Below are 56,355 nucleotides of genomic sequence, written 5' to 3'. Positions count from 1 at the left end.
GCCGCACAGCCCGCCTCGATCGCCGCGAAGACGTACTTGGGCTGGAAGTGGATGTCGGCGATGACCGGGATCTGCGACTTGCGGGCGATCGTCGCGAGCGCGTCCGCGTCGTCCTGCGTCGGACAGGCCACCCGCACGATCTGACACCCGGACGCGGTGAGCTCGGCGATCTGCTGGAGCGTCGCCCCCACATCGGACGTCCGCGTGGTCGTCATCGACTGCACCGACACCGGCGCGTCCCCGCCCACCGCCACGGAGCCGACCTGGATCTGCCGGCTCTTCCGGCGCTCGGCGAGCTTGGTCGGAACGGACGGCATACCGAGAGAAATCGCAGTCATCTGCTGTGCAACCCCAAGTCGTGGATCAAGGTCCGGCTCCCCGTGAGCGGCGGGCTCCGGGCTCCGAGATTACGGCACCGGTCGGCCGTCGGGCACATCGCGGCCGTAAGCCCGCGTCAAGGGCGACGGCCCGGAACCGCAGGGTTCCAGGCCGTCGTGAACAACGGGTGTCGATGTCGTGGGCTAGGAGATCCGCACCGGGTTCACCACGTCCGCGATCAGGACGAGGATGGTGAAGCAGACGAAGATCCCGGCCACCACGTAGGCCACCGGCATCAGTTTCGCCACGTCGAACGGGCCCGGGTCGGGGCGGCGCAGCACCCTGGCGAGGTTGCGGCGCAGCGACTCCCACAGCGCGCCCGCGATGTGTCCGCCGTCGAGGGGCAGCAGCGGGAGCATGTTGAACAGGAACAGGGAGAGGTTGAAGCCCGCGAGCAGCATCACGAACATGGCCATCTGCTGTGAGGCGGGGATCTCGAGGGTGGCGATCTCGCCGCCGACCCGGGCCGCTCCGACGACGCCCATCGGGGAGTCGGGTTCGCGCGGGCCGTCGCCGAAGGCGGCGTCCCACAGGGCGGGGATCTTGGACGGCAGGGCGGCGAGGGAGTCGACGGCATCGCCGACCCGGTCCGTCATCCAGACCACGGAGTCCCCGAGGTCCTGCTTGACGACGCCGGTGGCCGAGCTGAAGCCGAGGAAGCCGGCCTTGACGTACTCGCCCTCGACGTAGGCGCCGTTGCCGTCCTTCTTGGCGACCAGGTTGGTGGCGATCTCCGCCTGGAGGGTCACCTCCTGGCCGTCGCGGTCGACGACGATCGCCACGCTCTTGCCGGCGCTGTCACGGATGAGGTCGGACAGGACGCCCCAGTCGTCGGTGCGTACCCCGTCGAAGGCGACGATCCTGTCGTCGGCCTTCATCCCGGCGGCGGCCGCGGGGGACTCGGGGTCGGACGCCTTGCACTTGTCGCGGTTCTCGCTCTGCGAGATCACGCACTGGGAGACCGAGCTGACGGTGGTGGTCTGCTGCTGGATGCCGAAGCCCATCAGCACGGTGAGGAACAGCGCGACCGCGAGGATCAGGTTCATGAACGGGCCCGCGAACATCACGACGACCCGTTTCCACGGCTTGCGCGTGTAGAACAGGCGTTTCTCGTCGCCGGGCTTCAGTTCCTCGAAGGCGGCGGAGCGGGCGTCCTCGATCATGCCGCGCCACGGTGAGGTGGAGCGGGCCTCAAGACGGCCGTCGGGGCCGGGCGGGAACATGCCGATCATGCGGATGTAGCCGCCGAACGGGATCGCCTTCACGCCGTACTCGGTCTCGCCCTTGTTCCGCGACCAGAGGGTCGGGCCGAAGCCGACCATGTACTGCGGCACGCGGATGCCGAACATCTTGGCGGTGGAGAGATGGCCCAGCTCGTGCCAGGCGATCGAGAACAGCAGGCCGGCCGCGAAGACGACTATGCCGAGGATGAACATCAGGGTCGTCATGCACGCGCCTCCGCGCTCGCCGTCCGGGCTGTCAGTTCCCGGGCCCTCGTCCGGGCCCAGGTCTCCGCTTCGAGGACGTCCGACACGGTCAGGGAGGTTCCCGTCGCCGGGGTGCCGTGTTCCTCGACGACCCGGGTGACGGTCTCCATGATTCCGAGATACGGCAGTGCGCCGGAGCGGAAGGCCTCGACGCACTCCTCGTTCGCCGCATTGAACACCGCCGGGGCGGTTCCCGCGAGCTCGCCGACCCGCCGGGCGAGGTTCACCGAGGGGAACGCCTCGTTGTCGAGGGGGAAGAACACCCAGGTGGACGCCGTGCTCCAGTCGAAGACCGGGGCCGCGTCCGGGACCCTTTCGGGCCAGCCGAGGCCGATGGCGATGGGCCCGCGCATGTCGGGGGGCGTCGCCTGGGCCAGTGTCGATCCGTCCGTGAACTCAACCATCGAGTGGACATACGACTGCGGGTGCACGACGACCTCAATGCGATCGAAGGGAATGTCGTAGAGGAGGTGCGCCTCGATCACCTCCAGGCCCTTGTTGACGAGCGTCGCGGAGTTGATCGTGATGACCGGGCCCATGGCCCAGGTGGGGTGGGCGAGGGCGTCCTCGACGGTGACGTCCGCCAGCTGCTCCCTGGTACGGCCGCGGAAGGGGCCCCCGGAGGCGGTGACGACGAGCCTTCGGACGTCGGCGCGGGTGCCGGCGGCCAGCGCCTGGAAGAGGGCGGCGTGTTCGGAGTCGACCGGGATGATCTGACCGGGCTTGGCGAGCGCCTTGACGAGCGGGCCGCCGACGATGAGCGACTCCTTGTTGGCGAGCGCGAGGGTGCGGCCCGCCTCCAGGGCGGCGAGGGTCGGGGCGAGTCCGATGGAGCCGGTGATGCCGTTGAGGACGGTGTGGCAGTCGGAGGCGGCGACCTCGGTGGCCGCGTCCGGTCCGGTCAGGATCTCCGGCAGCGGCTCCCCCGCGCCGTACCGCGCGGCCAGCGCCTCGCGCAGCGCCGGTACGGCGTCCTCGCGGGCGACGGCGACCGTGCGTACCCGCAGCCGGTGGGCCTGCTCGGCGAGGAGGGCTACCCGGCCGCCGTTGGCGGACAGGCCGGTGACCCGGAAGCGGTCGGGGTTGCGCAGCACGAGGTCGATGGCCTGGGTGCCGATCGACCCGGTGGAGCCGAGGATCACCACGTCCTTCGGGCCGTCTCCCACCACGGGGTCGTAGACGAGGTGCGGATCGGCGAGGGGGGCTGGACTGTCGGTCATCCCCCCATTGTGTCCGTATCCCGCGCCCGGGAGGACAGGGGTGTCGTCGCGGCGGACGGCGAGTCGTCATCGGACCCGCCCCGGGGATGGACCGATGCCGGCGCCTGGCACGGGGAGGTGCCGTCATGGCCAGGACACCTCGGTCAGCGGCCGCGGGCGGCCCGGTGGCAGGCGCCCCCGGGCCGTCCGCGGCCGGCCGTCACCTGACCGGGCGGTGCACGTTCTCCCGTTGCGACGGGCCCGGGGCGGCGTCCGCGATCCAGGGGCCGTCGTCCGAGGGGTCGATGACGCCCTGCTCGAGCCACTCGTACGTGCCGGAGAGCACGCCCTTGACGACCTTGCGGTCGAGGTCGTCGGTGTTGGTCCACAGCCGGCCGAAGAGTTCCTCGACGCGGATGCGGGACTGGCGGCAGAAGGCGTCGGCGAGCTGGTAGGCCTCGCGGCCGTGCTCGTCGCGTCCGCGCAGGAGTTCCGCGCGGACGCAGGCGGCGCTCATCGCGAACAGTTCCGCGCCGATGTCGACGATCCGGCCCAGGAAGCCCTGCTTGGTCTCCATTTTCCCCTGCCAGCGGGACATGGCGTAGAAGGTGGAGCGGGCCAGCTTGCGGGAGGTGCGCTCGATGTAGCGCAGATGCGGGGACAGGTCGATGCCGTGCTTGAACTCGCTGTAGGAGCCGGGCAGCTGCCCGGGCCCGGCGACGAGCTTCGGCAGCCACTTCGCGTAGAAGAGGCCCGCGCCCGCGCCCGCCTTGGCCTTGTCGCCGAGGGACTTCTCCGGGTCGATCAGATCACCGGCGACCGACAGGTGGGCGTCGACGGCCTCGCGTGCGATCAGCAGGTGCATGATCTCGGTGGAGCCCTCGAAGATGCGGTTGATGCGCAGGTCGCGCAGCATCTGCTCGGCGGGGACGCCGCGTTCGCCACGGGCGCGGAGGGACTCGGCGGTCTCGAAGCCGCGGCCGCCGCGGATCTGGACCAGCTCGTCGGCCATCAGCCAGCCCATCTCCGAGCCGTAGAGCTTGGCGAGGGCGGCCTCGATGCGGATGTCGTTGCGGTCCTCGTCGGCCATCTGTGAGGACAGGTCGACCACGGCCTCCAGGGCGAAGGTGGTGGCGGCGATGAACGCGATCTTGGAGCCGACGGCCTCGTGCAGCGCCACCGGCTTGCCCCATTGTTCCCGGACTCCCGACCACTCGCGGGCGATCTTCAGGCACCACTTGCCCGAGCCCACGCACATCGCGGGCAGTGACAGCCGTCCGGTGTTGAGCGTGGTGAGCGCGATCTTCAGACCCTGGCCCTCCTCGCCGATGCGGTGGGAGGCCGGGACCCGCACCCGGTGGAAGCGGGTGACGCCGTTCTCCAGCCCGCGCAGACCCATGAAGGCGTTGCGGTTCTCGACGGTGACGCCCTCGGAGGCCGCCTCCACGACGAACGCGGTGATGCCGCCGCGGTGCCCCTCGGACCGGGGCACGCGCGCCATGACGACGAGCAGGTCGGCGACCACGCCGTTGGTGGTCCACAGCTTCACGCCGTCGAGGACGTAGTCTCCCCCCTCTTCTGGAACGGCGGTCGTGGCGAGCCTGGCCGGGTCCGAGCCGACGTCCGGCTCGGTGAGCAGGAACGCCGAGATGTCGGTCCGGGCGCAGCGCGGCAGGAACGTCTCCTTCTGCTCACGCGTGCCGAAGATCTTCAGCGGCTGCGGGACGCCGATCGACTGGTGGGCGGAGAGCAGCGCGCCGATCGCCGGGCTGGCGGAGCCGACCAGGGCGAGGGCCTTGTTGTAGTACACCTGGGTGAGGCCGAGACCTCCGTACTTGGTGTCGATCTTCATGCCGAGGGCGCCGAGCTCCTTGAGCCCGGTGATCACCTCGTCGGGAATACGCGCGTCACGCTCGATCGTGGATCCGTCGATCTTCGTCTCGCAGAAGTCGCGGAGTTTGGCGAGGAACTCCTCACCGCGCTGGACGTCGTCGTCGGCGGGCAGGGGGTGGGGGTGGATCAGGTCGAGCCGGAAGCGGCCGAGGAACAGTTCCTTGGCGAAGCTGGGCTTGCGCCAGTCCTGCTCCCGGGCGGCCTCCGCGACCTGACGGGCCTCCTGTTCGGTGACCGTGGGCCGGGACGGAGACTCGGGTACTGCGGACATGAGGCTCACCTCGCCGCGAAGAGGGTGGAGTCGTGCGTTACTGACGGGTGCTACCCGATCGTATGTACCCGATTCGTAGCGCCCCCACCACCCTTCGTGCGGCCGTTCGGCCGATACGCCGTCGGCGGGCCGGCTCGGGGAGGTCCAGGCGACCGCCTCGTCCCTGGCGCGGTCCGCCGCTGAGGGACAATGGCTTCGACGCGGGTCCCTCCCTTCACCCGGGCTCGGCGGCAAGAAGACAGTCGAAGCGCTTCGACATCCCCTGGACACCTGTTGTCCTGTGCGGCTACTGTCGAGCCATCCCACCCCACCCGGTACGTTCGGGCTCGATGTCGAAGCGCTTCACACACTTGGAGAGCCGGATGGTCACCCTCGCCGAGGTCGCCCAGCACGCCGGAGTCTCGGCGAGCACGGTGAGCTATGTCCTCAGCGGCAAGCGGTCCATCTCCGTGAACACCCGGCAGCGCGTCGAGCGGAGCATCCGCGAGCTCGGGTACCACCCGAACGCCGGGGCCCGCGCCCTGGCCAGCAGCCGGTCCAACATCATCGCGCTGATGATCCCGCTGCGTACGGACATGTACGTACCGGTGATGATGGAGATCGCCATCGCGGTGGCCACCACGGCCCGCACCCACGGGTACGACGTGCTGCTGCTGACCGGCGAGGAGGGTCCTGACGCGGTGCGCCGGGTCGCGGGCAGCGGACTGGCCGACGGCATGATCCTCATGGACGTCGAACTCGACGACGAACGGCTGCCGCTGCTGCGGAGCACCGACCAGCCGGCGGTACTGATCGGCCTGCCCGCCGACACCACCGGACTGACCTGCGTCGACCTCGACTTCAAGGCCACCGGCGCGCTCTGCGTGGAACACCTGGCCGAGCGGGGACACCGGGACGTCGCCGTCATCGGCGAGGCCCCGGCGGTCTATGAACGGCACACCGGCTTCGCCGAGCGCACCCTGGACGGGCTGCGTACCCGGGCGCGGGAACTGGGACTGCGGCTGCTGCACCGCCCGTGCGAGGGCGGATACGACGCGATGGCCGTGACGCTCGCCCGGATCCTCGACGAGCGCCCCGGCACCACGGGCTTCGTCGTGCAGAACGAGTCGGCGGTCGAACCGCTGCTCGCCCTGCTGCGCCAGCAGGGCCGGGCGGTGCCCGAGGACGTCTCGGTGGTGGCGGTCTGTCCGGAACAGGTCGCCGTACAGGCCTCGGTGCGGCTGACGTCGGTCGCCGTCCCCGCTCAGGAGATGGGCCGGCATGCCGTGGAGCAGTTGGTCGCCAAGCTCGACGGGAAGGGCGGCGACGAGGTCGTGCTGCTCCCGCCCGAGCTGACGGTCCGGGCCAGCTCGGGCCCGGCGCCCGTGGCGTAGCCTCCGGTCGTCGCGCCACCGCGGAGCGCGCCCGTGAACGCGGACGGACGTCCGTGTCGCGGACGCGCTCCCCCGGTCGTCGCCGGGAAGGCGACGGGTCAGCCGCCGGAGACGGTCAGGTTGTCGGTACGGAAGTCCAGCCCGCCGGCGGACGAGGTGATCTCGAAGCCGAACTGCACGTCACCGATGGTCTCGTTGCCCATCCAGCCCTTGGTGTCCTTGATCCACTTGAGGATCGGGAGGATGTTCACGGTGCCGGAGTTCGAGTCCGAGGTGCGCAGGAACGAGAAGACCTCGTTGTGTCCGTTGCTGCCCTTGTAAACGTTCCAGGTGTGGCCGCCGAGGCTCACGGTGCCCTGCGGGCTGCCGAGCGGGCCCACGGCCCCGTGGTGGTTGACCCAGAGCATGATCTCGTAGTCGTAGTCCGTGTCCCAGATGTCGTACGAGGTGTTGTACGCCCCCGAGGACGGGACGGTGACCCGGTAGCTGCTGGTGAGCGAGCCGAGGGAGGCGATCGGCTTGTTGATCACCTTCTTGGAGTTCGGGTAGGACTTGATGCCGCCGGTGTTGGGGTGGTCGGCCCACACGCCCCAGTTGGTACCGGAGTTGGCCCACACGCACTGGGCGCCGGCGCCGGAGCCCCAGATGTTGTTGTAGAGCGTGTAGCCGTTCAGGCCGGTGTTGCCCCACTGGTCGCAGGAGCTCCAGACGGCGGCGTGCGCGGGTGCGGAGGCGAGGCCGGCCGTCACGCCGAGGGCGAGGGCGGGGGCCAGCAGGACCTTGGTGATCCTGCGCAGGGTGCCTGGTGCCATGGTGTCCTCCATGGGTGGGGGGATGCTCGGGGGTCACCGCGTCTTCAGCGCGAGGACGCGGTCTTCTCCGGCGACCAGTTCGAGCGGTTCGGCGCCGGTGGAAGTCCACAGGACGATGCGGTGGGTGCGGGCCGGCCGGACGACGGCGGTGGCGCCGTCCGGGGACCAGGTCAGGTCGATCTCCGCGCCGAAACGGGTCCGGATGCCGCACAGCCGCCCGTTCGGGTACTCGGGAAGCGGGGCGGGCAGCAGGACCAGCCGGTCCGGCGTGGACTGGACGAGGGCCTCGATCAGCACGGCGGGCAGCGTGTGGGCGGCGTCGGCGTTGTAGACGTCGCGGCGCGGGTAGTGCGCGCTCATCAGGGAGGCGTGGAAGAAGTCGCCGTCGAGGACCCGGGCGAGCGCGTGGGCGACCCGCTCGCCGTCCCTCAGGCGGGCCGCGATCAGCGCGTGGTGCAGATGGCCGTGCGCGGAGTCGTTCTCGGCGCCCCGCAGTTCCAGGGCTCGGTGGGCGGCGGCGGCCAGGTCCGGGGTGTCGTAGGGGGTGATCTCGTCCAGCGGCCAGACGCCGTAGAGGTGGCTGAGGTGGCGGTGGTCGTAGGAGTCGTCCAGGCCGGGGCGGGCCCACTCGGCGAGCGCGCCGTCGGCGTTGACGCGGTGCGGGGGCAGCCGGTCGGCGAGGGCACGCAGGCGGCCGGCGTGCCCGGGGTGGTACGCGGCGGCGGTGAGCAGGGCGTGGCGGGCCGCGGAGAGGTCCATGGCCGCGTCGACCGCGCCCCAGCTCGCGTTGGCGGGCCGGTTCTCGGGCGAGTAGGAGGGCACGACGGTGAGCCGGCCGTCGGCGTCGGTCCGGGTGAGGAAGTCCTCGTAGAAGAGGGCGACCTCGGCGAGCGCGGCGGCGGTGCGCGGGTCACGCCGGCCGTGTGTCTCGTCGTGGTCGACGAGCGGCTTGAGCAGCCAGTCGGCACCGGCCGTCCACAGGTGCAGGGGGTATTCGCGGCTGAAGTGGTACGAGTGCCCGGACTCGCCGTCGCTGTGCGCGGGCGCGACCACGCCCCGGGCGCCGAACACCGCGCGGGCGTTGTCCCGCCAGTCGGGCAACTGGCGTTGGATCAGGGCTGCCAGTGCCCCGGTGACCTCGGGGAGGGCCGCCGCGGCGGCGGAGGCGGTCTGGAGGTTGAGGTTGGCGTCGTTGGTGAAACCGCCGGACCACGCGGTGTCCCAGTCACCGGTCCACAGTCCGGTGAGCCGGGGCGGGAACAGGCCGCTGGACGACAGCAGGTGGTAGCGGCCGGCGGCGAAGAGCCGCTCCAGCAGCGCGGCACTGCGCGGCCGGGCCAGCAACGCGGTGCCCGGCAGGGCACGTTCGTCCGGTTCGGCGGCCAGGTCGAGGGTGACGCGTTCGTAGGCGGTGCGGTGCGGGGGCAGATGGCGGGCGAGGAGGGCGTCGTACGAGGTCCCGGGCGCGTCGTCGAGCAGATCGCGCAGGGCGCGGCCCTCGGCGAGCACGTCGGCCTCCCCCGTGTGCCGTCGTACCCGGGTGAGCAGCAGCACCGATCGCGCGCGCTCGACGCGGACGCCGGGCGGGGCGAGGGTGGTCGTGCCGCCGGTCACGGCGACGAGGTGACGCCGGTGAAGGCGAGGTCGCTGCCGGGGTAGCGGGCGCGCAGGCTCAGCAGCGCGCCCTCGGGGGTGAGGACGGTTCCGTGCCCGACGGCCAGGCCCGCGGGGACGCCGGGAAGCCGGTGGTCCAGGGAGAGGCCGAGGGTGAGTCCCACCCCGGTGACCTGCTGGACGATCACGTCGTCGGCGCGGGAGACGAAGACGCGGCTGGTCCAGCCGTCGTGGACCGCCTCCGCCACGCCGGTGGCGAAGTCGACCGTACGGCGGTATCCGGACCGGTCCGGGTCGCGGTCCTCACGGCGCAGGCGGACCTGGAAGGCCGGGTGGAAGGGGCGCACCCAGGTCAGGGGGCGGCCGTCGGTGAAGTCCTCGGCGGCGCTCAGGTCGCCGGCCAGCATCCGGTCCTGGAGGCCGGCGAGTCCGTCGGCCAGGCGGGGCGGCTGCCGGTGCCGCTCGTCGTCCTCGCCCGGGCGGACGAGGGTGTGATGGGTGACGATGGTCCGGTCGTCGTCCGGATCACCGAACACCAGGGCGCCGTGGTGGCCGTTGCCGCTCAGGAAGGCGTCCTCCCAGCGGGCGGCCGGCCGCGGCTCCCAGGTTCCGTGCACGAGTGTCGCGCTCATGATGCGAGCACCGCCACGCCGTAGCGGCCCAGGGTGACGCGTCCGGTCACGGTCGTCTCCGTCAGGAGGTCGCGACGGGTGCCGGGGACGTCCACGGTGACGGGCTCCCGGCCGTGGTTGAGCAGGAACAGCGTCTCGCCCCGGCGTACCGCCTCGACGCCGTCCGGCAGCCCGTCGAGCACCGGACGGCAACCGGCACCGGCGGCGGCGCGGGTGAGCAGGGCGCGCAGTGCCTCGGGCTCCGGGAGGGTCGAGACGTACCAGGCGCGGCCCTTGCGCAGGACGGCGGGCAGTCCGTCGAGTTCGCCGCCCTTGTAGGCGACGGTCTCCTCCGCGGTGCCGTCGGGTTCCAGTTCCTCGGACCACAGGGTGCCGCGCAGGCCGCCCTCGGCGTCGGCCCGCTCCCCCGGCTCCAGCGGCCACCACGCGTGCAGGGTGCGGATGCCGAACAGTTCGCGCAGCCGGGCGTCCATGCCGCCGGGGCGCACCCGGTCGTCCTGGTCGGCGACGCCGGTGAGGAATCCGCAGACGAGGGTGCCACCGTCGCGTACGTACGCCAAAAGGTTGTTCACGGCCGTGTCCGTGAGGAGGTAGAGCTGCGGCACGACGACCAGCCGGTAGCCGGACAGGTCGTGCTCGGGGTGGGCGAAGTCGGTGGTGAGGCCGGCCTGCCAGAGCGCCCGGTGCCATGCGGAGAGGACCGCCGGGTAGTCGACCTCGCGGGACGGGCGGCCCTCCTGGTCGCCGGCCCACCAGGAGTGCCAGTCGTGCAGCACGGCGACGTCGGCCGCGACGCCGCTCCCGCTGACGTGCGGCGCGATCCGGGCGAGGTCCGCGCCGAGCTGCCCGACCTCCTGGTACGTCCGTCCCTGCTCGCCCGCGTGGTCGACCATGCCGGAGTGGAACTTCTCGGCGCCCTGCCGGGACTGGCGCCACTGGAAGTAGCAGACGGCGTCCGCGCCGCGCGCCACGGCCTGCAGCGACCACAGCCGGTTGAGACCGCGCGGCTTGGGGTGGTTCACGGCACGCCAGTTGACCGGACCGGCCGCCTGCTCCATCAGCATCCACGGACCGCGGGCCTGGGAACGGGTCATGTCCTGGACCAGGGCGCCGCTCTGCGCGCCGAGGGGGTCGCGCGGGTCGGGGTACAGGTCGACGGAGACCACGTCCTCCTCCTCGGCCCAGCGCCAGGCGTCCTGGCCGGCCCACAGCGGCATGAAGTTGGTGGTGACCGGGAGGTGCGGGGTGTGCCGGCGGACGATGTCGCGTTCGGCGCTGTAACACTCCAGGAGCATGTCGGAGGTGAAGCGCTTGAAGTCGAGCACCTGGGTGGGGTTCTTCATGTAGTGCGCGTGCCGGGGCGGCAGTATCTCGGCCCAGTCGCCGTAGGTCTGGCTCCAGAAGGCGGTGCCCCAGGCGGTGTTGAGGGCGTCCAGGGTGCGGTAGCGGTGGCGCAGCCAGTCACGGAAGCGGGCGGCGGCCTCGTCGCCCCAGTCGTAGGTGCAGTACTCGTTGTTGATGTGCCACATGGTGAGGGCCGGGTGGCCGGCGTAGCGGGCGGCCAGGTCCTCGGTGACGGCGGCGGCGAGGCGGCGGTAGGTGGCGCTGGAGTGCGAGAAGTGCTGGCGTCCGCCCCACCATTCGGTCCGGCCCTCCGCGTCGCGGGGCAGGGTGTCGGGGTGGAGGTGGCCCATCCAGGGCGGGGGTGAGGCGGTGGGGGTGGCGAGGACGACGCCGATGCCGTTGCTGTGCGTCAGGTCCATCAGCCGGTCCAGCCAGCCGAAGTTCCGCTCGCCCGGACGGGGTTCGATCTTCGCCCAGGAGAAGACGCCGAGGGTGACGGAGTTGACGCCGGCCCGCTTCATCAGGCGGACGTCCTCGTGCCACATCTCCTCGGGCCACTGCTCGGGGTTGTAGTCACCGCCGTAGAGAAGACGGCCACGGGTGACGTCGCTCAGACTGGACAAGGGGAACCTCATCGTCGGGGGTTGTGGAGAAACCGAGGGGCGGGGCTGTGTCCGATACGCGGTTCCGCAGCGTGGGCGCGACCCGCCACGCCGAGCCGGCAGCCGAAGGACCACACAGGTTCCCCGGACGCTCAAGGGCGTCAGCCCTTGACCGCGCCGGTGAGCATGCCCTTCTTGAAGTGCTTCTGGACGAACGGCGACAGCACGGCCACCGGCAGCAGCGCCATCACCATGACCGCCATCTGTACGGCGAGACCGGACAGCTGACCGGTCTTGATCGCCTGGCCCAGACCGACCGGTGCCTCCTGCTTCTGCACCAGCTGGATCATGACGTTCTGCAGGGGCAGCATGTTCTGGTCGTTCAGGTACAGGGACGCGTTGAACCAGGCGCTCCAGTAGCCGACCGCGTAGAACAGCGTGATCACCGCGACGACCGCGCGGGAGAGCGGCAGCACGATCTGCCACAGGATGCGCAGGTCCCCGGCGCCGTCGATGCGGGCGCTGTCGATCAGCTCCTGTGAGATGCCCATGAAGAAGCCGCGCAGCACCAGGATGTTGAAGACGCTGATCGCGCTGGGCAGGATCAGCGCGAGGTAGCTGTCGGTCAGGCCCAGTGACTGCACCAGCAGGTAGGTGGGGATGAGGCCGGCGCTGAAGAACATGGTGGCCAGCAGCACCATGAGGATCCAGCGGTGGCCCAGCGACCCGCTGCGGGAGAGTCCGTAGGCGCACAGCACCGACACCGTCATCGAGAACACGGTACCGACGAGGGTGATGCCGATGCTGACGAGCGTGGCCCGGGTGACCTGGCCGCCGCTGAGCAGTTCCTGGTAGGCGACGAAGGTGATGTCCGTCGGGATCATCACCAGCCCGCCGGCCTCGTCGATGGCCCTGCGCGTGGACAGGCTGGTGACCACGACGATCCACAGCGGGAAGAGGACGGCCAGGCAGGCGAGGAGCAGCACCAGTCCCTTGCCGGCGATCCCCGCGCGGCTGGGTTTCTCCTCCCACACCGGCCGGGGCGGGGCCGCCCAGCGGCCGGGTGTGCGTGGGCGTGCCGGCTTGTCGATGACGGCGGTCATTTCTTGTACACCCCCTGCTCGCCCATGAGATGGGCCACCTTGTTGGCTATGAGGACCAGGCCGAGACTGATGACTCCCTTGACGAGCCCTGCGGCGGCGGCGTAGCCGAAGTCCTGGTTGCGTACGCCGTTCCACCACACGAAGGTGTCGAGGACCTCCGCGGCTCCCGGTCCGACGGCGTCGCGTTGCAGCAGGATCTGTTCGAAGCCGACCGTCAGGGCGTCGCCGACGCGCAGCACCAGCAGCAGCGCGATCACCGGGCGCAGCGCGGGCAGGGTGACGTGCCACATGCGGCGCCAGCGGTTGGCGCCGTCCATCGCGGCGGCCTCGTACAGGTCGGGGCTGACCGAGGCCAGCGCGGCGAGGAAGACGATGATCCCCCAGCCCGCGTCCTTCCACACGCTCTGCGCGGTGACCAGGAACTTGAAGGTGTCCGGGTCGGTCATCAGGCTGAGCCCGTCGTAACCGTGGTCGCGCAGCAGCTGGGACAGCAGGCCCGCGCCGCCGAGGAGCTGCTGGAAGACAGCGATGACCAGCACCCACGAGAAGAAGTGCGGCAGGTAGAGGACGGCCTGCGAGATCGCCCGCACCCGGGGCCTGACCACGCTGTTGATGAGCAGCGCGAGCAGGATGGGGATCGGGAAGTACAGCACCAGCTGGAGGACGAAGAGCACCAGCGTGTTCTTCACCGCGTTCCAGAAGGCGGAGTCCTCGAAGATCCGCTGGAAGTTCTCCAGGCCCACCCAGGGGCTGTGCAGGATGGAGACGATCCCGTTGTCACTGATGTAGGGGTCGTACTCCTGGAACGCGACGACGTTGCCGAGGATCGGCACGTAGTTGAAGAGCAGCACCAGCAGTACGGCCGGCAGGGTCATCAGGAGCAGGACGCGGTCGCGTCTGAACCTCACCCGCAGGCCGAGCCTCCCGCCGGAGGGCCGCTCCCCGGCCCCCCGGGCGACGCCGTGCGCCGTCGGGGGGTTCTCCTTCGCTTCGGCCTCGGTGTCCCTCCGAGGCACCGTGCTCTGGGACACGGCGGTTCTCCTTGCCTCGGTGCCCGGTCAGCCGGCCGCCGTGCCGTTCTCGTCGAGGATCTTCCGGTACCAGTCGCGCAGCTCGTCGCCGCCCTTGCTCTTCCAGTCGGAGACGGCCCGCTGCACGTCGGCGATCTTCCTGCGGCCGCGGACGACGTCGTCCTCCAGTTGCTCGAAGTCGTTGGAGAGGTTGGTGTAGCGGGCGGGTTCGGTGATCTGCATGCCGTAGAAGGCCGACTTCTTCGTGAAGGCGCCCATCCGCTGCTGCCACTCCACCTGGCCCTTGGCGACCTCGGGGAAGTCGGGGTGGGCGATGGTCGCGGCGGGGCCGGCGATCATCACGAAGGCGTTCATCACGTCGATGTTGCCCTGGTCGGTCTTGGTGGGCACGCCGCCCTTGACGGTGTAATGAGTGCCTTCCACGCCGTAGTTGGTGGCCATGTACTCCGTGGTGCCGTACGGCGCGGCGGTGACGTTGGCGACGGCGAGCACGTCACGGATCACGGCCTCGGAGGCCTTCTTGTTGACGAAGGCGAAGATGCCGGCCGGGTTCTTGGCCCACAGCGTGGGATCACCGCCGTCGTGGCCGAAGATGTCCATCCCCCAGATCTTGAATTCGGGGTTCTGATGGGCCTGTTCGGCGGTACGGCTCCACCACTGCGAGGAGTCCTGGTTGTAGACGATGAACTCGCCGGCGGCGAACTTGGGGCCGGCGTCGTTGGCGTTGCTCTTGCCCAGCTCGGCGTCGGGGTGCACGACGCCGGCGGCGAACAGCTTGCGCGTCCACTCCAGGGCTTCGAGGTACTCCTCGGTCTCGATGCGGTAGACGAGCTTGCCGTCGACCTCGTTCCAGCCGAGTGACTTCTCCTCGCCGGAGAGCACGCCGAAGGCGTTGAAGGCGGTCCACTTCATGTCCAGGCAGGCCCAGCGCTTGGCTCTGGCGTTGGTGGCCTCCTTGGCCAGCGCCATGAACTCGTCGCAGGACCGGGGGACCTCGTAGCCCTCCTTCTCGAAGATGTCCTGGCGGTAGAGCGGGACGATGCCGGTGACGTACGAGGACGGCATGGGCAGGCCGCGCAGCTTGCCGCCGAAGATGGAGCGCTGCCAGGCGTCGGTGGGGATCGCCGCGAGATTGGGGTAGTCCTTGACGGCGTCACCGGACAGGTACGGGCCGAGGTCGGCGAACTTGCCGATGATGGCGCTGGGGATCTTGCCCGTCATGTTCCAGCCGGGGACGACCACCACGTCGGGCACCTCGCTGGAGGCGAGGACCGCGCCGAGTTTCTGGTCGTAGGTGTTGCCGTCCTGGTTCTGCCAGACCACGTCGACGCCGATGAGGTCGTTCATCGACGTGTAGTAGGCGTTGCCGTTCTGGGGCGGGGAGCCCCAGAACGGGGACATGACGGTGACCTTCTCGCCCTTGCCGAGCTTCTTCGGCACGGAGGTCTTGAGGTTCGCCAGGTCGAGTTTGCCGGTGAAGCCGACCGCGGAGCCGTTCTTGCTGGGGATGTCGGGGGTGACCACGTTGCTCGCCACGTACGCCGGGAGGATCTTCTTGGCGTCCTTGCCCGATGTGGTGCCGTCGCGCGAGCCTCCGTCGGATCCGCCGCAGGCGGCGAGCAACGGCATTCCGCCCGCCACGGCGGCGGTGGCGACCGCCGTGGAGGCGAGGAAGCTTCTCCGGCTGGGGGCGGAGGGGCTTCTCCGGCCGGTTCCGGAGGAGCGGGAGGCGTTCGGCGTCATTGCGTCAACCCTTCATGGCGCACCAGGACACCCGGCAGGTGGCCGTCGGCTGCGGTGTCTTCGGTGGAACTGGCCGATCCGAAGCGGTCGTTCGGCGGAGGCTGTGCCGCACAGTGCGGGCCTCGCAGTCGAAGCGCTTCGATGTTGCTGCGAGGTTAAGTGAACACCCAGGGGCACACAAGGGTCACATCCAAGATTCCTCAGATGTATACGTGATCGCGACGCAGGTGCGGGGACTATGGACTACTGGAGGAGTGTCCGATCCGATCCCCCGGATCCCTTGACACCCGCCCCCGACCCGACTGAGCATCGAAGCGCTTCGAAACGCCTCGTCGCACCATCCCGAGGGGAATCCCAACGTGACCGCACACACGCCGCCTACGCCGCCTTTCCGCGATACGGGTCTGCCGTTCGCGAAGCGCATCGACGACCTTCTGTCGCGGCTCACCCTCGACGAGAAGACCGGATTTCTGCACCAGTTCGGGCCGGCCGTCGACCGCCTGGGCATCGCGGCCTTCCGTACCGGTCAGGAGGCGCTGCACGGGGTCGCCTGGATGGGCCCGGCGACGGTGTTCCCGCAGGCCGTCGGCCTGGGCGCGACCTGGAACCAGGAACTGGTGCGCCGGGTGGGCGAGGCGGTGTCCCGGGAGGCGCGTGCGATGCGCGCCCGGGACGGGCGTGTCGGCCTCAATGTCTGGTCCCCGACGGTCAATCTGCTGCGCCACCCGCTGTGGGGGCGCAACGAGGAGGGCTACTCCGAGGACCCGAAGCTCACCTCGGCGATCGCCACCGCCTACACCCAGGGCCTGCGCGGCGATCATCCGGTGTACTGGCGCACGGCGCCCGTGCTCAAGCACTGGCTGGCGCACAACAACGAGACGGACCGCGACACCTGCTCCGGCTCCGTGCGCCCCCGCGTGCTGCACGAGTACGACCTGCGCGCCTTCCGGGAGACGGTCGAGGCGGGCTCGGTCGCCGGGGTGATGCCGGCCTACAACCTGGTCAACGGCCGCCCCAACCACGTGTCGCCCTATCTGCGCGAGCAGTTGCGGGCGTGGACGCGGCAGGACCTGCTGGTCTGCTCCGACGCGGGCGCGCCCTCCAACCTGGTCGACTCCGAGCACTACTTCGACACCCACGAGGAGGCCACCGCGGCGGCGCTGCGGGCCGGCGTCGACAGCTTCACCGACCACGGCACGGACAGCTCGGTCGTCGTCGGACGGATCCGGCGCGCGCTGGAACAGGGCCTGCTGACGGAGGCCGACCTCGACGCGGCCGTCCGCCGCCAGCTCTCGGTACGGTTCCGGCTCGGCGAGTTCGACCCGGATGCGGACCCCTACGCCGGGGAACAAGCCTTCGACACCCCGGAACACCGGGCACTCGCCCTGGAGGCCGCCGAGCAGGCGGTGGTGCTGCTCAAGAACGACGGCGTGCTGCCGCTCGCCCCGGACACCCGCGTGGCGGTCGTCGGGCTGCTCGCCGACGAGTGCAAGCTCGACTGGTACAGCGGCGGTCTCCTCCACCGCTCGACCCCGCTGGAGGGGCTCTACGAGCGGTTCGGCGCCGACCGCGTGGAGTTCGCCGAGGGGGTGGACCGCGTGCTGCTGAGGACCGCCGCCGGTACGTTCCTGCACGTCCCGCCCGCCCCGGACGCCTCCGGGGCGGCGCGCGGCGCCGAGGGCGCCCTCGATCCGGCGCTGCTCGCGGGCCGTACCGATCTGCCGCCGCTCACCACGGGGGCGGCCGGCACCGAACTCGCCCTGGTCGACTGGGGCGAAGGTGTCCTCACCCTGCGCGCACCCGACGGCCGCTACCTCTCGGTCGCCGAGGACGGGTATGTCCGCGCCTCCGCCGACCAGCCGGGCGGCTGGGTCGTGCAGGAGACGTTCCGGCTGGAACCGCACGGGGACGGCCACCTCCTCAGGCATCTGGGAACAGGACGCCATGTGCGGGTCGCCGCCGACGGCGTGAAGGTTGCCGAGGAGGATCCCGAGGTCTTCGAACTGGTCGTCGTCGAGCGCGGGGAGGACGCGGTGACGCGCGTCGCGGAACGGGCCGACGTGGTCGTGGTGGTGGCGGGCAACGATCCGCACATCAACGGGCGCGAGACCGAGGACCGTACGACGCTGCGGCTGCCCGCCCAGCAGGAGCTGCTGCTCGGCGCGGCCCGCGCGGCCAACCCGGACACGGTGCTGGTGCTGGTCTCCGCCTATCCTTACGCGGTGGACCCGGCGGACCTCCCGGCACTGCTGTGGACCGCGCACGGCGGCCAGGCCGCGGGCACCGCACTGGCCCGGGTGCTCAGCGGAGACGTCTCCCCCGCCGGCCGGCTGCCGCAGACCTGGTACGCCGACGACACCGACCTGCCGGACCTCCTCGACTACGACGTGATCGGCTCCCGGCAGACCTACCTGTACTTCGAGGGCACCCCGCTGTTCCCGTTCGGCCACGGCGGCTCCTACGCGTCCTTCTCCTACGGGGAGTTGACGGCCCAGGTGGTCGGCTCGTCGGTGCGCGCCGCGTTCTCCGTCACCAACACCGGTGACGTCACCGCCGACGAGGTGCCCCAGCTGTACACGCGGGCGGCCGGCCCGTCGGTGCCGCGCCCGCGCCGTGAGCTGCTGGCCCACCGGCGGGTGACGCTGGCGCCCGGGGAGAGCGCCGAGCTGTCCTTCGTACTGCCGCTGTCCGCCTTCGCGTTCTGGGACGTGGCGGCGCGCCGGTGGAGAGTGGAGCCGGGGGCGTACGAACTGCTGGCGGGCGCCTCCAGCGCGGACATCCGCGCCCGGACCACCCTCACGCTGGAAGGCGAACCGGGCGTCCCGCGCCCCGTCGTGGAACGCGGCCTGGAAGCCGTCGACTTCGACGAGCAGAGCGGCACCGAGATCGTCGACCGGACGAGGACGGCGGGCGACTCGGTCACCCCCGTGGCCGGGACGGACGGCGAACTGCTCTTCCGCAACTGCGACTTCGGAACCGGAGTGCGGGAGGTGACGGTGCGGGTGTCCGGCGCGGGCACGGTCGAGTTCTCACTCGGCTCCGGCCCGGTCCTCGCGGCGCTGTCCACGCGGACCCCCACACCGGGACCGTACGACTACACCACGCTCCGCGCGTCGTGTGGCGTCGTCGCCGGCGTGCACGACGTACGCCTGCGGCTGCGCGGCGCGCTGCGGCTCGCGGGGGCCGGCTTCTCCGGTTGAGGGTCCGGACGCGGGCGGCCCGAAGGGAGGGGGCCAGGCACCGACGCGCTCGGTGCCTGGCCCCCCTCCCGCATGCCTAGAGAGCGAGGCCGGTGAGGACCATCACCCGCTCGTAGGTGTAGTCGTCCATCGCGAACCGCACGCCCTCGCGGCCCACACCGGACTGCTTGGCGCCGCCGTACGGCATCTGGTCGGCGCGGTACGAGGGCACGTCGCCGATGACCACGCCGCCGACCTCCAGCGCGCGGTGGGCCCGGAAGGCGGTCTGCAGGTCGTGGGTGAACACCCCCGCCTGGAGACCGTACTTGGAGTCGTTGACGGCGGCGAAGGCCTCGGCCTCGCCCTCCACCTTCCGGACGGTCAGTACCGGCCCGAAGACCTCCTCGCAGGAGATCGTGACATCCGCCGGTACGTCGGTGAGCACGGTCGGCGCGTAGGAGGCGCCGTCGCGCTTGCCGCCGGTGAGGAGGGTGGCGCCCGCCTCGACCGCCTCCCGCACCCACGCCTCGACGCGCTGCGCGGCCTCCTCGCTGACCAGCGGGCCGACATCGGTGGCGTCGTCGCCCGGGTCGCCGGTGACCTGCGCCTCGACGGCGGCGACGATACGCGGCAGCAGCCGGTCGTACACCGACGCGTCGGCGATCACCCGCTGCACGGAGATGCAGGACTGACCGCCCTGGTAGTTGGAGAAGGTCGCGATGCGCTGCGCGGCCCAGTCCAGGTCCTCGTCGCGTCCGAAGTCGGCGAGGACGACCGCCGCGCCGTTGCCCCCGAGCTCCAGGGTGCAGTGCTTGCGCGGCACCGAGTCCATGATGGCGTAGCCGACCTTCTCGGAGCCGGTGAAGGAGATCACCGGCAGCCGCTCGTCCCGGACGAGGGCGGGCATACGGTCGTTGGGGACCGGGAGGATGCTCCAGGAGCCGGCGGGCAGCTCGGTCTCGGCGAGCAGCTCACCGAGGATCAGAGCGGACAGGGGCGTGGCGGGCGCCGGCTTCAGGACGATCGGGGCGCCGGCCGCGATCGCCGGGGCGATCTTGTGCGCGCACAGGTTCAGCGGAAAGTTGAACGGCGCGATACCGAGGACGACGCCCTTGGGGAAGCGGCGGGTGAACGCGAGCCGCCCCTGGCCGCCGGCGTCGGTGTCCAGGCGCTGCGCCTCGCCGCCGTTGAACCGGCGGGCCTCCTCGGACGCGAAGCGGAAGACCGAGACGGCGCGGCCGACCTCGCCGCGGGCCCACTTCATCGGCTTGCCGTTCTCGGCGGAGATCAGCCGGGCGATCTCCTCGGTGCGCTCGACGAGGCGCCGGCTGACCTGGTCCAGGGCGGCGGCGCGGACGTGGGCGGGGGTGGCGGCGAACGCGTCCCGCACGGCGTACGCGGCGGCCACGGCCTCCTCGACCTGGGCATCGGTCGGCACGCTCACCGTGCCGACGACCCGGCCGTCCCAGGGGGAGGTGACGTCGAGGGCGGCCTCACCGGTGGCCTGGCGGCCGGCGAGCCAGAAGGCGTGGGTGGAAGTCATGTGGAGTCCCGGCCCTTCCGCGTAGGGGGTGTACTGGCTTTTCCGGGTCCACGGTAGGGGCGCACCGCCGAGCGGGCGCTTGTCCGGCACGTACGGATACCGAACGGCAGTACGCCGCATCGGCACAAAGCCCTTGCCGGGGGCTCCGAGGGCTCCAACCACCGCGCCGGCCCTGCGGCCACCCCCGACGCACCGCCCCCTGCACGGCCGCGCCGCCGATCGTCCCTTCCGCACGCACGGCACGGCCCCCGAGAACCACACCCGCCCGCAACCGGGCGGCCGCGAAGACACCACTGCGGACCCCGGTGCCACCCCCGACGCACCGCCCCCTGCACGGCCGCGCCGCCGACCGCCCCCTCCGCACGCACGGCACGGCCCCCGAGAACCACACCCACCCGCAACCGGGCGGCCGCGAAGACACCACTGCGGACCCCGGTGCCACCCAACGGCACATCCCCCAACGGGTCGTGGAGGGGAGACGTCCTGGTTCGGCGGTGTCTTCCCGCCGCCGCGACCGGAATGCCGCGGCTGCCCCCAACGCTGCGGAGCCGGCGGGCCGAAATCGTCACCTCACGGTGGACACCCGCGCGTGGCTCGCACGAGAGACACGGCCCGCGGCCGGACCGGCGGGACCGGCGGGACCGCTCCGGCGCCGCTCAGCCGGCCTCGGACGACGTCGCCTTGAGGGCCAGCCACAGCTCCATGCGGACGTCCGGATCGTCGAGGGAGCGGCCGAGGATCTCCTCGACCCGGCGCATGCGGTAGCGCAGGGTGTGCCGGTGGACGCCGAGATCGGCCGCCGCGGCGTCCCACTGGCCGTGCCGGGAGAGCCAGGCGCGCAAGGAGGCGACGAGGTCGCCGCGGCCGGTCGCGTCGTGTTCGCGCAGTGCGCGCAGCAGCCCGTCGGCGAACGCCCTGACCGCGTCGTCGGCGAGCAGCGGCAGTACGGACCCGGCGGCCATGTGCTCGTGCTCCACCAGCACCCTGCCCCGCCGTCTGGCCACCGACAGCGCCTGCTCGGCCTGCTTGTAGGCGGCGGACGCGGCGATCGGTCCGGCCGGGGCGGACAGTCCGATCACCAGGTCCTCGTCGGCCTTGCGGGCCGTCTCCCGCGCGGCGGCGTGGTCACGGCAGGCGGCCACCGCGGCGCCCCCGTCGGCGGCCAGCACGACCAGCCGGTCCCCCTCCGGCACGACCAGGACCACCTCACCGGAGCGGGCGGCGGCGGACTCCGCGGTCTCGGCGAGGGCCGCGAGGCCCTCCCCGTCGGTCTCGGAACCGGCGGCGACGATGATCCGGAAGGGCGCGTCGAGCAGGCCGCCGTACAGGTCCCCGGCCACCGCGCGGGCGTGATCCGGTTCCCCGGCGAGCAGCATGCGCAGCACGGCGGCGCCGATCCGCTGTTCGGCCGCGTGCAGGGAGCGGGAGCGTTCCGTGGTCAGGGTGAGCAGGGCGATGGCGGAGTGGACGGCGTACCGCTCGGCGGTGCCGAGGGCCGCCGCCGTGCCGACGGCGAGCGCCGCGCGGGGGCGGCGTCCGGTGCCGAGGGAGTGCAGTTCGACCCGGTCCTCGTGGTCCGGTCCTGCCACGACGGAGGAGGCGGGCGCGGGCCGCTCCCGCAGCCGGGTCACGTCCGCGGTGAGCCGTGCGGCGCGCCGGCCCGCCCACTCCGGTGCCGTGGCGACGACGGCACCGGAGGCGTCGTACAGCGCGGCCCATCCGTCGACCTGGGCGGCGAGCGCGGCCAGCAGGCCTTCCGGGCCGCCGGTCAGCGTCTGTCTGGTCAGTTCCCGCTGGGCGGCGAAGCCGGCGGTCACCGCGCGGTACTGATCGGCGGCGATGGCGGCGGACACGGCCTTGCTGATCGCGAGGAAGGGGGTGCGGCGCGGCACCTCCAGCAGCGGCAGGCCCTCCGCGCGTGCCGCGTCGACGAGGGCGTCGGGGATGTCGTCGTAGTGGACGCCGACGGCGAAGCCGAGTCCGACGACGCCCGCCCCGGCCAGCCGCTTCACGTAGCGGCGCATCGCCTCCCGGTCCTCGGCGTCGAGCTTGAGCGCGGTGATCAGCAGCAGTTCCCCGCCCTCCATGTAGGGCACGGGGTCGGCGAGTTCACTGGCGTGCGCCCAGCGGACGGGCACGTCGAGGCGGTCCTCGCCCGCGCGCACGGTCAGCTTGAGCGCGGAGTGGTGGACGAGCGAGGCGAGCGTCGGGGGCATCGGGGCCTTGAGCCTTCGGGTCTGCGTCGGGTGGGTGAGCAGTCGGTGATCTCTTGGCCGCGGCGTATGAACGGCCTGTGTCGATTCTGCCTCACTGTACGGTCACCGGCTCCCCGGTCCGCTCACTTCCGCAGGTCCACCAGCAGCGGCGGCGCGTGCTCGCCCTCGACGTTCGTCAACGACAGCACCGCGTGCCCCGCGGGCACCGCGTGCGCCAGCTCGGAGGCGGACCAGCGCTCCCGCTCGACCTGCCGTACCGTCACCGCGTCCGTCGTCACCGCCTTGCCCGTCACCAGCTTGCGCAGTGCGTGCAGGGCACGGGTCATCGGCTGGTCGGCGAAGACCGTGTGCTTGGCGACCTCCGTCGTCTCCACCCACTCGGTTCCCCAGGTCTGCGCGAACCGGTTGCCGTCCCAGGTGGTGACACCGGAGAACGCCATCCGGCAGCCCACGGCTCCGTAGAGCGGCCCGTGCAGCGCCTCGGGCACGTCGGCGACGGAGCGCAGGACGAGCAGCACGCCCGCGTTCTGCGCGCGCAGCCGCTGGATGCGCCGCACCGACTCCGCGGTGACCGTACCGGTCGCGTCGTCCAGGACCAGGCAGGCGAAGTGCGTGCGCCGGCCCTCCCGGACGACGGCGTGGAACTGTGCGAGCACCAGCCTCGTGATCAGCCGGCCGGCCTCCTCGTGACCGCGCTCGGGCAGGTCGATCCGCACCCGCAGGGGGTGGTGGGCGACCGCGCGCAGGGAGAACGGCCGGCTGGGGCCACCACCGCCGAAGAAGTCCGCGAACACCGGCCGGTCGAGCAGGGCCAGCCGGTCGGCGAGGGCCCGGCCGGGGTCGCCCGGCGTGCCCGTCTGCCGTGCGCGCGCGTCGAGTTCACGCCGCATGACGGCGTCGCCGCTCACGGCGAGCGCCTCCCGCAGCGTCGTCAGCGCCTCCTCCTCGCCCTCCAGCAGTTCGCGCAGCTCCGGCAGGGCGGGGAAACGGCCGTGCACCGCCCGGTACGGGCCGAGCAGCTGTGCCAGCGCGGTGGCGGCGCTCTGCGTGCTGACCGTCTCGAGGTCGCCCGCCAGCGCCTCGGCGAGGAAGGCGGCGGCCTCGTCCGGGTCGTCGGACTCGGCGTACGGGTCCAGGTCGTGTGCCGAGGACGGATCTCCGATCCGCACGATCACGTCGAAGGTGTCGTCCGCGCCGAGGGGGTCACCGGCCGCGGAGACGGCGACCACGGCGCAGCGCCCGGTGAGCGCCTGAAGCGCCAGTGCCTCGGTCACCGGTTCGACGAGCGTGCGGGTCTTGCCGGATCCGGAGGGGCCGACGGCGAGCAGCGACGTGCCGAGCACATCCGGGCCGAGGGCCGCCCCGGCGTCGTGGTACGGCTCCGGGGCGCCTTCGGTGGCCACCCAGCGGCCGATCCGGACCTGCTCGCTGAGCAGGTCGTGGCGGGCGGTCCGGCGCGGCAGGTCCCGGGCGCCGGAGGGGTGGGTCCAGGCCGCGCCGGCCTGCCGCAGGACGGTGTCGCGGAACGCGGCCGCGGTGGCGGCGCGGCGGGTGGTGGCGAAGGCATGCCCGATACGGGCGCAGTCGACGTCGTTCATACGGCCGCCGGCGACCTCGGCGGTGAGCAGGTCGGCGGCCTCGTGCTGGCCCGCGTCCCGCAGTTCGGGCCACTGGGAGCGGGGGCGGTCGGGCACGGGGGCGCCGGGTGCGGTGCTCTCCCGGCGCCGGGCGAGCAGCTCCTTCGCGTACGGCAGCCAGCCGCCGAGTCGGGCAAACGGCCACACCACGAGCAGCGTGACGACCGCGTACAGGGTGTTCGTGTAGACCACGGACGCCATCAGATCGTAGCTGTCCATGATCAGCACGGTCAGGGAGAGCAGGGGATCGACGAGCGGCACCGGGGACCATCCGACGAGCGGGAACGCCTCGGGGAAGACGAAACTGAGGGCGACCAGGGCAAGGAGGGCGGCGATCAGGGCCCGGGCGGGCTGCGGCCTGCGGGCCACGTAGTAGCGGACGATGGCGCGCCAGCTGCCCAGCACGGCCACCGCGACGGCCAGTACGGCGAAGGAGACGCCTTCGTAGACGACGAGGGCCTCCGCCCCCGGGGCCGGCACCTCGCGTCCCTCGAACACCTTGGGTGAGATGACGGTGCCGCCCCACCACCACGCGTCGGGTGTGAAGGCCCGCAGGGGGGCCATCTGGTACGAGGTGACACCGCGCTGCCAGAGCGACCAGACGAGCGCCGCGACGGCGAGCGGAACGAGCATGCCGGCGACCGTCACCGGTGCGATCCGTTCCGGGACGGCCTTCGGCGGGCGGTAGCCGAAGCGCCAGATCCCGGGGCGGGCGGCGGGCCTCGCCTCGTCGAGCCAGTCGGCGACGGCGGACGAGGACCGGGGTGCCGCACCGGGGGCGGGCGGTACACCCGGCGCCCGGCTCGGGCGCGGTGGCGCCGCCGGTACCTCCGGTGGCGCGGCCGGTCGCGGTACGGGGTGGGCATGCGTGCCCCGCGCGTCCTGGGTACCGTCGCTGTCCATCGCCCCTGCCCCCTGAGCTGCCGCTCCATCCGCCGTCAGCGAGCCAATCTAACGCCCCGACAGGCGGAGTCCACCGCTTACGCGGCCGTTGCCGGGCGGGGGCGGGCTCGGCCCACCGCGCTCGCGGGTCGCCTCCCCCGCTCTCGGCTCCGCTCGGCGGGAGGGAGACACGAGCCCGCAGCCGGGTATGTCCACCACGGACAACCCGGTCCCCCGGACAACGCCCACATGGAGCATGCCCAGCCTCCGTGAGCGGACCTAACCTGCGGGAAGAGAAGGAACAGCGTCCGTTGCACCCCCCAGGAGCCCCGCATGACCGCACTTCCGCAGGAGCGCCGCGTCGTCACCGCCATCCCCGGACCCAAGTCGCAGGAGCTGCAGGCCCGTCGTACGGCCGCGGTCGCGCAGGGCGTGGGCTCCGTACTGCCCGTGTTCACCGCCAGGGCCGGCGGCGGGATCATCGAGGACGTCGACGGCAACCGGCTGATCGACTTCGGTTCCGGCATCGCGGTGACGTCCGTCGGCGCCTCCGCCGAGGCCGTCGTCCGCCGCGCCTCCGCCCAGCTCGCCGACTTCACGCACACCTGCTTCATGGTCACGCCGTACGAGGGGTACGTGGCCGTCGCGGAGGCGCTCGCCGAGCTGACCCCGGGCGACCACGCCAAGAAGTCCGCCCTGTTCAACAGCGGCGCGGAGGCCGTCGAGAACGCCGTCAAGATCGCGCGTGCGTACACCGGGCGGCAGGCGGTCGTGGTGTTCGACCACGGCTACCACGGACGCACCAACCTCACCATGGCGCTGACCGCGAAGAACATGCCGTACAAGCACGGCTTCGGCCCGTTCGCGCCCGAGGTGTACCGCGTCCCGGTCGCCTACGGCTACCGCTGGCCGACCGGCCCCGGGAACGCGGGCCCCGAGGCCGCCGCGCAGGCCATCGACCAGATCTCCAAGCAGGTCGGCGCCGAGAACGTGGCCGCGATCATCATCGAGCCGGTGCTCGGCGAGGGCGGCTTCATCGAGCCGGCGAAGGGCTTCCTGCCGGCGATCGCCGCCTTCGCCCAGGACAACGGCATCGTCTTCGTCGCCGACGAGATCCAGTCCGGCTTCTGCCGCACCGGCCAGTGGTTCGCCTGCGAGGACGAGGGCATCGTCCCGGACCTGATCACCACGGCGAAGGGCATCGCGGGCGGTCTGCCGCTGGCCGCCGTCACCGGCCGCGCGGAGATCATGGACGCCGCGCACCCGGGCGGTCTGGGCGGCACCTACGGCGGCAACCCGGTGGCCTGCGCGGGCGCGCTCGGCTCCATCGAGACGATGAAGGAGCTGGACCTCAACGCGAAGGCGAAGGCGATCGAGGCGGTCATGAAGACCCGCCTCACCGCCATGGCCGAGAAGTTCGACCTCATCGGCGAGGTCCGCGGCCGCGGCGCGATGATCGCCATCGAACTCGTCAAGGACCGTGGCACCAAGGAGCCCCACCCCGAGGCGACCGCCGCCCTGGCGAAGGCCTGCCACCAGGAGGGCCTGCTGGTCCTGACCTGTGGCACCTACGGCAACGTGCTGCGCTTCCTGCCCCCGCTGGTCATCGGCGAGGACCTGTTGAACGAGGGCCTCGACATCATCGAGCAGGCGTTCGCGCGCATCTGAGCCGGCATCGGGGCAGGTGAGCCGCCTGCCCCGCATCGCCATGGCCGGTGAACGGCAGAGCATGTGAAGAAGGTGTGCGGGGTGGATGGCAGGAGTCCGTGGGCCCTGTCGCCGGGCCACCCCCTGCCGTAGGTTTCTCGGCGGATGAGAGATACACCCCGCCCACGGGGAACCGCGGGCGGATCGGGCCGGGGCCTCCCCAGCTTCGACCTGGCAGTGCCCTCGCGCACACACAACCGGGGCCGGAAGGCCTCGGGTCTCCTCACGATCGGACGGTCGCCCGCCCCACACCCCCCGGGGCGCGCGGCGTTCCGATCCGGACGTCCGTCCGGGCACCTCATACGGCAAGCCGTTCCCGAAGGGCCGGCGCTCTCCCCCCTTGCGCCGGCCCTTCGGCGTTCCCGGTCGAGGGCCCTTCCCGGTCGCCGGCCTGCGAAGCTGGGCGGCATGCTGCTGCTCGGACCGCCCCTGCTTCTCTTCGCGCTGATCACCTGGCAGGTCGTCGCCGACGGACCGCTGGTGGATCTCGACGAGCGGCTGAGCGAGGACCTCGTTCATCCGGACCGGGCCTCCGAGGTGCTCGCCGACCTCGGCAACATCCAGGTGGCCGTGCCGGTCCTGATGGTGGCGCTGGCCTACGTCGCGTGGCACGGACGGACGAGACGCAGGGACCGCTGGTGGCTGCCGCCCCTCGCCGGGGCGGCGGCCATGGTGCTGGTACCGGCGCTGGTCGCGCCCCTGAAGGAGTGGACCGACCGTCCGGGCACGCCGGCCGTGCCCCCGGCGGTCGGCTACTACCCCTCCGGCCACACCGCCACCGCCGTCGTGGCGTACGGCGCGGCCACGCTGCTGCTCCTTCCGCTGCTGCGGTCACCTGCCGTGCGCCGTTCACTGGTCGTGCTCTGCGGCGCCCTGGTGCTGGGCGCCTCCTTCGGGCTGGTGCGCCGGGGCTACCACTGGCCGCTGGACGTGGTGGCCAGTTGGTGCCTCGGCGCGGTGCTGCTGACCGGTCTGTGGCTGCTGGTCGGCCGAGGCAGCGGGCGAAGGTCCACGGGAACGCCCCGCCGGCGCACCGGATCCGGTCAGGGGATGTCCGGCGGATCAGCCGGAGGCAAGCGACGATATCCGGCCGGCTGAGCCGAGTGGGCTCGGGTGCGTTCAGCCGCGAGGCGGAGGAGGGCGGCGGCGCGGAACATCGGCAACCGACGACAACGCCGCGGACGAGCGCACCGGACCCCACGTCCCAGCATGAGCCGCCGGACACCCCCTGACCGGCCGGGTCGTCGTCCGCGCTCAGCTGTCGAAGCCCAGGCCCAGTCTGTCCATGGTCCGCAGCCACAGGTTGCGGTGCCCGCCCCGCGCGTCCGCCCGGGCCAGCGACCACTTGGTGAGGGCGATGCCGGTCCAGGCGAACGGCTCCGGCGGGAACGGCAGGGGCTTCCTGCGCACCATCTCCAGCTCCGTCCGCTCGGTCCGCTCCCCCGCCAGCAGGTCCAGCATCACCTCGGCACCGAAACGGGTGGCACCGACGCCGAGCCCCGTGTAGCCCGCCGCGTACGCCACCCTCCCGGTGTGCGCCGTGCCGAAGAACGCCGAGAAGCGGGAGCAGGTGTCGATGGCGCCGCCCCAGGCGTGGGTGAAGCGGACACCCTCCAACTGCGGGAAGCAGGTGAAGAAGTGCCCGGCGAGCCTGGCGTACGTCTCCGGGCGGTCGTCGTACTCGGCGCGCACCCGGCCGCCGTACGGATAGATCGCGTCGTAGCCGCCCCACAGGATCCGGTTGTCGGTGGACAGTCGGAAGTAGTGGAACTGGTTGGCGCTGTCCCCGAGGCCCTGGCGGTTCTTCCAGCCGATCGAGGCGAGCTGTCCTTCGGTGAGCGGCTCGGTCATCAGGGCGTAGTCGTAGACCGGGACGGTGTAGGCGCGGACCCGTCGGACCAGGCTGGGGAAGATGTTGGTGCCGAGGGCGACCGTGCGGGCGCGGATCGCCCCGTACGGGGTGTGCACGGCCATGCCGGCGCCGTAGGGCTTCAGCCGGAGGGCGGGGGTGTGCTCGTAGACGCGGACCCCGAGGTCGAGGCAGGCCCGCTTCAGCCCCCAGGCGAGCTTGGCGGGATGGAGCATGGCCACGCCACGGGGGTCGTAGAGGCCGGCCTCGAAGGTCGGGGAGTTGACCTGGTCCCGTACGGCCTGGGTGTCCAGGTACTCGATGCCGTCGGCGAGGCCCTTGGCCCGAATCTCCTCGTACCAGTCCCTGAGCTCCCGGGCCTGGTACGGCTCGGTGGCGACGTCGATCTCGCCGGTGCGTTCGAAGTCGCAGTCGATCGAGTGGCGGGCGACCGTCTCCTCGATGGCGTCGAGGTTGCGGGCGCCCAGCCGCTCCAGGGTGTGGATCTCGTCGGGCCAGCGGGTCAGTCCGTTGGGCAGACCGTGGGTGAGGGAGGCGGCGCAGAATCCGCCGTTGCGGCCGGAGGCGGCCCAGCCCACCTCTCGGCCCTCCACCAGCACCACGTCCCGTGCGGGGTCGCGCTCCTTCGCGATCAGCGCGGTCCACAGTCCGCTGTAACCGCCGCCGACGACGAGCAGGTCACAGGTCTCGGCTCCGGTGAGGGCCGGCTCGGGTGCGGGCCTGCCGGGGTCGTCCAGCCAGAAGGAGACCGGCCGGGCCTCGGAAAGGGATTTCGTCCAGCGGCTCATGGCGCTCGGGGCCATGATTTCAACTCCCTACAGGGGACTGCGGTGCGCTTTTCTATGCCTTCTGCCGGTTACGGCGGTTACCGATGGCCATGGAGACCAGTACCAGCAGGACGGCGATGACGAACATGGCCGTCCCGATGACATTGATCTGTACGGGCGTTCCGCGCTGGGCGGACCCCCAGACGAACATCGGGAACGTGACGGTGGAGCCGGCGTTGAAATTGGTGATGATGAAATCGTCGAAGGAGAGCGCGAAGGCGAGCAGCGCGCCCGCCGCGATGCCGGGGGCCGCGATCGGCAGGGTGACCCGGAGGAACGTCTGCACCGGGCCGGCGTACAGGTCCTGCGCCGCCTGCTCCAGGCGGGGGTCCATCGACATCACGCGTGCCTTGACGGCGACCACGACGAAGCTGAGGCAGAACATGATGTGGGCGATCAGGATCGTCCAGAAGCCCAGCTGAGCACCCATGTTGAGGAACAGGGTGAGCAGCGAGGCGGCCATGACCACCTCGGGCATCGCCATCGGGAGGAAGATCAGCGAGTTCACCGCGCCGCGGGCGCGGAAGCGGTAGCGGACCAGCGCGAAGGCGATCATCGTGCCGAGGAGGGTGGCGCCGAGCGTCGCCCACAGCGCGATCTGGAGGCTGAGCGACAGCGAGGCGCACAGTCCGGAGACACCGCAGGGGTCCTGCCACGCCTCCGTGGAGAATTCCTGCCAGGTGTAGTTGAAGCGCCCCTTCGGATTGTTGAAGGAGAACACCGTCACGATCACGTTCGGCAGGATGAGATACGCGAGCGTCAGCAGTCCCGCGATGACGACGAAATGGCGCTTGAGCCAGTTGACGAAGGTCATTTTAAACCAGATCCTCCGTGCCGGACTTGCGGATGTAGACCGTGATGATGGCGAGGATCGCGGCCATCAGGATGAACGAGAGTGCCGCGGCCGTCGGATAGTCGAGGATCCTCAGGAATTGGGACTGGATGACGTTTCCGACCATGCGGGTGTCGGTGGAGCCGAGCAGATCCGAGTTGATGTAGTCGCCGGACGCCGGGATGAAGGTCAGCAGCGTGCCGGAGACCACGCCCGGCATCGACAGCGGGAAGGTGACCCGGCGGAAGGTGGTCGACGGTGTGGCGTAGAGGTCGTTCGCCGCCTCGTGCAGCCGGGGATCGATACGCTCCAGTGAGGTGTAGAGCGGCAGGATCATGAACGGCAGGAAGTTGTACGTCAGACCGCAGACCACCGCGAGCGGGGTGGCGAGCACCCGGTCCCCTGCGGTCCAGCCGAGCCACGCCGTGACGTCCAGGACGTGCAGGGTGTTCAGGACGTCGACCACCGGGCCGCCGTCGGCGAGGATCGTCTTCCAGGCGAGGGTGCGGATCAGGAAGCTGGTGAAGAACGGCGCGATCACCAGGATCATGATCAGATTCCGCCAGCGTCCCGCGCGGAAGGCGATCAGATACGCCAGCGGGTAGCCGAGCAGCAGGCACAGCACGGTCGCGGAGGCCGCATAGAGCACCGAGCGGACGAACTGCGGCCAGTAGTCGGACAGCGCGTCCCAGTAGGTGGCGAAGTGCCAGGTGACCCGGTAGCCCTCCTCCAGTGAGCCCGTCTGCACGGACGTGGAGGCCTGGTAGATCAAGGGCAGCGCGAAGAAGACGAAGAGCCACAGCAGGCCGGGCAGCAGGAGCAGGTACGGCGTCCAGCGGCCCCGCTTGCGCGGGGGCTTCTTCCGCCCGGCGGGCTCGGGGGCGGGCGCCACGGGTGGCGCCTCGGTGACGGTGGCCATCAGGCGACCTCTTCCTCGACCGTCTCGACGCCGGCGTCGATGTCCTGAGCCGCGTCCAGGCCGAAGGTGTGGGCCGGGTTCCAGTGCAGGACGACCTCGGCGCCGGGTGCCAGCCGGGCGTCGCGGTCGATGTTCTGGACATAGACCTCGAAGCCGGAGCAGACCGGGCTGTCGACGACGAACTGCGTGGAGACACCGATGAAGCTGGAGTCGGCGATCCGGCCGGTGATGCGGTTGCGGCCCTCGGGTATCTCACCGGCGTGGTCGGCGTGGGTGAGGGAGATCTTCTCCGGGCGCACCCCGACCAGCACCTTGCCGCCGGTGGTCGCGGGGGCGCTGTTGCGGGCCTCGGGCAGGATCAGCTTGCCGCCGCCCGCATTCAGTACGAGCTCTCCGCCGGACACCGAGTCGACCTCGGCCTCGATGAAGTTGGAGGTCCCGAGGAAGTTGGCGACGAAGGTGGTCCGCGGGTTCTCGTAGAGGTCGGCGGGCGAGCCGAGCTGCTCGACCCGGCCCGCGTTCATCACGGCGACCGTGTCGGCCATGGTCATGGCCTCCTCCTGGTCGTGCGTGACATGCACGAAGGTGATGCCGACCTCGGTCTGGATGCGTTTCAGCTCCAGCTGCATCTGGCGGCGCAGCTTGAGGTCGAGGGCGCCGAGCGGCTCGTCGAGGAGGAGCACCTTGGGGTGGTTGATCAGCGCGCGGGCCACGGCGACGCGCTGCTGCTGGCCGCCGGAGAGCTGGTGCGGCTTCTTGCGGGCCTGTTCGCCGAGCTGGACCAGCTCCAGCATCTCCTCGACCTGCTTCTTCACGCTCTTGATGCCCCGCCGGCGCAGGCCGAAGGCGACGTTCTCGAAGATGTCGAGGTGCGGGAAGAGGGCGTAGGACTGGAAGACCGTGTTCACCGGCCGTTTGTAGGGCGGGAGCGCGGTGACGTCCTGGTCGCCGAGGTGGACGGTGCCGACGGAGGGCTCCTCCAGACCGGCGATCATGCGCAGGGTGGTGGTCTTGCCGCAGCCGGACGCGCCGAGCAGGGCGAAGAAGGAACCCTGCGGAACGGTCAGGTCGAGCGGGTGCACGGCCGTGAAGGAGCCGTAGGTCTTGCCGATGCCGGTGAGGCGGACGTCCCCGCTGGTGCCGGGCGCGGTGGTGTGTTCGGTGGTCTTCATCTCGTCACGCCCCAGTGAGCTTCGCGAACTTCTCTTCGAATTCCGTTTCTTCCTTGGAGCTCAGGGAGCGGAAGGCACGGGACTTGGCCTGCATGGCCTTGTCGGGCAGGATCAGCGGGTTGTTCGCCGCGTCCTCGTCGATCTTCGCGAGCTCGCCCTTCACTCCTTCGACCGGACAGACGAAGTTGATGTAGGCGGCGAGCTCCGCGGCGGCCTTCGGCTCGAAGTAGTAGTCGATGAGCCGCTCGGCGTTGGTCTTGTGCCGGGCCTTGTTCGGGACCAGCAGGTTGTCGCTGGACATCATGTAGCCGCTGTCGGGGATCAGGAAGTCGATGTCCGGGTTGTCCGCCTTGAGCTGAACGACGTCTCCGGCCCAGGCCACACAGGCGGCGAAATCGCCCTTGGTGATGTCCGCCGTGTAGTCGTTACCGGTGAAGCGGCGGATCTGGCCCTTGTCGACGGACCTCTGGATCCGGGCGAGCGCCGCGTCGTAGTCGTCGGCGGTGAACTTCTCCGGCTCCTTGTCCATGTCGAGCAGGGCCAGGCCCATCGTGTCGCGCATCTCGGTGAGGAGACCGACGCGGCCCTTGAGCTTGGGGTTGTCGAGCAGGTCGGAGAGGGTCTTCACCTCGACGCCGTCGAGCGCCTTCTTGTTGTAGGCGATGACGGCCGCGATGCCCTGCCAGGGGTAGGAGTAGGCGCGTCCCGGGTCCCAGTCGGGGCTGCGGAACTGGGGCGAGAGGTTGGCGAAGGCGTTCGGGAGGTTGGCGGGGTCGAGCTTCTGCACCCAGCCGAGGCGGATCAGGCGGGCGGCGAGCCAGTCGGTGAGGACGATGACGTCCCGGCCGGTGTCCTGGCCGGCGGCGAGCTGCGGCTTGATCTTGCCGAAGAACTCGGTGTTGTCGTTGATGTCCTCGGTGTACTTGACCCTGATGCCGGTGCGCTCGGTGAACGCGTCCAGCGTGGGGTGCCGGCGCCCGCTCTCGTCGACATCCATGTACTCGGTCCAGTTGGAGAAGTTGACGGACTTCTCCTCCTTCGAGTGGTCCTCGGCCGAGACGCCGCCCTGGGTGTTTCCGGCGGCGGGGATGCCGCAGGCGCTCAGTGCGCCGAGTCCGCCGACCATCAGCGCGCCGCCCGTGGAGGCGCGCAGCAGCGAACGGCGGGTCAGCCCCGCCCTTCCGTTGCGGAAACTGCGCCGCACGGCGGCCTCCTGGGCCGGTGAGAGGCGGTCGGGCTCGTACTGCTCCATGCGCGTGGTGCCCTTTCGGGAGGATGGCCGCGGTCGGGCGGCCTGGCTGCTATCGGTCCCCGAAGACGGTGCGGTGCCAGTCCTTGCGGACGACCGCCGTGTTGTCGAACATGACGTGCTTGACCTGGGTGTACTCCTCGAACGAGTACGCGGACATGTCCTTGCCGAAGCCGGACGCCTTGTATCCGCCGTGCGGCATCTCGCTGATGATCGGGATGTGGTCGTTGATCCACACGCACCCCGCCTTGATCTCCCGGGTGGCCCGGCCCGTCCGGTACACGTCCCGGCTCCAGGCGGAGGCGGCGAGCCCGTACGGGGTGTCGTTGGCCAGTGCGATGCCCTCGTCGTCGGTGTCGAAGGGCAGGACGACCAGCACGGGACCGAAGATCTCGGACTGCACGACCTCGCTGTCCTGCGCCGCGTCGGCGATGAGTGTGGGGAGATAGTACGCGCCGTTCCCCAAATCGCCCAGGGGTGCCTCTCCGCCGGTCACCACGCGCGCGTAGGCGCGCGCCCGGTCGACGAAGCCGGCCACCCGGTCGCGCTGGACGTGCGAGATCAGCGGGCCCAGGTCGGTGCCGGGAGCGAAGGGATCGCCGAGACGGACGGTCTCCATCAGGGCGGCGGTGCGCTCGACGAAGGCCTCGTAGAGCGGCCGCTGCACATACGCGCGCGTGGCGGCGGTGCAGTCCTGCCCGGTGTTGATCAGCGCGCCCGCGACCGCGCCGTTGGCCGCGGCGTCGAGGTCGGCGTCGTCGAAGACGACGAAGGGGGCCTTGCCGCCGAGCTCCAGGTGGAGGCGCTTGACGGTGGCGGTGGCGATCTCGGCGACCCGTTTGCCGACGGCGGTGGAACCGGTGAAGGAGGTCATGGCCACATCGGGGTGGCCGACCAGGTGCTCGCCGGCCTCCTTGCCGGTGCCCGTGACGATATTGATCACACCGTCCGGGATCCCGGCGTCGGTGGCGGCCTGCGCGAAGAGCAGCGAGGTCAGCGGGGTGAGCTCGGCGGGCTTGAGCACGATGGTGTTGCCCGCGGCGATCGCCGGGAGAATCTTCCAGGCGGCCATCTGGAGCGGGTAGTTCCAGGGGGCGATGGAGCCGACCACGCCGATGGGCTCGCGGCGGACGTACGAGGTGTGGTCGCCCGAGTACTCGCCCGCCGACTGGCCCTGGAGATGGCGGGCGGCGCCGGCGAAGTAGGCGATGTTGTCGATCGTGCCCGGCACGTCGAACTCGCGGCTCAGCTTCAGGGGCTTGCCGCACTGCAGTGACTCCGCGCGGGCGAAGTCCTCCGCGCGGTCGGCGACCACGGCCGCGAACCGGTGCAGGGCGTCGGAGCGCTCACCGGGGGTGGCACCGGCCCAGCCCGGGAACGCCTCCCGCGCGGCGGCGACGGCGGCGTCGACGTCGTCGGGGCCGGCGAGGTCGTAGGCGTACACCTCGGCGCCGGTGGCCGGGTCGACGACCGTGTGGATACGTCCCGAGGTGCCCTTCGTCAGGCGGCCGGCGATGAACTGCGCCCCGTCCGCGAACCGGTCCTGGGCGGGAAACCGTTCCGGGGTGGTGTTGCCCGGGTTGTGCATGTCGCGCTCCTCCGTGTCCCCGAGGGGGCGGCGTGGCTCCAGCTCGATTTGAGTGCCGATCCTGACAGAGCGATGAGACACCAACAAGTGATTCCGTTGTTTAATTTTGATTACGCAACGGAATCTGTCGACCGGGGTGTCGAGCGGCCACGGAAAAGACACGACGGAATGTCAGTGGCTCCTGCCAGACTCGTGTGTGCGGAAGAGATCACGGGGGTGGAGATGAGCGGGGCGACGGAGGCGATCGGTTCCAGGGAGGGGCTGATCGAGGCGCTGGGGGCCGGGGCGAGGGTGAAGTACCTGCACTTCTGGGGCCACCGGCCCCTGCCCGACGGACGGATCGGGGCGAGCTGCCTGAGTCAGTGGTGGCCGTCGCCGTTCACGGTGGAGGGCGTGCAGTACGCGACCGCCGAGCACTGGATGATGGCGGCCAAGGCACGACTGTTCGGGGACCCGGAGGGTGAGCGGCGGGTGCTGGCCGCGGAGCACCCCTCGCAGGCGAAGAAGGCGGGGCGGCTGGTGCGGGGCTTCGACGAGGCACTGTGGCGCCGGGAGCGGTTCGGCATCGTCGTCGAGGGCAGCGTGCACAAGTTCGCGGCGCACGCGGACCTGCGGAGGTTCCTGCTGAACACGGGCGAGCGTGTGCTCGTGGAGGCGAGCCCGGTGGACCGGGTGTGGGGCACAGGCCTCGCGGCGGACGCCGAGGGGGCGATGGACCCGCGGCGGTGGCGGGGGCCCAATCTGCTGGGCTTCGCCCTGATGGAGGCGCGCGGACGGCTCCGCGCCGGTGCCTCCGCCGGGCGGGCGGGCGAGGGGGACGCCGGCACGTGAGGTGACGGGAGGTGTCCGCCGCGGGGGCCGTCCGCTAGGGGGGCGTCCCTCGCCAGGTGGTAAGACGTCCCTGGCTAGGCGGTGAGCAGGATGATGATGCCGAAGGTGATGCCCAGAGCCGTGCCGACCGCGCCGCAGATGATGCCGGCCAGAGCCTGACCCGCGTTCGTGGCCTCGCCCCGCAGGGCCTTGCTCCGGCCGATCCCGCCGAAGATCATGGCCAGCACACCCAGCAGGATGGCCACCGGCCAGAGACAGAAACCGGCGGCCGCGATGATGCCGAGCACGAGCCCGGTGACGCCGAGCCCGTTGCTCGGCAGCGGGGCCATGCCGCCTCCCGAGGGATACCCGAGCGCCGGCGCACCGCCGTACCCGACGGCACCCGGGTAGCCGTACGCGGCCGGGTAGCCGTACGCGGCCGGGCCCGGTCCCTCGGGGCCGATGGGCGGCGGCGGGACGGGAGCGCCCCCGACCGGGGGTGCGAACGGGTTGGCCGCGGGCGCCGGGACGGAATGCGGCACGGGAGTCTGCGGCACGGACGGACCGGCCCACGGCTGGGGGCGCTGCGGCGCCGGAGCGGGGTCGCCGCCCATCGCCGGGAAGGACGTCACCGTCCGCTGATCATGAACGGACGGGGGTGCGGCGGAGAAGGGAGCGGCGGGTGCGGACCACGGCGGGGCATCGCCGGCCACGACCGTCTCGCCCGGGCCACCGGCCGCCCGGCCGCCCGCTCTCCCGCCGTCGGCGCTCCGCTCGTCCGCCGGGGAGCCCGGAGCCCGCGCGCCGTCCCCCGGCAGCGACCAGGGGTCCGGGACGGCCGCGGCAGCCGACGTCTCGGTGCTGCGCGCGTCCACCAGGGAACCGTCCTGCGCCACGGCGTCCCCCGCACCGCCGTCGGCCGGAGCCGGCCACCGGGCTGCTCCAGCATGCGGATCACTCGTCGGCGCACCACCCGCGGTCTGATCCCGCCTCTCGGGCGTCTGCGCGTCGTCGGCCATGCGCTGGGGCCCCCTCCGTCGGACGTCCCGTCATGCTACGGCCTGTGCCCGCACGGTGGGCGCCCGGCCTACGATGATCCCCGAACCGCCCGAACCGCCCGATCAGCCGATCAGCCGATCATCCGCGTCCCGCCGCGACCCGGCCCGGGACGCCGTTCCCGGGAGGAACCATGACCGACCGTCCCGACGCAGCCGCCCCCGGCCGGATCCGCGACCCGCACGCCTTCATCGCCGGACTGCCCAAGGCCGAACTGCACGTCCACCACGTCGGCTCCGCCTCCCCCCGTATCGTCTCGGAGCTGGCCGCCCGCCACCCCGACTCCAAGGTGCCCAGCGACCCCGAGGCCCTGGCCGACTACTTCACCTTCACGGACTTCGCCCACTTCATCGAGGTGTACCTGTCCGTCGTCGACCTGATCCGCACCCCCGAGGACGTCCGGCTGCTGACCTTCGAGGTGGCCCGCGAGCTGGCCCGGCAGCAGGTGCGCTACGCCGAGCTGACCATCACTCCGTTCTCCTCCACCCGCCGCGGCATCGACGAGCGCGGTTTCATGGAGGCCATCGAGGACGCGCGCAAGGCCGCCGAGACCGAGTTCGGGACGGTGCTGCGCTGGTGCTTCGACATTCCGGGCGAGGCCGGTCTGGAGTCCGCCGAGGAGACCGTGCGCATGGCCACCGACGACCGGCTGCGCCCGGAGGGCCTGGTCTCCTTCGGGCTCGGCGGCCCCGAGATCGGTGTGCCCCGCCCCCAGTTCAAGCCGTACTTCGACCGTGCCGTCGCCGCCGGGCTGCGCTCCGTACCGCACGCCGGCGAGACCACGGGCCCGGAGACGGTGTGGGACGCGCTCCACGAGCTGGGCGCCGAACGCATCGGGCACGGCACCAGCTCCGCCCGGGACCCCAAGCTGCTCCAGCACCTGGCCGAGCGGCGCATCCCGCTGGAGGTGTGCCCCACCTCCAACATCGCCACCCGCGCGGTGACCACGCTCGACGAGCATCCCCTCAGGGAGTTCGTCCGGGCCGGGGTCCTGGTGACGATCGGATCCGACGACCCGCCGATGTTCGGCACGGACCTCAACAACGAGTTCGCGGTGGCCGCGCGGCTGCTGGAACTCGACGAGCGGGGCCTGGCCGACCTGGCGAAGAACGCGGTGGAGGCGTCGTTCCTGGACGCCGCCGGCAAGACGCGGCTGGCCGCCGAGATCGACACCTACACCACGTCCTGGCTCGCCTCCTGACCGCCCGGGAAGGGCCGCCATGCAGAACGTGACCGCCGTGGCCCACCGCGGCGACCCCTACCGCGTCCGTGAGAACACCCTCGCCTCGCTGCGTTCCGCGCTCCACCGGGGCGCGGACGCGGTGGAGATCGACGTACGCCTCACCCGGGACGGTGTCCCGGTCCTGCTGCACGACGGGACACTGAAGCGCCTGTGGGACCACGACCGTCCGCTGTCGGCGCTGTCGTGGGAGGAGGTGCGCGGGATCACGCACGACGGAGTGCCCACGCTCCGTGACGCGCTGGCGGCGACGGACGGCAGCCGGGTGATGATCGACCTGCCCGGCACTCCGGACGTCCGCGCGGCCCGCCGGATCGTCGACGTCGTGCGCGAGAGCGGTGCCCAGGACCGCGTGTACTACTGCGCGGGCGCTCCCGCCATGCTCGCCGTGCGCGCGGCGGACCCGTCCGCCGAGATCGCGCTCACCCGGACGACCCGGGCACCGGCCCGCGCGGGCCTCCTCGCGGCGATCCGCCCGCGCTGGCTGAACTACCGCTTCCCTCTGGTGGACCGGGCCCTCGCCCAGCGCGTCCACCGCGACGGGTATCTGCTGTCCGTGTGGACCCCGGACACCCGCCGCTCCATGCGCCGGCTGCTGGCCATGGGAGTCGACTCGATCACCACCAACCGCGTCGACGTCCTGTGCGCACTGCGCGACGGAACGGTTCGTTCCAGTACGTCATGAGGTCGCGCGGGCGGCGGCGACCGGGCCGGTTGTCTCCAGGCGCTTGATCTTTCGCCGTACGACGTACAACGGGATGACGCCGAACACCCCGAACGCCATGTCGATGGCGCTCCACCAGAAGGGGATGCCGCGGACCGGGCCGCAGATCAGGGCGAGGGGGACGACGCCGGCGCAGGCGATCATGCCGAACTCGACCACCCAGATGTTGCGGACGGGGTCCCGGTAGGGGCCGAGGAAGGCGACCGCGATCACGAGGTGGGCGAAGGCGAGCCAGTCGGTGCCGTAGAGGAGGAAGGGGTACTCGGCGTCGGCGGTGTCGAGTCCGTCCCGTACGCGCTCGATCCAGTCCATGAGGCCGGGCAGGTACTCCGGTGCGCCGAGGGAACGCAGCACCTCCTCGCTCCAGCGCAGTTCGTGCACCAGAGGGAAGGCCGTGACGCCGCTGAGCACCAGACAGACGACGAAGAACACCAGCCAGACGCGAATGCCCTTGAGCAGGGCGGCTCTGTCGCTCATGAGGGGAGCGTATCCTGGATTTGAACATGTTCAAAAGTCCTGGCTCCGATGCCGAGGACCCGCTCGGGAGGCACAGTTCGAGCCAGCCCCGGCCACACCGGCCGGAACACAGCCTTCCCGGACACAGTCGTCTCCGTCACCATGGCGACATGGCGGATGCGGCTCCGGAAGTCGTCCGGACACACCTCATTGACCTGTCCACCGTTCCGCTCGACGAGCTCACGGACGTCGACGGACTGGCGCGTGCGCTCGCCGGGCTGCGCAGCCAACTGACGCACGCCGAGGCGCCGTTGTGCCAGGGGCAGCGTCCCTCGTGCGCCGCCGGCGCGACCGGCCGCAGACCGGATCCCGACCTGGCCGTTGTCCCGCGTTAGCCACTTCCGGCTGAGCCGCGACACGGTTTCGGCCGCGGCCACGGGAGCCGTGGCGTCGGAGGACCTGCGTCTGCTGGACTCGGCACGCCACAGCCGTCTCCTTCTCGCACTCGTCGCCATCGGCACCGCTCAGGAGGCGACCGACCGACCGGACAGGCGACCGGCGGATCCGCACGGCCCGCCGACCCTGCCCGCGCACGCGTGGTCACTGTTGTGCCGCATCCACCGGACCGAGCCGCGCACCGTGGAACAGGTGCTGCACGACCCGACGGTCAGCGCGTGGGCGTTCCAGCTCCTGCGACGGCTGGCCCCCGGTGCCGCCGCCACACCGGCGGACCCGCCCTTGTGGGCCGATCGCGCACTGCTGGCCTCCGTCACCGGTGCTGCCGCCATCCGCTCGGGTACGCGCTGCAGCCTGCGCGTTCCGGCCCGGCAGGGCCGGCTGTGGCTGCCCACCCTGGGCGTGACGGCGAAGACCGGCCGTGGTGGGTGGGCCGTGGTGGGTCTGGAGACGGGGCCGCACGGCACCGTCGTCTTCGGTGACAGCGGCTCCGTACGGCTGCCGGACGACCTCACCAGGGCGGCGGACGGGTGGCATCCCTTGCCCGTGATCGATGTTCCGGCCGGTGACGGCGGCACGGCCGGGAGCCTGGTCCTCGACCACCTCTCGCCGCACCGGGACTACCAGGGCCCGCAGGATCCGGCGGCCCTGCCACCGCCCGTGCGCAAGACGTGGGAGCAGCGCGTCGAGGCCGCCTGTGAACTCCTGCGCACACGGCACGCGGACGCCCACCGCCTCGTGCTGGGCACGGTGCGCTCGCTCGTGCCCTGCGAGGAACCGGACCCCGCGCGAGAGATCAGCGTGTCGGTCCCCGACGTCCCGGGACTGGTCGCGATGTCCCTTCCCGACGAGGTTGCGGATGTGGCGGCGGCCCTGATCCATGAGGCGAACCACCAGGTCATGTCGTCCGTCGGGCAGCTCGTGCCCCTGCTCGATCCCTCACCCGTGAGCCCGGACGCACTGTTCTTCGCTCCCTGGAGGGACGATCCGCGGCCCCTGCGCGGCCTGTTGCTGGGCTGTCAGGCGTTCGCCGCCATGACCTCGTTCTGGCGGGCGTGCCGGAGCGAGGTCGGGGAGCGTGCCGATTTCGAGTTCGCCTTTCACCGCTGGCAGGTGCGGGCCGCACTGGCGGCGCTGCACATGGCGACCGGGCTGTCCTGGGCGGGGGCGCAGGTGGTGCGGGAGCTGGCCCGGCTCAACACCCTGTGGTGGAAGGAGCGGGTGGGAGCCGAACCCGAGCGGCTGGCCGCTCTGTGCTGCCGCGATCTGCGCGCGTCCTGGCGGCTCAGCCACCTCGGCGTACGGGACGGGGAGGCCGAGGCCCTGGCCGAGCGGTGGACCGAGGGCGCCCCGCCCCCCGCCGTCCTCCCCGCCGGCCGGCTCGGAACGACGTCGGCCCTGCCCGCCGTCCCGCCGACGCGCCACGCGAGCCGGCTCTGGCTGGCACGGTTGTGGTTCACCGACCGTGGAGGGTTCGCCGATCTGTCCGCGGCCCTCGCCAGGGGCGAGCGCCCGCCGGCCGAACGGGTTCCCACCGGACTCACCGCCGCCGACTGCGCGCTGACGGCCGGTGACGACGCCACGGCGCGGGACCGCTATGCGGCGCTCCTCGCCGCCGCACGGGGCCGGACCCCGGAGCTGGATGTCTGGACAGGTCTCGGGCTCGCGTGCGCACCCCGGGACGGCGGCCTGCTGGCGGTGCGCCCGGAACTGGTCCTCGCGGTCCGGGAGGCACTCGACCGGCGCGGAAGCCGGCGTCCGGATCCCCGGGCACTGGCGCGCTGGCTGGCGGCGGGCGGTTGAGCACCGGGCGCGGGCCCGGCGCTCGACCGGTCAGATGCTGAGCATGTCGATGTCGCAGTTGGCCCGACGGCCCGCGGCCGCGTCGACGGTGGCCGGATGCTCGGGACCGAGGACCTCCCTCATGGTGTTCAGGGCGCTGTCGTAGAGCTCCTGGGCCGCCGCCTCGTCGAACCCCCTCATGTCGTAGGACAGGTTGAGCTTGACGGCAAGGGTGTCCGGGTGCTGCTCGCCGCGCACGTGGACACTGTGGTCCAGGGTCTCGATGCCCAGGTCACGTGCCCGTTCGACCTGTCCGAGCCGTACGAGGTCACTGGCGAGGTTCGTCCGGGCGAGCAGGGTGCGGGCGTGTGTGGGGCTGAGGACCTGGCCGAGCCCTTTCACGGCCTCCTGGTTGAGTTCCAGTGCCTCCTCGGTGCGCTCGAGCAGGCGCAGGGAGACGGCAAGGTTCGTGGCCGTGGAATAGGTGTGCGGGTGGCGCTCCCCCATGGCCTCGGTGCACAGTCGCATGGTCTCGCGGCCGAGCTGGACGGCCGCGGCCACGTCACCGGCGTGTCGCAGGTCGGTGGCGTGGTTGAGGGAAGCCCAGGCCAGACCGTGCAGTTCCTGCATCGGTTTGCCGCGATAGATCTCGATGACCTGCTGGGACAGGGCGAACGCGCCGTCGTGGTCCCCCAGTTTGCGCCGCGCCACCGACAGTTCGCGGGTCGCCCAGACCGTCAGCGAGTGCTCCTCGCCCAGCATCACCAGGGCGCGATCGCGCAGTTGCTCGTGCCCGTCCACGGCGTCCTGGTAGCGGCCGAGTTCCTGGATGTCGATGTACAGGCAGTGCAGGCTCAGCAGCGTGTGCAGATGGTCGTCGCCCAGCACCTCGACCCGGCGGTGGTACGTGTCCTCGTCGACCTCGTAGGCCTCCTTCAGGTCCCCCAGACCGGCGGACAGCCGCAGGCTCACGGCGTAGTTGTGCGCCGACTGCAGCGTTCCCGGGTCGTCGGCCCCGAACTCCCGCAGAAGGGTGTCGTAGGCCTGCTTGTCCAGAGCGCGCGCCCGGTAGAAGTCGCCCCGGGCCCGGTGCAGCAGCGCCATGAAGCTGACGGCCCGCTGGGTGGCGAGGTGCCGCTCGCCGAGTACCCGGTGGCAGCGTTCGACGAGTTCCGACTGCACGGCGAACGCCTCGTCGTAGCGGTTGGTCCAGCGGAGCGCCTGGGCCCGTACCTGGTCGATCGCCATGACGTGCTCGTGCTCGTCCCCCAGCAGACGGCGCCAGATGGCTGCCGCTTCCTCGGCCACCTCCAGGGCCATCACATAGTCGCTGCGCGACTCGAGGAAACGGGCCTCGTTGAGGACGAGTTCGCGTACCCAGGGGTCCTCGCACTCGACCATGCGGGCCGCCTTCACATGGGGCAGCAGGGCGGAGTAGCGGGGCCATTCCGCGGAACGCTGCGGGTTGCGCGGATCGGAGTTGGCGAGGATCTCATGGGCGGCGTGCCGCATCTCGGCGCGCTCCTGCGTGTTCATCTGCTCCACGAGCACCCGCTGCACCAGCCGGTGGACCTGGATGGTGGACTTGCGGTGGTCGATCCTGGCCAGGGCGTACCGGCCGATCTCGCGCACGGCCCGGCCCAGCTTGATCGGGTCCGCCAGCGTCGCGCGCAGCGAGTCGGGGGCCGTGACCCCGCGGACCGCGGAGAACAGGTCCCAGTCGATCGGCTCGGGAGCGAAGAACGCGCAGACCTGCAGCAGGTGCAGGGCGGCGGGATGGTCCTCTCTGAGGCGGTCGAGCGACACGTTCCACGCGGCGGCGACCGGCAGGTCGTAGTCCGCCGGAGGGTCGACCCGCAGGAGTTCCGCGTACTTGGTCTCGAACAGGTCGAGGTACTGGTTCACCGGCATCCCGGTTTCGGCCAGCCATACCGCGGCCTGCTCGACCGCCAGGGGGAGGTCACCGAGGGAGTCGGCCAGGCGGTCGGCGGCGTCGTCGGGAATATCGGGACTCCGCCGCCTGATCAGGGCGACACTTTCGTCACGTGCAAACACATCGACCTCAAGGGAACTGGCCAGATTGGACCATTGCGAATTTCGGGAGGTGACCATCACCCGCCCCGGCCCATCATTCGGGAAGAACTGCCGAACCTCGTGCGGATTCTCCGCGTTATCGAAAACCAGAAGCCAATTGGAGTAGGGCTCCCCGATGCGCAGAGCTTCCAGAACCGTCGGGACGGCGCCGCGATCGGCTCCGGCCCGCAGGCCCATTTGTTCCCCGAGTTCGATCAACGACTGGACGATCAAATTCGTCTGCTCCGAAGGGATCCACCAAACTAATTGATAATCCCTGCTGCTCCGATACACGTATTCGATCGCGATCTGACTTTTCCCCACTCCGCCCATTCCATGCAGAGCCTCCGGAAGGACGGCAGTCGTTCCGTCGGCCAGGCGTTGCCGCAGTCCGGCCAAAATGGCGTCGCGTCCGGTGAAATTCCTGTTCCGCTGTGGAACGTTGCCCCAGAGGCGGGGCGGAACCTTGGCACCGAGGTGGACGCGAGGCGGGGTGACGGACTGCGCGGTGGACACAGATCCTCCTGGAACTCCGGCTGACAGTGGTCCAAGCGGCGTCGCCGCCGAGGTCGACGCGGGTGACGGCGGCACGACGGTATCCGACACGTCACTCCATGTCATCTTTCCTGTTGGTACGGGGGTGGGCACGCCGACAGCGGCCGTTCGGTCCGCGTCGAGCAGCCGCTCGAGACGCCCTGCCCGGTCGAGGAAGGGTCCCGAGACCGCCGCCAGCGCGCTGTGCACAGGACGGACGAAAGGTCGGGTGAGGTCGCTGATGGGCGGGTCCGGAGCCCCCGAACGCCACGCCACCGCCGCCGCCCCGTCGGCGACCGAGGCCGCCAGATGCGGCCCCACGAGTTCCTCGACCTGACGCAGCACTCTGACGGTTTCGGCCCGGGTGCTGAGCCCGAGCAACTCTTCCCGCACGCCCTCGAGGAAATCGAAGGAAACCCTCGTCATGCTTTCCGAAGCGGGACCGTGCCCGGTCGGGCGAATGAGCCCGAAGAGCATCACTTCGGCAAGATTCCAGTCCTTTGCGCCTGGCAGCGACCGCTGAATGCTGCGCATCACCGGAAGATTGAGGGGAGCAGCCGCTAATCTCAGAGCCAAGGCGAGCCCGATGGGCGACGCCTTGCCCGCGAAGGAGTGGACCATCTCCCGCGGGTTGCCCGTCGGCGCATCGGGCAGCCCGGTCCGGGGACGCGAGCGCGCACCCAGATCGCCCTGCGGTCCGGTCAATAATGCGGCGATCCGGTGACTGTTTCCCTGCCCGGCGACCAATCGCGCCCATTGCCCCAACGACTGCGGCGTCAGCTCCAGCACCGGAACGGGAATGGGCGGACGCTCACGCTCCCTGTCGACCGCCCGGTCCCCCAGTTCGGCGGTCGGCCGGCCAACGGCTCGCAGGGCCAGACGCCCGTTCGTCGCCGCCGGTACGGGGGTGTCCACCTGCACGGACACGGCACTCGGCAGAGTCAGCTCCCAGAGTTCCTGCGGCAGAAGACTCAGCACCGCGGTGGGTGACCGCCGCGCGAGGGCGTGCAGCAACAAGGCCGCGGAGGTGCCCCGCCATGCCTGCCCGACGGCATCCGTCACCAACAGGACGACGTCGTCCGGTCCGGTGCCGGCGACGGGCACCTCACCGGCGCCCGCACGCATACCGGCCACTGCCACGTCGACCGTGGACACGGTCACCGTCCGGAACGCCCCGGTGTGCTCCGTGAGCCGGCGGAGCCACTGCACCGTGTCCTTCCACAGCTTCATGGACTCGCCGGCGTCGACCAGCAGATGCAGTCGCAGTCGGCGAACCCTCCGTGGCCGGCACACCGGCAGCCACAGGTCGTCCTCGGCGGCCCGCCGGGCCGTGGCCTCCTCCTCGAGCCGCCACGCGTCCGGTACGTCGATGAACAGCCGGAGCGGACGCAGGGCGCGGGCCAGTGCGAGGTGACCGGCGAGCCGGACACCTGCCGGGGACGAGGGGGCGGAGGCGGGCGACGGCGCGGCGGCCGTGGACGGGCCGTGCTGCTCCACGGCCGCCGGCCTGTCTGCCCGTTCGGCCGGGGTCTCCGCCGGTCCGCCTCCGGCTACCGGTGCGGACGGGCCGTCACCGCCGTACGGCCGGTCGCCCGGCGCATCGGGCTTCTGCGGGGAGGGGGGCGCACCGGTGCCGGGCGCCGGCCGCTCCGCGGTGTCCGGTTCCGGCTTCCCCTGTTCCGCGGCGGTACCGGAATCAGCCGACTGCGAGCGGTTCCCCGTGGGGGAATGGCGGGCGGCGGGTGAGGTCCAGTGCCGGTAGGGAGCCGCCTCGTCCCGCCACGCCGTCAGATACAGGGCGTCACGCACGTCGTGCCATGACGGCAGTTGCCCTCCCGGCTCTTCGTTCACCTCGCTCCACCCGCTTCCGCGCCCCCGCCGTCCAGCCGGTGCCAGAGGGTGTCGGCAAGGGAGAGGACACCGTCCGAGGGCTCCCCGGCGTCGTGGGACCGGGCGAGATAGAGGGAGTTGAGCAGCTGGTCGATCGACAGGCCGCCCCGCTCACGGCTGCGTTCCAGGAAGCGCTCGATCAGTGATCCGACGAGACCGGGCGGGGTGTCGTCGCCGAAGTGGGCGGCCAGCATGTGCGTCAGGTCCTCGGCACCGGGCTCCGGCATGGTCAGTACGAGGCAGCGGCGCAGGAAGGCGGGAGGGAACTCGCGCTCGCTGTTCGACGTCATGATCACCACGGGGAACGCCCGGCAGGTCACCACCCCACCGGCGACCGCCGCCTCCCCCCGCGGGTCGTCCGTCTGGACGGTGACCACCGGGTGACGGCGCCGTGCTCGCACCAGCTCGGGAATGGTGAAGGAACCTTCCTCGAAGACACTCAGTAAATCGTTCGCCAGATCGATGTCGCTCTTGTCGAGCTCGTCGATCAGCAGAACCCGTGGCTCCTCCCACGGCAGCAGGGCGGTGCCGAGCGGCCCCAGTTGGAGGTAGTCACCGATCTCGGGCAGCGGAGCCGGGGCGGCGGGCCCACCGGTGCCGCCGCTGTCCGGCCCGAGGCCCGCCCTGAGCGCGGCGGTGTCATGGACACGACCTATCGCGTCGTACTCGTACAGCCCGCGTTGCAGCGTGGAGGTGCTGGTGATGTGCCAGCGGAGCACCCGGCCCAGGCGCAGCTCCCGGCTCACCCGGTAGGCCAGGCTGGACTTGCCGGTGCCGGGACGACCGGTCACGAGAAGGGGCCTGCGCAGCAGCAGCGAGGCGTTCACCATCTCGGCCTCGCGGCGCGCGAAGGGGGACAGCGGCCGGGCGCTCGGACGGGCGCCTAATCGCCGTAGCGTCTCCGCCTCGTCGGACGGAGGCCGGGAAAGCGCCGGCCCTCCGGTGAATCGCCGCCACGGCGGCGGCTCGGGGAGGACGGCGCCGAGCGTGACATCGCGCAGTTCCTCTCCCGTGCCTCGGTATATCCACCAACGGGGCCGGTCCGGACCGGACGCGAACGCGTCGGTGCGGTCGTGGGTCATGCCTCCCCCTCCCCCTCGGCAGCGGCCGGAGAACCCGCCGCCACCACGGGCATCCGGTCCGGGTCGTCCCAGAGCAGAGCGACATGGCGGCCGACAACACAGCGCCCCTCAGCATCGCGGGTGCCGGACGCAGTGCGCAACGCCCTGACCACAATAGGCAGGTCCCTGACGTCATGCCGATCCATCAACGCACGTAATACCGAACGGAATTGGGGATCCCGGCCCTCTCGGCGGTCCCAGAGGATGACCGGTACGCCCACGCGCAGCGCCTCGGACAGCTCGTCCAGCTGCTCGCCCTCGGCCGCCCCCGGCCCGGCGGCGCCGCCTGCCGGACCGCTGAGGACCACCACGGCGGGGGTCGGTTCGGACAGCAGGTGCGATCTGCCGTCCTCGGGGAACCAGTGGACCCGTCCGGCCCGGCCCGCGGTGAACGCCTCCCAGCGTCTGCCCCAGCGCCCGTGGAGGTCCCGGCGATCGATGCGCTCCATGCTGCGCACCACCACCTGATGGTCTTCCCCCAGCAGGCCCGCGGACGGGCCGAACGGGGTCTTCGCCCAGTTCTCCACCGAAAGGTGGAGCCACCTGCGCGGCAGAACGAACTCCAGGGCGAGCTCGTTGCGCAACGCGTAGGCCCATTCCTCCTCGGCCCGGCGCAGCAGGACGCGCACACTGGCCTCCGCGTGCCGCAGTTCGATGCGCTGGTCGTCACCACGACGCTGCTCACCGGGGTGGAGACGCCACCAGTACGACAGGAGGGTGTCGCCCGAGGTGTCCGCCGCGAGAAGCGGTCTGAGCCGGATGATGAGGTAGTCGGCAGGGCTCCAGACCCCGGCAGGGTCCTGTGCGGCGTCCTTGGCGGCCTGGGCCGGCGCCGCCTCACCCTCCGGCCGGCCTGCCGGCTCATTCACGCTCTGGTGCGCCCGCACCCACTCGACGAGGTTGAGCTGCGCCTCGCCGGAAGCGCCCAGCGCGAGGAGTTGCTGGGTCACCTGGAAGCAGGGCAGCGGTTCCCCCGGACGGCAGTTCAGGGTGGCCGCGTGGAGGAACACGATCCACGGCTCGGTGCAGTGTGCCGGGGCCGGGCCGCGCCCCAGGGCGAGCAGGAACTCGGAGTACTGACGGTGCAGGTCGGGCAGGCGAACAGTGTCGAGGAGGCCGAACAGTTCCTCCCAGTCCTCCGGCGCGAGCAACTCCACCTCCCAGGCGACGGCGGCTACCTTCAGCCGCCGCATGCCGGGCGTGTCTCCCTCCCACAGCTCCAGGTTCCTGATGAGCGGCGCGAGCCCTTCGGGCTTTTCGCAGAGGTCCTGGAGCAGTTGCGCGACGAGGACCCGCTGGGGGAGGTCGGCGACCGTGTGCGACGTGTCACCGAACCTGCTGACCAACTGGCGCAGGGTGACCGGATGGGCGAGACAGCCCAGTTCGAGCACCGCGTCGACCAGGTAGCGGGGAATGGACAGGCCCGCCAGGCCGCCCTCCGTGCCCTTCATCCCTCGTCTCCGGCGGCTTCCCCGTCGAGGGCCCGCAGCGCGTGCCGCACCGTCACGGTCTCACCGCCGATCTCCAGCACCGCGCGTCGCAGCACCCGTCGGCCGTCGGGGTGGTCCAGACAGGCCGCCACCACGGCCGCGAGCTGCTGTCGGGGGAATGCGTGGTCGAAGACGTTGCGCCGGATCGGCGCGGGCAGCGCCGCCCGCAGCGACCGTCCGGAGTCGTAGGCGATCTGTGGCACCTCCAGCAGTCGGTCGGCGACGCGGAACCGCACGTCCCAGGTCTCCTCCTCCCGCTGCGACGTCACCTCCGCGGAGCGCAGTGCGGCCTTGAGCGGGTGCCAGTGGCGGGCGGCCGCCTCCATCGGCAGCATCCACGCCACCTTGGCCGTGCGATCCGTGTGCGCGGCTGTCACCAGCCCGATGACCGCCTCCAGCTCGGGATCCCACACCGCCGCTCCGCTGAACCCGTGCTCGACCGCAGGACCCGTGGTGCGCAGCCCGTCGAGCTGCACCCACTCGGGACACGGGCCACCGGTGCCGGTGAGGGCCGCCGTCGCGATGATGCCGGCGGGAGCACCCCGCGGGTAGCCGACGATGGCAACCGCACGCCCCGTGGTGGTGCCGCAGACGGCCGGACGCAGGGGCCCATGGCCCCTCGGCAACGGCGGGTGCCCGGACACCGGCGCGAGGACGGCGAAGTCGGCACCTGTCACCTCACCGACGCGGTCACCCCAAGTCGGCGGCGCGGAGGTGGCGGCGGCGACCGGGGCGACCTCCACCTGCCAGTCCCGGCCCGGCAGTTCGATCGTGACGGTCCCCCCGCCCGCGGACCGCTGTGCCGCATCCACCACATGCGCGCAGGTCAGGGCATGCATCCCCGCATCGCGGGGGGCCACCAGTATGGCCGCACCCCACGCCTGCCCGTTCTGCGAACGCACCCGGACCTGCCCACGCTGTGGACCCACATCCGTCTCCCCCCGACGGGCTCAACCGGCTCGTGCCTCCTGACCCGGGGGAGGCCCACCCGCGCCGCTCTCTCATGAGGAGGGCCTCTCCCGCGCCTCGCGGTGCCACGTCATGCAGACCTTGAGGTGCCCCTCTCCCTCGGTCTGCGCGATCACCGCGCCGGCCTTGGCGTTGAAGCGGACGCCGAACTCCAGGGTCAGCTCGTCGGGAGGCGACGGCTGTGCGACGAGCCGGGTCAGTGCGGTCTGGGCCACGAGTCGCACCCGCTCCAGGCCGGTGTCCAGGGTCACCGCGGCGTCCGCGAGGAAGTCCCCCACACGCGACACGGGTACGACGCCGGCCTCGTCCGCGCCGATCTCCACGACGGCCTCCCCACCGTCGTCCGTGCGAAACCGCATCAACTCCCCCATGAGTCCCCCAGGTTGACGTGTCTACGCCGACCGGCCGCCGGTCGTCCGACCGTACCGCTACCCGCTGCGGGCGGTCAGTACCCGGGGAGCAACGCGTCGGTCCCGGACGGTGCACCTCCGTCCGGGACCGCACGAGGGAGTGCCTACGCGTCCAGGGACGTCATCACGTGCTTGATCCGCGTGTAGTCGTCGAAGCCGTACGCCGAGAGGTCCTTGCCGTAGCCGGACTTCTTGAAGCCGCCGTGCGGCATCTCCGCGACCAGCGGGATGTGGGTGTTGATCCACACGCAGCCGAAGTCGAGCTTCTTGGACATCCGCATCGCGCGGGAGTGGTCCTTGGTCCACACCGACGAGGCCAGCGCGTACTCGACGCCGTTGGCGTACTCGACGGCCTGGTCCTCGTCGGTGAAGCGCTGGACGGTGATGACCGGGCCGAAGACCTCCTTCTGGATGATCTCGTCGTCCTGGTTCAGACCGGAGACGACGGTCGGCGCGTAGAAGAAGCCCTTGTCGCCGACGCGCTTGCCGCCGGCCTCCACGCGCGCGTGCGCGGGCAGCCGCTCGATGAAGCCCTCGACCTGGGCCAGCTGGTGGGGGTTGTTGAGCGGGCCGAACAGGACGTCCTCGTCGTCCGGCATGCCGGTCCTGGTGTCGGCGGCGGCCTTGGCGAGCGCGGTGACGAACTCGTCGTGGATGGACTCGTGGACGAGGACACGGGTGGCGGCCGTGCAGTCCTGGCCGGCGTTGAAATAGCCCGCGACCGAGATGTCCTCGACGGCCTTGGCGATGTCGGTGTCCTCGAAGACCACGACCGGGGCCTTGCCGCCCAGCTCCAGGTGGACCCGCTTGAGATCCCTGGACGCCGACTCGGCGACCGACATGCCGGCGCGCACCGAACCGGTGATGGAGGCCATCGCCGGGGTGGGGTGCTCGACCATCAGGCGGCCGGTGTCACGGTCGCCGCAGATGACGTTGAAGACGCCCTTGGGCAGGATCGAGCCGAGGATCTCGGCGAGCAGCACCGTGGAGGCCGGGGTGGTGTCCGAGGGCTTCAGGACGACCGTGTTGCCCGCCGCGATCGCCGGGGCGAACTTCCACACGGCCATCATCATCGGGTAGTTCCACGGCGCGACCTGCGCGCAGACGCCGACCGGCTCGCGGCGCACGATCGAGGTGAGGCCCTCCATGTACTCGCCGGCCGAGCGGCCCTCCAGCATCCGCGCCGCACCCGCGAAGAAGCGGATCTGGTCCACCATCGGCGGGATCTCCTCGGTGCGGGTCAGCCCGGTGGGCTTGCCCGTGTTCTCCACCTCGGCCGCGATCAGCTCCTCGGCACGCTCCTCGACGGCGTCCGCGATCTTCAGCAGTGCCTTCTGCCGCTCGGCCGGGGTGGTGTCGCGCCAGCCGGGAAACGCCTCGGCGGCGGCCGCCATGGCGGCGTCCACATCCGCCTGCCCGGACAGCGGAGCGGTCGCGTACGCCTCGCCCGTCGCGGGGTTGACCACCTCGGTGGTCCGTCCGTCGGCGGCGTCCCGGAACTCCCCGCCGATGTAGTTGCGCAGACGACGCAGCTCGGTGCTCACTGCAGGCCCTCCTGGTGTTCCTTGTGGGTGTGTCCGAGGTGTTCAGGGACGATCTGTCTGGGTGTCCAGCCTCTGAGACACCCACCCTAGACCGACGGCTGTCGATTTCAACACCCCTGCCTGCTCCACTCCTGCGAAATCCGCACACCAGAGCCGTCCAGACAACGAATTTCATCGATCGAGCCTTGCCATACTGTCGATACGTCGTGCAGAGTGACCCCGTGGCCAGTCGAAGCGCAGACCCGAAGGACTCCCGCGAGTCCAAGAACGGCGGCGGTCCCCAGTTGGACGCCGTCTCGCTCGCCATCATCGAGCAGCTCCAGGAGGACGGCCGCCGGCCGTACGCCGCCATCGGCAAGGCCGTGGGCCTGTCGGAGGCGGCCGTGCGCCAGCGCGTCCAGAAGCTGCTCGACCAGGGCGTGATGCAGATCGTCGCCGTCACGGACCCGCTCACCGTGGGCTTCCGCCGGCAGGCGATGGTCGGGGTCAACGTCGAGGGCGAAGTGGAGTCCGTGGCCGACGCGCTGACCGCCATGGATGAATGCGAGTACGTGGTGATGACCGCTGGGTCCTTCGACCTCATGGTCGAGATCGTCTGCGAGGACGACGACCACCTTCTGGAGGTCATCAACAGACGCATCCGGGCCGTCCCCGGAGTGCGCTCGACCGAGAGTTTCGTCTACCTCAAGCTCAAGAAGCAGACCTACATGTGGGGAACCCGATAATCGTGAGCACCGACAGCCCCAAGGACCTCAGCAAGTCCGCGTACGACCACCTGTGGATGCACTTCACCCGCATGTCCTCGTACGAGAACTCCCCCGTCCCCACCATCGTCCGGGGTGAGGGCACCCACATCTACGACGACCAGGGCAAGCGCTACCTCGACGGCCTCGCGGGCCTGTTCGTGGTGCAGGCGGGTCACGGCCGCCAGGAACTCGCGGAGACGGCCTCCAAGCAGGCGCAGGAGCTGGCCTTCTTCCCCATATGGTCCTACGCCCACCCCAAGGCCGTGGAGCTCGCGGAGCGGCTCGCGCACGAGGCGCCGGGCGACCTCAACAAGGTCTTCTTCACCACCGGCGGCGGCGAGGCGGTGGAGACCGCCTGGAAGCTCGCCAAGCAGTACTTCAAGCTCATCGGCAAGCCGACCAAGTACAAGGTCATATCCCGCGCGGTGGCGTACCACGGCACCCCGCAGGGGGCCCTGTCCATCACCGGCCTGCCGGCCCTGAAGGCCCCGTTCGAGCCGCTGGTGCCGGGCGCGCACAAGGTGCCGAACACCAACTTCTACCGGGCCCCGATCCACGCCGACGACCCGGAGGCGTTCGGCCGCTGGGCCGCCGACCAGATCGAGCAGCAGATCCTCTTCGAGGGCCCGGACACGGTCGCGGCGGTCTTCCTGGAGCCGGTGCAGAACGCGGGCGGCTGCTTCCCGCCCCCGCCCGGCTACTTCCAGCGGGTGCGCGAGATCTGCGACCAGTACGACGTGCTGCTCGTCTCCGACGAGGTCATCTGCGCCTTCGGCCGCCTGGGCACAACCTTCGCCTGCGACAAGTTCGGCTACGTGCCGGACATGATCACCTGCGCCAAGGGGATGACCTCCGGCTACTCCCCGATCGGCGCGTGCATCGTCTCCGACCGGCTGGCCGAGCCGTTCTACCGGGGCGACAACACCTTCCTGCACGGCTACACCTTCGGCGGCCACCCGGTCTCCGCCGCGGTCGGTATCGCCAACCTCGACCTGTTCGAGCGCGAGGGCCTCAACCAGCACGTGCTCGACAACGAGGGCGCCTTCCGCGCGACCCTGGAGAAGCTGCACGACCTGCCGATCGTCGGCGACGTCCGCGGCAACGGCTTCTTCTACGGCATCGAACTGGTCAAGGACAAGAACACCAAGGAGTCCTTCGACGCCGACGAGACCGAGCGCGTCCTGTACGGCTTCCTGTCGAAGAAGCTCTTCGAGAACGGGCTGTACTGCCGTGCCGACGACCGCGGCGACCCGGTCGTCCAGCTCGCCCCGCCGCTGATCTCCGACCAGGGGACCTTCGACGAGATCGAGCAGATCCTGCGCGCGACCCTCTCGGAGGCCTGGACCAAGCTGTAGGCCCGTTGCTCCGTCCGAGGTTCCGATCTTCCTTCTGAATGATCAACACCGGCCCCGGTGCCGCCCGTTCGAGTGAGAAACGGCGGTCCGGGGCCGCGTGCTGTCCGGCCGCCCGCCCTGGCCTGCCTAGCGTGCCCCTTGGCTTCGCCCCATCGCCGTACGACGGGACTTCCCGGCTCACGCCGCTCCGCCGCCCGGCACACGGCGGAGTCTCGTGCGATCGGTACCAGCCGGGTTGAGCCCAGCCCGGGCGGCGACAGCGCCAAGGAGGCAGCACGTGCCTGGTTCTCGCGACGCGGTGTCCCCGACGCACGACTCTCCGTGGAACCGAGACCGTGACCGGCGTCCTCAGCCCTCGTTCCCCCGTACAGGGGACGCGGCACGGCACATTCCGATCCGAACCGAGGTGTACGCCCATGGTGGCCCCACCCGACAACGACGTGCTCTGGGCGCGCGCCCTGCACTTCCGGCACGACGACGGCACACTCGGACTGAGCGGCGTCTCGCTCGGTGTCCGGGACGGCGAGATCCTCGCCGTCGGCGGCCCGCGCGGCAGTGGCAAGACCACCCTGCTGCGCTGTCTCGCCGGCCTGCTGCCGGCGCAGAGCGGCGAGATCTGGTTCAACAGCGTTCCCGTGCACACCATGAGCCCGGCGGACCGCGAGCGGCTGCGCCGGGACCGCTTCGGCTGGATCGACCCGGCCCCCCTGCTCGTCCCCGAATTGAACGTCTGGGAGAACGCCGCCCTGCCGCTGATGCTGCGCGGCACCGGCCGGCGCCTGGCGAAGACCGCCGCCCTGGAGTGGCTGGAGCGGCTGGACATCGGTGACAAGGCCCGCAAGCACCCCGCGGCGCTGACGCACGCGGAGCGACAGCGGGTATGCGTCGCCCGCGCACTCGTCCCGGCGCCCTCGGTGCTGTTCGCCGACGAGCCGACCGCCCCGCTGCACCGGGCCGACCGCGCGCACGCGCTGCGCACGCTCACCACCGCGGCCCGCTCGCACGGCATCACCGTGGTCCTCGCGACCCATGACGCGCAGGCCGCCACCCTGGCCGACCGCACCGTGTCGCTGCTCGACGGGCGGCGCGTGCACACGGTCCATCTGCCTCCGGTCTCCCCGGCGGCCGAGACGGAAGGCCGGGCGGCGTGCTCGCTCTCCGTCTGAGCCTCGGCGCCCGCCCCGCCGTCCGGCTGCGCCGCCTCCTGGTCGCGGCCGCGTCGGCGGGCACGGGCTTCCTGCTGCTGAGCGCCCTCGGCCACGCCCTGGGCCACCCGGAGCCGTCCGTCTCGGCACTCCGGCTGGCCTGGTGCGCGGCCCCGCTGGCGGCCACGGTGTACTTCGCGGTCGCGGTCGCCCGCACCGATCCGGGCACCCGGCCCCGGTCCGGTCTGTCGGCGATCGGTCTCGGCCCCGCCTGGCTGATGGCGGTCTCCGCGCTCACCACGGCACTGTCCTGCCTGGCGGGCTCGGCGCTGGCGCTGCTGGTCTTCCTCCAGCTGCGCGGCGACCTCGCCGGGACGCCGCCCTTCGGCGGCGCCGCGACGGACTTCCTCGCGGCCGGCCGGCCGCTGCCGCTGCCGGCGGCGCTGACGCTGCTGGCCCTGGTTCCGCTGAGCGCGTCGGCGGCCGTGGCGGTGGCGCTGCGGCCGCGCGGGCCGGTGCGGGGCGCACCCCGTGCGGCACCGGCTTACGGCCGGTTCGGCGCGTACCGGCGCACGGCGGTACGCGAGTCGTTCGGGGCGTACGGACGGTTCGGCAAGCAGCTGGCGGCCTCCGCGCGCGGCCGGCGGACGGCCGAGGCGGCTCCGGAGCGGGACGGAACGGCGGCACGGCCGCAGGTAGGAGCGACGGCACGGGAACAGGACGCGACGGCGGACGCTCCCGGGGGCGTCGACGAGTCCGGCGCGGGGCAGGCGGCCGCCTTCGAGGTCCCACCCCCCGTCGCCCCCACACCGCCGACGGGGCTGCCCTGGGGCGTCACGGTGCTGGCGGTGGGGCTGGCGGTGGAGGCCTTCGCCAGCCGTTCGGGAGCCGGCTCACCGGGCGACCGGTCGGCCGCGCTGATCGGGCTGGCCCTGGCCTGCGTCGGGCTCGCCCTCGCCGGTCCCGGCCTCGCCCATCTGTGCGGTCGGCTGCTCCAGACGGCCCGCCCGGGCGCGCTGCGGATGCTGGCCGGACGGGTGCTCATGACGGAGGCCACGCGCATCGGCCGCCCGCTGGGCATCGTCTGCGCGGTGATGTCGGCCGCGTACGCCATGGCCTCGCTGCCCGAGCGTGAGAACGCCTCCTCCAGCCCGCTCGTCGCTCTCGGGGTGCTGCTGGTGGTCGGCTGCACGGTGGCGGCCCTGCTGACGGCCGCCGTCGAGTCCAGGCAGGCCCGCGCCGACACCACTGCCGCGCTCCTTCGCCTCGGGGCGCCCATGGTGACGCTGCGCAGGGCGGCGGTGCTCCGGGCGGGTGCGCTGCTGGCCCTGTTCGGGCCGTTGTCCCTGGTGGTGGCCGAACTGTCGGCCTGGCCGCTGGCCGGCTGAGCACGCCCGTGCGACGCATCCGCCGCCGGAACGACCGCGCTCCTGGCCCTGTTCGGACCGTTG

39 protein-coding genes and 1 pseudogene are annotated in these 56,355 nt (G+C 71.4%); 13 read left to right on the top strand and 27 right to left on the bottom strand.

The features are described from left to right. The 4 genes from ACIF9R_RS10830 to ACIF9R_RS10815 all read right to left on the bottom strand — a co-directional run. A partial coding sequence (locus ACIF9R_RS10830; protein WP_399977259.1) for a flavodoxin-dependent (E)-4-hydroxy-3-methylbut-2-enyl-diphosphate synthase occupies nt 1-338 on the bottom strand: 338 nt, incomplete at its 3' end. A 183-nt stretch (nt 339-521) separates the two neighbouring features. Further along, nucleotides 522-1,814: a M50 family metallopeptidase gene (locus ACIF9R_RS10825; protein ID WP_399977290.1), complete on the bottom strand. Its 1,293-nt coding sequence runs from the start codon at nt 1,812-1,814 to the stop codon at nt 522-524. Nucleotides 1,815-1,822: 8 nt separating this feature from the next. After that, nucleotides 1,823-3,085, bottom strand: coding sequence for a 1-deoxy-D-xylulose-5-phosphate reductoisomerase (dxr, locus tag ACIF9R_RS10820; RefSeq protein ID WP_399977256.1), 1,263 nt, complete (start codon nt 3,083-3,085; stop codon nt 1,823-1,825). A 199-nt stretch (nt 3,086-3,284) separates the two neighbouring features. After that, nucleotides 3,285-5,228 (bottom strand): acyl-CoA dehydrogenase family protein, encoded by a 1,944-nt coding sequence (locus tag ACIF9R_RS10815; RefSeq protein WP_399977254.1) that lies wholly within the window; start codon nt 5,226-5,228, stop codon nt 3,285-3,287. A gap of 362 nt (nt 5,229-5,590) precedes the next feature. Here ACIF9R_RS10815 and ACIF9R_RS10810 point away from each other — a divergent pair, with 362 nt between their 5' ends. Further along, nucleotides 5,591-6,601: a LacI family DNA-binding transcriptional regulator gene (locus ACIF9R_RS10810; RefSeq protein WP_399977288.1), complete on the top strand. Its 1,011-nt coding sequence runs from the start codon at nt 5,591-5,593 to the stop codon at nt 6,599-6,601. Nucleotides 6,602-6,699: 98 nt separating this feature from the next. Here the strand turns inward: ACIF9R_RS10810 and ACIF9R_RS10805 are convergent, their stop codons facing one another. The 6 genes and pseudogenes from ACIF9R_RS10805 to ACIF9R_RS10780 form a co-directional block, all read right to left on the bottom strand. Beyond that, the gene (locus ACIF9R_RS10805; RefSeq protein ID WP_399977251.1) at nt 6,700-7,413 is read right to left on the bottom strand and encodes a hypothetical protein; all 714 of its coding nucleotides are present in this window, start codon (nt 7,411-7,413) and stop codon (nt 6,700-6,702) included. A 33-nt stretch (nt 7,414-7,446) separates the two neighbouring features. Next, nucleotides 7,447-9,659, bottom strand: a pseudogene (locus ACIF9R_RS10800) (glycosyl hydrolase family 95 catalytic domain-containing protein). Beyond that, a complete protein-coding gene (locus tag ACIF9R_RS10795) occupies nt 9,656-11,626 on the bottom strand; it encodes a beta-galactosidase (protein WP_399977248.1) in 1,971 nt (656 codons plus the stop codon). The pseudogene ACIF9R_RS10800 and the gene ACIF9R_RS10795 overlap by 4 nt, the downstream one beginning before the upstream one ends. Nucleotides 11,627-11,766: 140 nt before the next feature. Further along, nucleotides 11,767-12,708: a carbohydrate ABC transporter permease gene (locus ACIF9R_RS10790; RefSeq protein ID WP_399977245.1), complete on the bottom strand. Its 942-nt coding sequence runs from the start codon at nt 12,706-12,708 to the stop codon at nt 11,767-11,769. Next, nucleotides 12,705-13,739 (bottom strand): ABC transporter permease, encoded by a 1,035-nt coding sequence (locus tag ACIF9R_RS10785; RefSeq protein WP_399977242.1) that lies wholly within the window; start codon nt 13,737-13,739, stop codon nt 12,705-12,707. Before ACIF9R_RS10785 ends, ACIF9R_RS10790 begins: the two co-directional genes overlap by 4 nt. 27 nt (nt 13,740-13,766) lie before the next feature. Then, entirely contained in the window at nt 13,767-15,482 is a 1,716-nt protein-coding gene (locus tag ACIF9R_RS10780; RefSeq protein WP_399977240.1) for an extracellular solute-binding protein, read from the bottom strand. A gap of 359 nt (nt 15,483-15,841) precedes the next feature. Between ACIF9R_RS10780 and ACIF9R_RS10775 the strand changes: the two genes are divergently transcribed. Then, the gene (locus ACIF9R_RS10775; RefSeq protein ID WP_399977238.1) at nt 15,842-18,682 is read left to right on the top strand and encodes a glycoside hydrolase family 3 C-terminal domain-containing protein; all 2,841 of its coding nucleotides are present in this window, start codon (nt 15,842-15,844) and stop codon (nt 18,680-18,682) included. A 76-nt stretch (nt 18,683-18,758) separates the two neighbouring features. On the opposite strand, the gene ACIF9R_RS10770 is transcribed toward ACIF9R_RS10775, so the two are convergent. The 3 genes from ACIF9R_RS10770 to ACIF9R_RS10760 form a co-directional block, all read right to left on the bottom strand. Then, nucleotides 18,759-20,204: an aldehyde dehydrogenase family protein gene (locus ACIF9R_RS10770; protein ID WP_399977235.1), complete on the bottom strand. Its 1,446-nt coding sequence runs from the start codon at nt 20,202-20,204 to the stop codon at nt 18,759-18,761. A gap of 656 nt (nt 20,205-20,860) precedes the next feature. Continuing rightward, nucleotides 20,861-22,420 (bottom strand): PucR family transcriptional regulator, encoded by a 1,560-nt coding sequence (locus tag ACIF9R_RS10765; RefSeq protein ID WP_399977233.1) that lies wholly within the window; start codon nt 22,418-22,420, stop codon nt 20,861-20,863. A 122-nt stretch (nt 22,421-22,542) separates the two neighbouring features. Further along, on the bottom strand, nt 22,543-24,960 hold the full coding sequence (locus ACIF9R_RS10760; RefSeq protein WP_399977230.1) for an ATP/GTP-binding protein: 2,418 nt from the start codon (nt 24,958-24,960) through the stop codon (nt 22,543-22,545). Between the two features lie 312 nt (nt 24,961-25,272). Here ACIF9R_RS10760 and gabT point away from each other — a divergent pair, with 312 nt between their 5' ends. Then, a complete protein-coding gene (gene gabT, locus ACIF9R_RS10755) occupies nt 25,273-26,607 on the top strand; it encodes a 4-aminobutyrate--2-oxoglutarate transaminase (protein ID WP_399977227.1) in 1,335 nt (444 codons plus the stop codon). A gap of 447 nt (nt 26,608-27,054) precedes the next feature. Next, nucleotides 27,055-27,744 carry a phosphatase PAP2 family protein gene (locus ACIF9R_RS10750; protein ID WP_399977224.1) on the top strand — a complete coding sequence of 230 codons (690 nt, stop codon included), beginning with the start codon at nt 27,055-27,057 and terminating at the stop codon, nt 27,742-27,744. Between the two features lie 156 nt (nt 27,745-27,900). Here ACIF9R_RS10750 and ACIF9R_RS10745 read toward each other — a convergent pair whose 3' ends face one another. The 6 genes from ACIF9R_RS10745 to ACIF9R_RS10720 are packed head-to-tail and all read right to left on the bottom strand — an operon-like array spanning nt 27,901 to nt 35,103. After that, the gene (locus ACIF9R_RS10745; RefSeq protein ID WP_399977221.1) at nt 27,901-29,319 is read right to left on the bottom strand and encodes an NAD(P)/FAD-dependent oxidoreductase; all 1,419 of its coding nucleotides are present in this window, start codon (nt 29,317-29,319) and stop codon (nt 27,901-27,903) included. A 37-nt stretch (nt 29,320-29,356) separates the two neighbouring features. Continuing rightward, nucleotides 29,357-30,157, bottom strand: a complete 801-nt coding sequence (locus ACIF9R_RS10740) for an ABC transporter permease (RefSeq protein WP_399977218.1) — start codon at nt 30,155-30,157, stop codon at nt 29,357-29,359. Between the two features lies 1 nt (nt 30,158). Beyond that, entirely contained in the window at nt 30,159-31,094 is a 936-nt protein-coding gene (locus ACIF9R_RS10735) for an ABC transporter permease (RefSeq protein WP_399977215.1), read from the bottom strand. Then, the gene (locus ACIF9R_RS10730; RefSeq protein WP_399977212.1) at nt 31,094-32,266 is read right to left on the bottom strand and encodes an ABC transporter ATP-binding protein; all 1,173 of its coding nucleotides are present in this window, start codon (nt 32,264-32,266) and stop codon (nt 31,094-31,096) included. Before ACIF9R_RS10730 ends, ACIF9R_RS10735 begins: the two co-directional genes overlap by 1 nt. Before the next feature lie 4 nt (nt 32,267-32,270). Further along, the gene (locus tag ACIF9R_RS10725; RefSeq protein ID WP_399977209.1) at nt 32,271-33,518 is read right to left on the bottom strand and encodes a spermidine/putrescine ABC transporter substrate-binding protein; all 1,248 of its coding nucleotides are present in this window, start codon (nt 33,516-33,518) and stop codon (nt 32,271-32,273) included. A gap of 49 nt (nt 33,519-33,567) precedes the next feature. Further along, nucleotides 33,568-35,103, bottom strand: a complete 1,536-nt coding sequence (locus tag ACIF9R_RS10720) for a gamma-aminobutyraldehyde dehydrogenase (RefSeq protein ID WP_399977206.1) — start codon at nt 35,101-35,103, stop codon at nt 33,568-33,570. Between the two features lie 222 nt (nt 35,104-35,325). On the opposite strand from ACIF9R_RS10720, the gene ACIF9R_RS10715 reads away from it, so the two are divergent. Beyond that, on the top strand, nt 35,326-35,934 hold the full coding sequence (locus ACIF9R_RS10715; protein ID WP_399977203.1) for an NADAR family protein: 609 nt from the start codon (nt 35,326-35,328) through the stop codon (nt 35,932-35,934). 74 nt (nt 35,935-36,008) lie between these two features. Here ACIF9R_RS10715 and ACIF9R_RS10710 read toward each other — a convergent pair whose 3' ends face one another. Then, nucleotides 36,009-36,809 carry a DUF4190 domain-containing protein gene (locus ACIF9R_RS10710; RefSeq protein ID WP_399977201.1) on the bottom strand — a complete coding sequence of 267 codons (801 nt, stop codon included), beginning with the start codon at nt 36,807-36,809 and terminating at the stop codon, nt 36,009-36,011. Between the two features lie 293 nt (nt 36,810-37,102). On the opposite strand from ACIF9R_RS10710, the gene ACIF9R_RS10705 reads away from it, so the two are divergent. Both ACIF9R_RS10705 and ACIF9R_RS10700 read left to right on the top strand, forming a co-directional pair. Then, the gene (locus ACIF9R_RS10705; protein ID WP_399977198.1) at nt 37,103-38,170 is read left to right on the top strand and encodes an adenosine deaminase; all 1,068 of its coding nucleotides are present in this window, start codon (nt 37,103-37,105) and stop codon (nt 38,168-38,170) included. 19 nt (nt 38,171-38,189) lie between these two features. Next, nucleotides 38,190-38,894: a glycerophosphodiester phosphodiesterase gene (locus ACIF9R_RS10700; protein ID WP_399977196.1), complete on the top strand. Its 705-nt coding sequence runs from the start codon at nt 38,190-38,192 to the stop codon at nt 38,892-38,894. Here ACIF9R_RS10700 and ACIF9R_RS10695 read toward each other — a convergent pair. Next, on the bottom strand, nt 38,889-39,410 hold the full coding sequence (locus ACIF9R_RS10695; RefSeq protein WP_399977193.1) for a hypothetical protein: 522 nt from the start codon (nt 39,408-39,410) through the stop codon (nt 38,889-38,891). The genes ACIF9R_RS10700 and ACIF9R_RS10695 overlap by 6 nt on opposite strands. 149 nt (nt 39,411-39,559) lie before the next feature. Here ACIF9R_RS10695 and ACIF9R_RS10690 point away from each other — a divergent pair, with 149 nt between their 5' ends. Then, nucleotides 39,560-39,784 carry a hypothetical protein gene (locus ACIF9R_RS10690; protein WP_399977190.1) on the top strand — a complete coding sequence of 75 codons (225 nt, stop codon included), beginning with the start codon at nt 39,560-39,562 and terminating at the stop codon, nt 39,782-39,784. Between the two features lie 49 nt (nt 39,785-39,833). Then, complete coding sequence (locus ACIF9R_RS10685) at nt 39,834-41,648, top strand: aKG-HExxH-type peptide beta-hydroxylase (RefSeq protein ID WP_399977187.1); 1,815 nt, start codon at nt 39,834-39,836, stop codon at nt 41,646-41,648. Nucleotides 41,649-41,678: 30 nt separating this feature from the next. On the opposite strand, the gene fxsT is transcribed toward ACIF9R_RS10685, so the two are convergent. The 6 genes from fxsT to ACIF9R_RS10655 all read right to left on the bottom strand — a co-directional run bounded on the left by fxsT (nt 41,679) and on the right by ACIF9R_RS10655 (nt 51,658). After that, nucleotides 41,679-46,085, bottom strand: coding sequence for an FxSxx-COOH system tetratricopeptide repeat protein (gene fxsT / locus ACIF9R_RS10680; protein ID WP_399977184.1), 4,407 nt, complete (start codon nt 46,083-46,085; stop codon nt 41,679-41,681). Beyond that, nucleotides 46,082-47,206 carry an AAA family ATPase gene (locus ACIF9R_RS10675; protein ID WP_399977182.1) on the bottom strand — a complete coding sequence of 375 codons (1,125 nt, stop codon included), beginning with the start codon at nt 47,204-47,206 and terminating at the stop codon, nt 46,082-46,084. Before ACIF9R_RS10675 ends, fxsT begins: the two co-directional genes overlap by 4 nt. Further along, nucleotides 47,203-48,696, bottom strand: coding sequence for a hypothetical protein (locus ACIF9R_RS10670; protein ID WP_399977179.1), 1,494 nt, complete (start codon nt 48,694-48,696; stop codon nt 47,203-47,205). Before ACIF9R_RS10670 ends, ACIF9R_RS10675 begins: the two co-directional genes overlap by 4 nt. Beyond that, entirely contained in the window at nt 48,693-49,637 is a 945-nt protein-coding gene (locus tag ACIF9R_RS10665) for a trypsin-like peptidase domain-containing protein (RefSeq protein WP_399977285.1), read from the bottom strand. Before ACIF9R_RS10665 ends, ACIF9R_RS10670 begins: the two co-directional genes overlap by 4 nt. Nucleotides 49,638-49,736: 99 nt before the next feature. Next, entirely contained in the window at nt 49,737-50,063 is a 327-nt protein-coding gene (locus ACIF9R_RS10660) for a CU044_2847 family protein (protein ID WP_399977177.1), read from the bottom strand. Nucleotides 50,064-50,218: 155 nt separating this feature from the next. Further along, entirely contained in the window at nt 50,219-51,658 is a 1,440-nt protein-coding gene (locus ACIF9R_RS10655; RefSeq protein WP_399977174.1) for a gamma-aminobutyraldehyde dehydrogenase, read from the bottom strand. 206 nt (nt 51,659-51,864) lie between these two features. Here ACIF9R_RS10655 and ACIF9R_RS10650 point away from each other — a divergent pair, with 206 nt between their 5' ends. From ACIF9R_RS10650 to ACIF9R_RS10635, 4 genes are all read left to right on the top strand, one after another. Then, complete coding sequence (locus ACIF9R_RS10650; RefSeq protein WP_399977171.1) at nt 51,865-52,383, top strand: Lrp/AsnC family transcriptional regulator; 519 nt, start codon at nt 51,865-51,867, stop codon at nt 52,381-52,383. Between the two features lie 2 nt (nt 52,384-52,385). Continuing rightward, nucleotides 52,386-53,759, top strand: coding sequence for an aspartate aminotransferase family protein (locus ACIF9R_RS10645; RefSeq protein ID WP_399977169.1), 1,374 nt, complete (start codon nt 52,386-52,388; stop codon nt 53,757-53,759). 416 nt (nt 53,760-54,175) lie between these two features. After that, nucleotides 54,176-54,925 carry an ABC transporter ATP-binding protein gene (locus ACIF9R_RS10640; protein ID WP_399977166.1) on the top strand — a complete coding sequence of 250 codons (750 nt, stop codon included), beginning with the start codon at nt 54,176-54,178 and terminating at the stop codon, nt 54,923-54,925. Further along, on the top strand, nt 54,907-56,292 hold the full coding sequence (locus ACIF9R_RS10635; protein ID WP_399977164.1) for a hypothetical protein: 1,386 nt from the start codon (nt 54,907-54,909) through the stop codon (nt 56,290-56,292). The genes ACIF9R_RS10640 and ACIF9R_RS10635 overlap by 19 nt, the downstream gene beginning before the upstream one ends. Nucleotides 56,293-56,355: the final 63 nt, after the last annotated feature.

The organism is Streptomyces sp. NPDC086080 (assembly GCF_044540255.1).
Classification (GTDB): domain Bacteria; phylum Actinomycetota; class Actinomycetes; order Streptomycetales; family Streptomycetaceae; genus Streptomyces.
Note: the sequence above shows the minus strand (reverse complement) of the source record. Positions and strands in the feature narration are given on the sequence as shown.

Coding starts and splice junctions, on each gene's coding strand:
- ACIF9R_RS10825 (WP_399977290.1), bottom strand. CDS start 1,814: ATGTTCATCCTCGGCATAGTCGTCTTCGCGGCCGGCCTGCTGTTCTCG.
- dxr (WP_399977256.1), bottom strand. CDS start 3,085: ATGACCGACAGTCCAGCCCCCCTCGCCGATCCGCACCTCGTCTACGAC.
- ACIF9R_RS10815 (WP_399977254.1), bottom strand. CDS start 5,228: ATGTCCGCAGTACCCGAGTCTCCGTCCCGGCCCACGGTCACCGAACAG.
- ACIF9R_RS10810 (WP_399977288.1), top strand. CDS start 5,591: ATGGTCACCCTCGCCGAGGTCGCCCAGCACGCCGGAGTCTCGGCGAGC.
- ACIF9R_RS10805 (WP_399977251.1), bottom strand. CDS start 7,413: ATGGCACCAGGCACCCTGCGCAGGATCACCAAGGTCCTGCTGGCCCCC.
- ACIF9R_RS10790 (WP_399977245.1), bottom strand. CDS start 12,708: ATGACCGCCGTCATCGACAAGCCGGCACGCCCACGCACACCCGGCCGC.
- ACIF9R_RS10780 (WP_399977240.1), bottom strand. CDS start 15,482: ATGACGCCGAACGCCTCCCGCTCCTCCGGAACCGGCCGGAGAAGCCCC.
- ACIF9R_RS10770 (WP_399977235.1), bottom strand. CDS start 20,204: ATGACTTCCACCCACGCCTTCTGGCTCGCCGGCCGCCAGGCCACCGGT.
- ACIF9R_RS10765 (WP_399977233.1), bottom strand. CDS start 22,420: ATGCCCCCGACGCTCGCCTCGCTCGTCCACCACTCCGCGCTCAAGCTG.
- ACIF9R_RS10760 (WP_399977230.1), bottom strand. CDS start 24,960: ATGGACAGCGACGGTACCCAGGACGCGCGGGGCACGCATGCCCACCCC.
- gabT (WP_399977227.1), top strand. CDS start 25,273: ATGACCGCACTTCCGCAGGAGCGCCGCGTCGTCACCGCCATCCCCGGA.
- ACIF9R_RS10750 (WP_399977224.1), top strand. CDS start 27,055: ATGCTGCTGCTCGGACCGCCCCTGCTTCTCTTCGCGCTGATCACCTGG.
- ACIF9R_RS10745 (WP_399977221.1), bottom strand. CDS start 29,319: ATGGCCCCGAGCGCCATGAGCCGCTGGACGAAATCCCTTTCCGAGGCC.
- ACIF9R_RS10740 (WP_399977218.1), bottom strand. CDS start 30,157: ATGACCTTCGTCAACTGGCTCAAGCGCCATTTCGTCGTCATCGCGGGA.
- ACIF9R_RS10735 (WP_399977215.1), bottom strand. CDS start 31,094: ATGGCCACCGTCACCGAGGCGCCACCCGTGGCGCCCGCCCCCGAGCCC.
- ACIF9R_RS10730 (WP_399977212.1), bottom strand. CDS start 32,266: ATGAAGACCACCGAACACACCACCGCGCCCGGCACCAGCGGGGACGTC.
- ACIF9R_RS10725 (WP_399977209.1), bottom strand. CDS start 33,518: ATGGAGCAGTACGAGCCCGACCGCCTCTCACCGGCCCAGGAGGCCGCC.
- ACIF9R_RS10720 (WP_399977206.1), bottom strand. CDS start 35,103: ATGCACAACCCGGGCAACACCACCCCGGAACGGTTTCCCGCCCAGGAC.
- ACIF9R_RS10715 (WP_399977203.1), top strand. CDS start 35,326: ATGAGCGGGGCGACGGAGGCGATCGGTTCCAGGGAGGGGCTGATCGAG.
- ACIF9R_RS10705 (WP_399977198.1), top strand. CDS start 37,103: ATGACCGACCGTCCCGACGCAGCCGCCCCCGGCCGGATCCGCGACCCG.
- ACIF9R_RS10700 (WP_399977196.1), top strand. CDS start 38,190: ATGCAGAACGTGACCGCCGTGGCCCACCGCGGCGACCCCTACCGCGTC.
- ACIF9R_RS10695 (WP_399977193.1), bottom strand. CDS start 39,410: ATGAGCGACAGAGCCGCCCTGCTCAAGGGCATTCGCGTCTGGCTGGTG.
- ACIF9R_RS10690 (WP_399977190.1), top strand. CDS start 39,560: ATGGCGGATGCGGCTCCGGAAGTCGTCCGGACACACCTCATTGACCTG.
- ACIF9R_RS10675 (WP_399977182.1), bottom strand. CDS start 47,206: ATGACCCACGACCGCACCGACGCGTTCGCGTCCGGTCCGGACCGGCCC.
- ACIF9R_RS10670 (WP_399977179.1), bottom strand. CDS start 48,696: ATGAAGGGCACGGAGGGCGGCCTGGCGGGCCTGTCCATTCCCCGCTAC.
- ACIF9R_RS10660 (WP_399977177.1), bottom strand. CDS start 50,063: ATGCGGTTTCGCACGGACGACGGTGGGGAGGCCGTCGTGGAGATCGGC.
- ACIF9R_RS10640 (WP_399977166.1), top strand. CDS start 54,176: ATGGTGGCCCCACCCGACAACGACGTGCTCTGGGCGCGCGCCCTGCAC.